The following is a 57671-nucleotide window of genomic DNA, read 5'->3' on the forward strand; positions in this document are numbered from 1 at the left end:
TTTATGCACGGGGAGTCAAGGAGAATCATTGGCGGCTCTTGCTCGCTTGTCCACTGGAGACTTTCGTGGTATCGACATTTTACCTGAAGATACGGTTATCATTGCAGCAGGTCCAATCCCCGGGAATGAACGAAATGTCACCAGTATCGTAGACAACTTATTTGCACTTGGAGCCAAAGTGATTTATGGATCAGGAAGTACATCCGGAATGCATGTTTCTGGGCATGGTTATCAAGAAGATTTAAAACTAATGCTTACATTAATGAAACCAAAATATTTTATTCCTATTCACGGTGAATATAGAATGCTACACCATCACCGTTTGTTAGCTGAATCCGTTGGGGTAGAGCAAGGAAACACGTTTATCATCAATAATGGTGATGTTGTCGATATTGAACATACCGTTGCCCGTCAGACCCGGAAAATACCGGTTGGGAATATCTACGTAGACGGGGGGGACGTCGGAAATGTTGGGGAATTTGTGTTACGAGACCGCAAACAGCTTTCAGAGGATGGAATGCTCATGATTGTTTTAACTATAAGCAAAGCGGAAGGAAAACTAATTTCTGATCCAGATACCATTTCTCGAGGATTTGTGGATAGAGATTTCTCCGAACTCCGGAAAGACGTTAATCGACTTACTATAGAAACTGTTAACGAGTTACAAGAAGCAAATAGAAATCAATGGAATGTAATGAAAAAGAAAATAAAAAAATCAATACGACAATATGTATATACACATACTAAGAAAAAACCAATGATTGTTCCTATTCTTATTGAAATTTAATAGGGGGGTATTTTTAAAAGTGAATTAATTGAACTTCCACATCTGGCGCGATTCTTGAACTGACGTTTTAGTTTTAAATGACTTTATTAAATTACTTATCAAAACCTAAATCATAAATAAAAAGGGATAATACATATTATACATGACGAATATGTATCATCCCTTTTACTTTTTCTTTCACAATCGCGACCTATTGCTTTAAATTTGTTTATCTGATTGCATAAAGATAGAAAACATAATCTGTTGGTACACTGGAGTAACCCAGTTGACGTAACATTGCCGTAAGATTTCCACGATGATAAGTGCCATGGTTTACAACATGCTGAACCAATTCGGAAAGATAAGTTTCTAAACGACCGTATTGAGGATGTTCGGGGAAAATTTCTTTATCCAAATCACTCTCATTGTTAAAAAAATCCTGATACTTCTTTGACAAATCATAAAACAGCGCTTCTATTTCTTCGAGTCCCTTATCCTTTGTCTTTTCTTGCGCCTGGATAATAGAAGCTTGAATCTCATCCATACTATCCTCTCGCATTACACCAAGATATATTGTATCCGCCTTATAAATATGAACAAGCGTCTCCGCAATTGAGGAAAAAACACTTTGAATTTCCCGATCATAAATATCTTTCGGCAATTCATTCAATCGCACAAAAAACTTGTTGTTCGCCCAAACATGATAATCATACAACTGTAACGCATGATGCTTTTTCATAAAAGATCTCTCCCTGTATAAGTTTTTCTACCTATATTTATTACTTCTGTTTTCATTGACAAAATCCTTTATTCTAAGCTGCCCCGATTGTTGTATAATCTTTAGATTTAAATGACTGTATTGTTTTATTTTTGGTATAGAAAAAGTGTTTACATGGAATTAAAACAATATTATTTAACATCGCCCACATTTACGGACGGTGAAGTGTTATCCGAGTTTATAGCATTGAAATTAAATACTTTAATGTCGTGGATCATTGTTGAATTAAAGTCACGACGTTTACAAAAATGTTGCGATGCTCCACTCCTTTAAGTGACCTATCGGTAGCTGCAAAGTTAATGAGCAAAAGGTTGCGTTAATCCATGAAGGGTTAACGCAACCGTTTGTTGAATTAGTAGTAATCGTTATTGTACTACCACAGCAGGATAGAAAAAATACTAATAGGGCTAATAAATATGTAGGGAGGGACTATAATGGACCAAGTGAGACTTAGGATTATTGAAGAAAAGGATATACGCTTCGTTCAAGAGTATGTGTCTAAAAAGGAAATTGCTGATACAACGAATGTACCTTATCCATATCCAAAAGATGGAGCAAGACAGTGGTATAAAATTGTAAACGCAGAAAGAGAAAAAGGAAACCATTATCCTTTTGCAATCTTGTGTGATGAAGAATTTGCAGGAAGCATTTCGGTTAGAAAAGAAGATGAAGAGACAGGTGCAATAGATTATTGGGTCGCACCTGATTTCTGGAACAAAGGAATTGGAACGAAAGCAGTACACAAAGCGATTGATTTCGGCATTGAGGAATTAAAATTTAAAAAGTTTGAGACTTGTTGTCTTGTTGAAAATCCTAGTTCTGGAAGAGTGTTAGAGAAAAATGGTTTTAAACTTGTAAGAGAATTTCAGATAGCAAATAACGATAAACACGAAGGGAAAATTGCTAATTTATATAGATTGGAGATATAAATGATGAACCTTATTCAAGTAATGGGTGCTTACATACAGTAAGTAATTATAGTTTTCAACGTAACAAAAATAGGATTTTATTTGGAGGGGTGGGTATGATAGGCTGGGATGCCTGATGAAACACCTGCTTTAGCCTTTCACGACCAAATTACCCACAGAGGCTCCAAGTCAAAATCCTTAAATGCATACATTTACAATGATAAAAGGGTGCGCCATATCAATGTTTTGTGGCTGATACTGTATATAAATGTATTTAAATAGAAGGATTCGGATTGGCATAAATGATCTAACTTTTTTACAAAAAATGATTCAATTGAATGTGTTAAAAGCGTGTTTTGAGCAGTGTTTTTTTCAAAAGCATGCTTTTTCTATTTGTACTTTTATCAGGTTTGTAGAGTTAATTTAATCTAACTTTTTACAAGGTTACATCTGTTGGAGGCATATTTGTTTTGTATGAACCATAATCGCCAGTTTTAATTCGAAAAGAAAATATATTTTTTCACACATTGCCATCCTAGTCCTCTTTAAAGTTTGTAATCTTTCCATTAAGATGCATTTGTGCACTAACTCCTTTCAAACTTAAATAAATCCCTCACCTATGAAAGTTCTAAAGATATTTATTCAAAGCTCTAAGGATTTTATCTAAAGGGGTGTTTTTATAGTGAAAAAGAAAAAAACATCTCAGGTTGAAAAATGGAGTAGGGAACTCGTTAGTAAGAATAGAATGCTTCCAGGCCCAGCTGCTGTCGTGTCTTGTTCAAACTATTGTTCCATTAATGCAATGGCTTATCTTTTCTCTGTGCTGTCAATAACGGAAAAATTGAAAAAAACCATCCTATGGAAAGGATAGTTTGACTCGCTAGAGATTCTTTGTTTCTGTTATTGCTTTCCATTATTGCTTTCCATTATTGCTTAGACTAGTACTCCTTTCATTGTAAGACCTGAAATGTCACAGTTTTTTACATCCACGGCTCGTAGCTGCCAGCGATACTCTCTCCCAGCATGGTTGACTTCACTTCCCCCTATTTGACTGTGGCGTCTGAGTTTTGCTTCATTCTTATGCCCAGTATGATCAAGGTGACATAGATTACGATGGCAATCGAATCAATTAACGTATCCGTAAGCGCCGAAATGTCTTGAAATGCAGTTATGCCAAGAATGACTATCAGTCGGACGATCAGAAGCGACACGATCGTCCATGCGGCAAACCGGATCTTCGATTGCTCGCTTTGGAATGACATGAAAATGAACACAATACCGAAGATCAGATTTTCCGCCGTGATGATGTGCCAAACATACATGAATACTGTTCGGGTATCCATGGCTATCGCATTCACGTGGAGCATCGGCAGCACAGCGGATTGCCCATTCCATGCGTGGGTAACGGAAAACAGTATCGCAAGAATGCCTGCAATCAGATAATAGAAATTCCTAACCTTGATGTCCATGACATCCCTCCTCGGATATTCCCGGTTCCTTCTTTCGAATAGCCTGGTAAATCTCGCCAACGATCTCTGCCAGTCGCTGGTCGCTTTCAGGATTAAAGTCCCTTAGCGTTTCGGCTGCTACGTCGAGCAACTGACTGACCTTCTCTAGATGAGCAATCTTCTCGCGCGTTGCTGCATTCTTGGCATCGAGGAACGCAGCAACCTCCTGGCAATAAGCAGGGTCTACATTCTCCATCCTGTGGAACCCAAACTTTCCCTTGATTTCTTCAAGAGAAAAGTCCGCATACTGCATGATTTGAATGTTCATCAAGTCGATGAGGTCGTTCTTCGAATATCTGCGGTACCTATTGTCTTCCCGGGCTGGCGATACGAGTCCAATCCGGTCATAGTAACGAAGCGTATCCTTCGTCATCCCAAGGATCCTCGAAATCTCTTGTATAGAATAAAGTTTTTCCATGAATTCAGAATAACATTGAAGTTGCCTCCAATGTCAAGTCACTTTTTTTTTCTTCAGCGCAATTAAGCAATATCTGAAGTGTGTTGCGAAATCAGATTACGGTTAAACGGTAACAGGAATTGAATCGCCACCCCTGTCTACCATCAAACAGCAATTTACGAACTTTTGACTTCACGCCGTCGGGCTCCTATAAGAGATCATATGCACCTGAAGTACCCTTGGTAAGCTCCGCAAAAACAACATTGTCTATATTTTTAATAACTTTCACAGTGGTACCCATACCAATCTTTGTACCATGTTGAATGACCGCGTTATAAAATTTGGTGTAGGACTCTTCTAGGAAGTCCTCCTATTAAACTTTCCCGAAGAAGGGGTTGGCGCTTTAGAGCATCGCTTTCCTGGTTCTACCTTAAGAAGAGTTTGGACTTTTATGAGTGAAATGAATGCGAGTCAAAATTTCAGCAAATGTTTACGCTGTTGAAAGTCTCCAATTTAGAAAAGGTTACTATACTTTTTATGGTGGTGTGACTTGTGGTAATCATTTATCTTTACCTTCAAGAAAAATATTGAGATGCGTGAGATTGTGAACAAAAAAAATTCCGCATGATTGACTTCAAAAAGAGGATTAAAACAACTCATTAACAGCTAGCTGATTAATTAGATAAGTGAGTTTGATGATACGCATTTCAACATTAAATATAAAAAGGGAGAGGTTTTTCGTGGATATGAAATAAAGTATAATAGCTTATTTTGAAGATTGACTATCTTGAATGAGTCTGAAAGTACATAAAAACTTTGTTGCAATTATGTTAATATTTAATAAGCGAACCATGCCATATTGTGGAATAACACAAAAAGGATGGTTTAAATGCATAAAAGCTATTCTTGGAAAAGTTATACCTTTTTGATTATAAGTTTACTGGTTGCTCTTTCTATGATTCTTTTAGATCCAATTGCTACGGCAACAACAGAGCAAGTTGGTTTTTGGATTATGATTTTTATTGTTGTGGCTAACGTAGCTTCCATTATACTGATGGTTTTGACATTTTCAAATATGAAAAGAAAAGAATAGCTGTTATTGCGTTGTTTTAACCATTATCAATATTGCAATCATAATTTTTTTCCTATGGTTTGGAGCCAATTTCGCACAATAACATATATACTTCACTAATGGGGCTGGTAATTAAGATATCCCGCAATCGGAATGGAATGTTGAACATGGTAGTTAGAAAATGATTAAACTTTATGATTAATCAAACTGATTTTACTAAAAAAGAATTCATTTTGATCAAACTGTTATTTCAAAATATTGTTCTTTTATTTACCGTAAAATACGGGTTTGTGAGATGTTTTTAAAGTTATATAATCCTTATTGGAATAACAGGGATGAATTGTGCGATTAACGTTGCAATTTAAGATATATGTTTTCGATAGCTAAAATTGGGAGGTCGAATATGAACGGATTTCTGAAGTTACTTATAGGATTGTGTTTAATTTTTACATTAACAGGGTGTATTGGTGAAGATTATGATGTAGGAGTGCCAACTGCTCATTTAAATTTGGATATTTCATCTGTACAATTAACAGAAGCAAATATCAATTGGGATACAGCAAGTGAAGATGTACAACAAAAGATAGAGGATATTGAAAAATTTGCATCATCACTGGATGAAATAAAGGTTTTTCCAAATCAGAAAGCATCTTTAGATTTTAAAGAAAACGAGGAAAATGGCGGAGATATTTGGACAGACCCCAAAATAACAGTTTCCCTATTAAAAGATGACCAACGAATCGAACTCTCATTGGACGATACAAAAGAATTTCAATTCCCAACTAATAAAGGGAGTTATGCCTTGGAAGTTGAATTTATTAATTCGGCAGGCAATGCTCAATATTTAGGGAATGTTCTAATTCAGTGATTAAAGCATAGCTCTTGGACGAGAGATTATGAAGTATATAGCATGTCCATGTTGAACCAAATGAGGAATCTGTTTATTATCTAATATAAACAAGAAGTAGAATAGATGTAAGTTAACAAATCAGGGATAGAATTGAGGCGTTAAATTTTGAGAAAGTGGACAGTGATATTGATAGGTTCTATGTTATTGCTCCAAGGATGTAATTCAAATAATAGTGACGAACTGACTCAACCAGAAAAGGAGAGAGAAGTTATGCATGAAGGGTTGGATGAACAGCTAATTGAAGCAGTAGAACGTGAAGATACAGATGTCGTAAGTAATCTGATTAAGGAGGGGGTAGATATTAATGCACAGGACTCCAAGCAACGAACTGCTACTATGATTGCGACTTATAATAATGATGTTTCAACTGCAAAGGTATTGATTGAAGCGGGTGCAGATGTAAATATCCAAGATGATATGCTAAACAATCCCTTCCTCTATGCCGGAGCGGAAGGTTATTTAGAAATCTTAAAACTAATAATTCAAGCAGGAGCAGACCCTACGATCACAAATCGATATGGAGGGACTGCATTAATTCCTGCGTCAGAACACGGGTATATTGATGTAGTCAATGAACTTCTGACAAATACGGATATCGATGTTAATCATATAAATGATCTCGGATGGACAGCTCTTCTAGAAGCCATTATTTTAGGAAATGGGAGCAACAAACAACAGCAAACCATTCAGTTGCTTATAGAACATGGAGCGGATGTTAGTATTCCGGATAGCAATAAGGTATCTCCGCTAACACACGCACAGGAGAGAGGATTTAAAGAGATTGAGGAAACTTTGTTAAGTGCAGGAGCAAAATAATTAAAGTGAATGTCTCCCTGTTATTTTCTTCTTACCTCCTTTTATTAAGAAAGAGCATTAGAACCAGTGTAATCCACAAATGAGAAGAATCGTGAACAATATGATTTTCTATTTGAAGGGGCTAGTCATCAAATGCAGCTCGACTCAGAGTAAAAGTGATGAATCTCCTATTGCAGATACAGTTGGTTCTTTGGATTCTGAAAACGCTGATTCTAACGGCCGAGCAGATATTTCAGTAAATACATCTACAATAGAAGACGATGGGAAATCCTCCAGTAATAGCAATGTTACTGTGGGTAAAAAGGAAGAATATCTCAAGAAACTTAATGAGATGAAGGAATTACAAAGAAACTCAGATGCTAAAACAACAACATTAATTATGGAGGAAGAAGAGGCAGAAAGATATAAAACTTGGGATGAGGCATTGAACGAAATCTATGGTGTGTTGAAAAACAGCATGGTACAGAACAGATGTATAAATTACAGAAGAACAACGGAACTGGATAAAACACATAGATGAAGTTGCGAAAGAAGCTCACTAAAATATAAAGGTGGTTCGACGGAATCATTAGAATATGTGGCTACACAAGCAATTCTTACAAAAGAAAGATGCTATGAGTTAGTCGCAAATTATATGAAGTAATTTTTCATCAATTGACCCTGTGGGTATATAAGTTTTGCTATTATTGTGAATAACTGTACTTATGTCCTTAAAGTAACGGGGAACTATCGTTAAATAAGAAATTAAATGAGACGTTAGTATCTACTCTGAGTGGGTATTTGTCTTGAGTATAAATTAAGACAGGCTTACCAAAGGAACAAATTTGATTTTTTCTTTATTAATAGAGTGGAATAATATCGTTTTACCCATTAGTCTTAGAAAATGATTTATTAAAAAAAATATGCAAATATTATTATATGCTTAAACCATGATGAGTAATAACAATAAGGAGGAAGCGAACATGACAGAGAAAAGTAAAGTCAGCAATAAAAAGGAATTGTCACAAGAAGAACGTAATGAATTATTCAGTGTATTGGAAATTCGCTTTGAGAAAAACATGAACCGCCATAAAGGTCTTGAATGGGCTAAAGTCCAAGCAAAGCTCGATGCTAATGCTGAAAAACTATGGTCGCTCAATGAAATGGAAATAACGGGTGGCGAACCGGATGTTGTTGGTCATGATAAAAAGAAAGACGAATACATTTTTTATGATTGTTCAGCGGAAAGTCCTAAAGGTCGCAGAAGTGTTTGTTACGACCGTGAAGCACTGGAGTCAAGGAAAAAACATAAACCAGAAAATAACGCTATTGATATGGCAACTGCTATGGGCATTGAACTTTTAACGGAAGAACAATATCGAGCGTTGCAAAAACTTGAAAATTTCGATAAGAAAACTTCGAGCTGGGTGCAAACACCCTCTGATATTAGAGAACTCGGCGGTGCCCTTTTTTGCGATTTTCGCTTCGGGCATGTCTTTGTGTATCACAATGGTGCAGACTCTTACTATGGCGCCAGAGGGTTCCGTGGCTCTATAAGGGTCTAAGTTTTGCATAGACAGCTAAATTTGAAATTGAGAACGGACCCCTAGTGGAGACTTTAATTTCCTTCGTCAACTATTGGGTGCATTGTGGAGAAATGTAGGTAGAAGTTAATCAATCTTTTTCCAAATGGATTCTTTTTATCTAACGTAAAATGTGTGTTGCAAGGGGTTTTCGATCAGAATCTATTCCAAGACTACAATGCTATAGATTTATAAAAAGGATTGATCATTTATAATAAAGTTTGATTAAAACATTCTTAAAGATGATGCGAAGTTATAATTTCGTATCATCTTCTATTATTTCTCGGTTTAATAATTGCAAGAATATTTCCGGATTGGTTAATTTAAAGAATGGGCAGGAGGTGCGTAAAATGCTGAGAATTTACGAAATGTAAAGGGGAAAAAATATCATCAATTAATTGATGTAATTTCAGACAATGTAATCATTTTGCTTTTGTAGAAAATAGACAAATGATGGACTTTGAAGAAGAACGTCTTGCTTATATTAATCATCTGATAGCTGAAATAGAAGAACATCTCATTTATTATTTTATTAAGTTGGTATCAACTTTTAAGGATCAGTTGACATATGCAAATAAATTAGTATATAATTATTTCGAATTAGAGATAAATTAGAAGGAATGGTTATCATGGATAGTCAGGATAAAAAGAATTATGAAGAGGATTTGTCTTTAAAGGTATTTATTGTCCTATCAAGGGCGCTACAATCAATTAAAAAGCGTGTGGAAGAGGACATAAAATGTTTAGGACTAAATCCAACTGAGTTTTCTGTTCTAGAATTAATCTATAGTAAAGGTGACCAACCAATACAAAAAATTGGCGAAAAAGTATTGATTGCAAGCAGTAGTATTACCTATGTTGTAGATAAGCTTGAGAAGAAAAAATTAATAGAAAGAAAGCCTTGTCCTAAAGATCGTCGTATAACATACGCAGCAATAACAAATGAAGGAACTGAACTGATGAGTGAAGTCTTTCCAAAACATAAGGTAGCCATGAAAGAAATATGTGGTGGATTAGACTCGAAAGAAAAAGAAGTTTTGATTGAACAGCTGAAAAAATTAGGATATCACGCACAAAGCATGTAAAATTTTTAATCATATATCACGAATTGGTAATATACTAATATGAGACAAATGACTATGAGGTTATCAAAAACCTGTCAGTGAATCTGTAACCTATATTTAGTATAAAATAGGAGTGAAATTAAATGATTAAAAAAACAAATGGAATGCCTCGCTTCTTTAAGAGGTTAGCAGAAGGAATTTTCGATGAAGAAGACCTTATATTTCGTACCAAAGAGTTGAATTTAATTCCTTGATGAAGCAGCACGAGAGTATGGTTTTAAACGAGATAATATTATTGCCATTGGTTACTTTAATGGAGCGGATATTGCTGCAAGTTTATTATTTCATTACCAAAATGCGTAATTTTAGTGAGAGTAATCTAGTGTTCTTTAAATTTAGGGTGAAATCATTATGCATTTTAGGTTGTCCGGAAAATTTATTGTAAAAATATAAATAAATACCTTGAATTAAAGATATACTAAATGGTAATATACAAGTTGGAGATAAAAACATTAAATATTGGAGGGACATCTTATGTCAAAAAGAAATGAAATTGGAACCTTTTTACTTCGTGTTATGCTAGGTCTTGTCTTTTTAGCAAACGGAGTTTCTAAGTTTCAAGGCGGTATAGAGAATACAGTAGGTTGGTTTGATAGCATAGGTATTCCAGGATTCCTTGCTTATGCAGTAGGTACGATTGAATTAGTAGGTGGTATAGCTATGATCCTAGGTGTAGGGACTCGGATCGTTTCACTATTATTTGGTATTATCATGATTGGTGCAATCTTTACGGTGAAATTGCCAGATGGATTTCTTAATGGCTATGTTTACGATCTTGTATTATTAGTCCTTGCAGCACACATCGTCTTGAATGGTAGTAAGTTATTATCTCTTGGTCAACTAATATTTAAAGGAAGGGAAGCGTAGAATTTCTAAACCCCAATATGATTGACTTTGTCATTTGTATGCTTGAGTAGCTAAGCCGCCTTCACCATTTTTTGAGTATAAATAAAGTATTGACATTTGCAGTGTATTCATGGTAAATTTAGTTTGAATTAGAGATACTTCAATTCATTGTATTTAGAATTAATGCTATAGAGGCGTGATACGATTGGAAATAGTTCCAAAAAAGTTGCATGCTGTTTTTGCAAATCTCTGTTCCTCCCAATCTATTCATGAAGTGATTAGAAAAGATGCAGCTAAATATAAATTGAATCCAGCAGGGTCACGTAAAGATATTATACTTTTTAAATAAATATCTCGAATTAGCGATACTTCAATTCAAAGTAATAATAGGAGGAAGCATAATGAACCATTTAAAAGGAATGCACCACGTAACAGCGATTACAAGTAGTGCAGAGAAAAACTATGAATTTTTCACTTATGTATTAGGAATGCGTCTCGTAAAGAAAACAGTAAATCAAGATGATATTCAAACGTATCATTTATTCTTCGCAGACGATAAAGGCTCTGCCGGTACGGATATGACATTCTTTGATTTCCCAGGTATACCAAAAGGTACGCATGGAACGAATGAGATTTATAAAACAGCTTTCCGTGTCCCGACAGATGTTGCATTAGATTACTGGTTGAAACGCTTTGATAAGTACGAAGTGGATAATAATGGAATTGAAGAAGTGTTTGGTAAGAAAACTATTTCATTTGTGGACTTTGATGACCAACAATATATGTTAGTATCTGATGAATTTAACAAAGGTGTTGAATCAGGAACACCTTGGCAGAATGGTCCAGTACCATTGGAGTTTGCGATTACAGGTTTAGGACCCATTCATGTTCGTATTGCTCAATTTGATTATTTAAAAGAAGTTTTGGAAAATGTATTATTAATGCGTGAAATCGCTAAAGAAGGTTCACTTCATTTATTCGAAGTCGGTGAAGGTGGAAATGGTGCGCAAGTAATTGTGGAGCATAATACGATTTTGCCAGCTGGCCGTCAAGGATTCGGTACAGTCCATCACGCAGCTTTCCGGGTGGAAGATACGAAAGTATTGAATGAATGGATTGAACGTATGAAAGAATTTGGTTTCGGTACTTCAGGCTATGTGGATCGCTTCTTCTTTGAATCTTTATATGCACGAGTAGCACCTGGTATACTCTTTGAATGGGCAACAGATGGTCCAGGATTTATGGGGGATGAACCTTATGAAACAGTGGGGGAAATTTTATCGTTACCTCCATTCCTTGAAGGGAAACGCGAACAAATTGAGGCTTCAGTGCGACAAATTAACACGGTACGTAGCACACTTAACATAGAAAAAGAGTACTTATAAGGTGGTGAAAAAAATGGGATTTTTAAATAAATTATTTGGAATACAACAAGAGGAGGAAAAAACAATGACAAAATCAAACATAGGTATTATTTTAGGATCAACACGTGAGGGACGCGTAAGTCCACAAGTAGGGGCATGGGTAAAAGAATTAGCAGATAAACGTGGAGATGCAAACTACACTATTATCGATATCGCAGATTACAAATTACCACTTTTAGGTGAAGCAGGAGGCGACGCATCAGGTGCAGCAGCATGGTCAGAAATCATTGCAAAACAAGACGGATTTGTATTCATCGTTCAAGAATACAATCACTCTATCACAGGAGCACTAAAAAATGCATTAGATTACCTACGTGATGAATGGAACAACAAAGCTGCTGGTATCGTATCATACGGTTCTGTAGGCGGAGCTCGCGCAACAGAACATTTACGTGGTATTTTAAGTGAATTACTTGTAGCACATGTTCGTGTACATCCAGCTTTATCATTATTTACAGACTTCGAAAATGGTACAGACTTCAAACCAGCTGCTGTACAAGCAGATTCAGTAAACCAAATGTTGGACCAAGTTATCTCTTGGACAACTGCATTAAATACAATACGTAAATAATTTTAAAGCATGCAAATCTCTACAAATCACAAAATGTGCATAAGCACATGTACATTTTGTGATTTTAATGAATGAATTTTGAGCAAAACGATGTCAAGTGGTTTGAAGGTTTTGCCCAGAGTTTATACCGGATATGAAGGAATAAGATAGCGGGCCATCACCATATTTCCATGATTACAAAAAAGGATAACTAAGACCGAGAGGCTATCGAAAACCGCTAGGCGAGTTTGTGAAATACATGTAAATAAAATCTGAAACCCATTGAGAGTCGGGTTAAATGACCTAATTACCGTTGGAAGTGGACATAATACACCAAATTAGGTTTTATCATGAATGAACATCTTAGACAGAGATGAATGAGGAAAGGATATAATCATATAAGAAGTCTGCCCCTTTATTCGTATAGGGCAGATTTCTTTTTTTGCAGGTAGTTTGTCATCCTGACTGACGAACAATATGATCCACCCAAATATCACACTGAATATTAAAATAAACTTCTCTTTCTTTATCACCTTACCCGCTAACAATTGCTGCAATTCTTATCCAACGAAACAATTTTTCTAATTCTATAAACTGTAGGGATCATGAATTAAAACAAAGCATTTTACAAAGTAGCCCATGCTTCACGTAGATATTCAATTTCTCTTTCTGTTAAAAACTTTGCCCAGATATCCCTCCACCAATTTTTTTATTAGAGGAATATTGCCATTACTATCGAAAAGAAGAAGGAAAGCCATATTTTACTAACTGGTAGTTTAGTTGAACAATAGAAAAATTATTGTTAAAATAATTAGAAACATACGTTCCGTTAATTGTGTAATCCTTATTCAACAGGGCAGAAGAAACAATATCTGAATGATAATAGGAGGAAGAGTTGTGTCAAATAACGTAAAACAGAGAAGAATAATGTTAGATTTGGCCGTTACTTTAGATGGTTTTATTGAAGGGAAAAATGGAGAAGTTGATTGGTGCATTATGGACCCTGATATGGGGTTCACTAATTTCTTGAATCAAATTGATACTATTTTATATGGTAGAAAAAGTTACGATTTATGGGGACAATATATTCCGAAAACTGAAGACTCTGATAGCGAAAAAGAAATTTGGGAATTGGTTCATAGTAAAGAGAAATATGTGTTTTCCAGAACACAAATAGGGACTGATAATCGAGCAATATTTATAAATGAAAATATTCTTGAAGAAGTAAATAAATTGAAGAGTAAGCCTGGTAAAGACATCTGGCTATATGGCGGAGCAAGTCTCATTACAACTTTTATAGGTTTAGGGCTTGTTGATGAATTTAGATTATCTATTCACCCTGTTATTTTGGGAGAAGGAAAACCGATGTTTATTGATATAAAACAGAGAGTAAATTTAAAAATGGTTAATCAAAGAACGTTCTCTTCTGGCGTTGTGCAACTAATCTATCATCAGAATGGTAATTAATAATAAAATTATCAATACTATACACTATTGAGTTAAAAATTAAAACTATCTTATTTAACGGGTGCTTTCTTTGTAATAAGGGAAGTACCCTTTTCAATTCAAGGACGAGCATTATTATAATAACCGATATCTTGTTGAATGCTGTACTCTACGTCTCGCTGATACGGCCAAAAAATTACTTAACTTACTTCGTGAGGCAGAATGTTAAAGTTGGATGTATCACGAATTTATCTATGAAATCTTAAGTTATGAAATGGTGAGTTTCCAGACAATGACTTTTGAAAACTACGACCTGAAAGTGCGGTCTGCCATTGCTCCTCAACGCTCTTATCTAAAGCAGAAATCGGATGAACGATTAATGTCATCATCTATTTCATTAACCTTTCTGTTTTGGTATTCCTATACCTGAAAAGTTTTGAAAAGATGCACTCACCAAAAGAGCGTAAGAACCAATTCTACTTGACGGTTACAGCAACGGAAAAACGGTGGAATAAGGGAGGATAAACAGTATCTGGTTGGTTTCCTAACCCAGTAACCCAAGTATTTTCAAACACTATTAAAAGCTACAGAGCTGGTTTTATATTATGGGTCTAAATTACCAAATTCTAAAATTTGATAAATTACATAGACTTTTCTGCCAATCTTTTCTATGATAAAAACGTATAATAGACAAATCTAACATTAATTTCCGGGGTCTGGGGAACTTTTGATGTGTAGATACAGGAGGAGAGTCGGTTGAAAGGATTTAAATTTCCAAATCTACTATTTATCCTGATTGCATCTTTCGTATTGCTATTTATTCAGCCATATCAGGCTGCCGGAGAAGAATCGGCCTTTTTAAACAATACTGTATCTGCCTCCGGGAGCATTGCCGAAACGGATGAAGGGTTATTGGAACCGATCACAGATTGGTTCGGTAGTCTGAGAGAGAATACAGATAACACTATTGAGGGTATCAAAGAAAAATTTGACGGGATCGTCGGTTACATAGGTGAATTGTTTGAAAGTGTTGATGAGTCGATCGCGGTATTTACTGGTGGAGGAGATTCGAACGAGGAAATTACGAACCTCAACAATACAATCGATCAGATTGAAGAAAAACTGGGAGACATCAGTCTTAATCTGGACGAAAACACAGTATACCGCGTCTTACGGGAGGATGAAAATCCGGATAAGGGCATTTTCGCCAAAGCACCGGAAAGGGAACATATCACGATTGCGGGGCATGTCAACAATGGAAGTAAGAAAACATTTAAAGGATCCAAATATATATCAACTACCAAGAGTTTTGAGGTAGCACTGGAAAATGCAACAAAAGATATTATGAATGCAGGTAAAGCTCAGGATCTCCGGATCATACAGATTGATTTGGATAAGGTGCCTGATACGTATTATGATTTAACCGACCCGGATGTCCAAGATAAGTACCTGGTTAATTCGAAAGGGGAACCATGGGAAAAGGTAAGGAGATACGCCAATAAATCTCAGGAATTGCTGATTGAAAATGTTATACCACCAGAAGCAATCAACCTGCTTGGTCGCCCTTCCGAATTTATGAAATGATAAATTCCCGTTGATTGGGAAGAGGAGCGTGAGACGAAATGAATCAATCATCTTTACTGGAAATATTCATCGAGTCCGAAACGGATTTGCTTGTTGAACTGCGTATGGGTAATGGTTTGGACCGGGAAGAATATGAAAAGTTTATAAATGTATTCACAGAGCTTACCAGACTGTGGGACAAAGAAGACTGGGTACCAAATAAAGCAGTCCAGCCGATCATTGAAATCTATGCTGAACTGTATCAGTTTTCATTGAATTATTCGGATGAAGAAGCCAAGCGGATACGTGATGCTGCAAAACAGATTAGCATGCTGAGAGAGCAGTGCCTTTCTGGTGATGGGATGCCGAATCGCTATCAGGCCGACATCACTCAGAATCTGATAAAATATATCGATGAAAACAATGGCTTTTTTGTTCAAATGGAGCAGGGAAAAGGCATGGATGAGGAGCAGTTTGAAAAGGTACTTCAGGAACTGACGAAAGTTCACGGGGAAATAACCTCTTGGGAAACGATCCCAAAATCGGTGGTGAAAATACTAAGTGCCTTCTATGAAATGGATTTACTTGTAATCAAGTATGAGGACGTATTCAAAATGCAGGAAGAAGCAGACAAAATCTATGACGCATATGAAAGAGTATTTGAACTAATTGCTGGCTAGAAAAAACCGAACAGTGCCGGGTACTGTTCGGTTTTTATGGTTGTATGTTATACGGTAATGAATGGGAAGAGCAGCGGGAGAACTTGATTATGTAATTGGAGGGTATTCCATTGTTATTCAATAGTTTTAACAAAAATAAATTAATATAAATTCGGGCGGATTCAATAGGGTTCGCTCTTTTTTCTTTTTGTCGTGAGCTACTAAATCCTTTGTCGGTACTGGATTCAGGAGGGTTTTAGTCGCTTTTTAGTTGTTTTTTCAACTCTTTAAATCCGTAGGGTTTTGAGTCCCAATCCAGTTAGTTTCTCAACTGCTAAACGCGATCAATTTCCATCCTTTTCTCCTGATCTTCCTTCTATTCATGGAAGAACTTAACTACAATGGAGGAATACTCCTCCACATAAGACGATATCCTGGATCCTGGTGAAAATAGGGGAAGTGGGTTGAAGTTTTGGGGGGAGAAGGGATAGACTTTTTTACAGATACATATCTACGAAGACTTCTGGATAGGAACACATTTAGCGATATTGGGACATTTTTCCTTGACGTGCACATAAGATATTTATATAATGCAAATCGTAACCATTACGATTTGCGGAGAAGGAGTGTTTTAATGAAGATTGTTATTTGCAAAACGGTTAAGCCTATTAACTATTAGTCTATTACTAATATTAGTAGGGTGTCAGACTTTGGGTTTATCCGAAGGCGATTCTAATGAAACAACAAAATCCTCATCAGTTAAAGAAGGCTCATCCAAAACGCAAGAGCAAACATCTGAAAGTCAACCACATGAAAGTGAACACGATCATAGTCATGTAAATGATAAAGAAACAAAAAAATTTATGACGGCTATTTTGAAGACAGCCAAGTGAAGGATCGTTCACTCTCCGATTGGGGAGGGGACTGGCAATCTGTATATCCATACCTACAAGATGGTACGCTTGACGAGGTTTTTGCTCATAAAGCAGAACATAAAGATGGCATGACAGCTGAAGGATACAAAGAATACTATAATAAAGGGTATCAAACAGATGTTGACCGTATTTTAATTAAAGAGGATACTGTATCGTTCTTTAAAAAAGGAGAAGAATATACTGGTGAGTATCTCTATTGTGGCTTTGAAATAGAGTTTGATAATTTATAATAAAGATTGATCATTTCGAATAAAGTTCGATACAATCATCTTGATATGTTGGATTCTGTTAATGCAACAATCAGGCCATATTTTGGAATAAGAACTTCACGGGAAATTAGATATTTAACAAGGATAATCTGTAGGGGCAGAATCAGAAAAGGCTTTGTCAGGGGCGAGGTAGCCGTAAGAAAATAGGTTATAAAAGTTCCTATAATCATGGTCCGGAAAACGATAAGATCCGAAGCAGCACCCGGCGTTCGCCCTGCGCTGCTTGATCATTTCTTATCTTTACCGCCTGCGTCGGGAAGCATCCAACCATTCCGGCGTCCAAGCAGGATCTTGATTATCCTTTTTGCTCCCGGGGGGAACGATTTCATCGATGGCATCTAGCATATCGGGACTAAGCGTCAAATCAGTTCCAGCTAAATATTTCTCCAATTGCTTCAGTGTGCGCGGTCCCACAAGGGTTGAAGTGACAGCCGGATGGCTTTGGATAAATGCGACAGCCATATGTGCCAGTGTTATCCCTGCCTGATCGGCTACTTGCTTCAGCTGTTCGATGACTGCAAACTTTTGCGCATTTCCCGGCAATTTCGGATCGAGTGTGCGAGCGGCATCCCCCTTTAAAAGCGCCGCCCGTGATCCGCTGTCCGCTGCCCGACCTGACGTATACTTGCCCGTCAGCAGACCGCCAGCCAACGGGCTGTAGGTCAACAAAGCAAGATCGTGGCGTCGAGCGACTTCGGCAATGTCTATCTCGATGCTTCGGTTGAGAATCGAGTACGGAGACTGCTCGCTGACAAACCGCTGCAAATAGCGACGCTCGCTTGCCCCCTGTGCCTCTGCCAGCTGCCAGGCTTGATGATTGGAAGTGCCGATATGATGGATCTTGCCTTCTTGTATCAGATCGCTCAGCACGCCCAGAATTTCTTCGAAAGCAACGTCCCCGAATGGGTGATGCAGTTGATAAAGATCAATATAATCCGTTTGCAGCCGCTGGAGGCTTTGTTCGACTGCCTGCCGAACCCAGCGGCGAGAAGCACCGCTTTGATTCCGCTCGCCATTCGGCTCTGCCCCGAATTTCGTTGCCAGGATAACCTCGTCCCGTCTGCCCTTGATCGCCTCACCGATGATTCTTTCCGATTCTCCATCCCCATAACGGTTAGAGGTATCGATCAGATTGATGCCGGCTTCCAGCGCCTTGTGAATAATTTGGATTCCCTCTTCCTTGTCGGTAAGCGATCCAAAAACCCCTCCTCCCAGGGTATATTGACTCACCTTAACACCCGTGCGCGCCAAATCTCGATATTGCATGATTATCCATCTCCTTTTTAATGAACACGTGTTGATATGTTTTATTGGATCTATTATAATAAAGCCAATCGTTCGGAACAATCAACAATGTAAACGAACTGTTCAATAAAGAACACAAAAGTAATACTGACCATTATTATGTTTGGCTATCGAAAGGAGTACGAATCATGGAGGGAAGAACTGATCTACGGTCTGTTCGGAGCCGCAAGCTCATCGAGCAGGCGCTGACAGACATCCTGAGCAATCAGGGGATCAAGGAGTTAACCGTTAAAAATTTGTCACAAAAAGCCGGTATTAACCGCGGCACCTTTTATTTGCACTACAAAGATATTTTCGACCTAATCGAGCAAACGGAGTGGATGCGGGGATTGCTGAAAATATTTGAACCTATTCGGCTGAACGATCTCATGAAGCATTCGGATGAGAAATCGCCATTCCCAGCTATCGCTGAGGCCTTTCGGTATTTGCACCTCCATGCTTTTTTTTTCAAGGCCGTTTTTCATCCCTCTGCCCCAGTCGAATTGGGAGAGCGGCTGAAGTACCTGGTCGGGACCCGTTTGTACGAAAGTCTGAAGCAGGAACAGCCCAGTTCTAGTTGGTCCGTTCTGCCCGCTGGTTATATCATCGCTTATCTGGGCTCTGGGCAGTTCGGGTTGATTCAGCATTGGTTCATAACCGATCGAACGCTTCCCCCGGACGAAATTGCTCTGATGCTGACTCGGTTTATCCGTAATTCTCCCTGTTTTTCCCATCATTTTAGCTAAAACTAACAATAAATGATATATCAGGCATGTTGAGATCTTTCTCAAACGGGCGCAATTGCGGAAGATCATAGAGTGAAAAGTGATCAAACTTTTTTATCAAAACTAAACTTAAATTTACCAAGAATAATCCATTTTGATCAATATTTATTTCAAAACGGATTCTTTCTATTTACCGTAATCTTAGGGTTTACTCCATATTTCTAATCAAACTTTATTCTAAAGCTACATTAGTATCCTTTCTTTACTTCACTGACTACCTTTATCAGGGTTGATGTTTTAAAATGAAAGGGACAACTAATTAAGGAGGCGACCAACGATGGTCATGACATTGGAGCAGTTTCGCGAAATTTTGGATGAGAATCGTCGTTTAACCATTCGAACAATTGAGGCTTTCCCTGAAGATAAGTTATTCACCTTTGCACCGGTCGAACCGCTGCGGCCATTCTCAAAAATGATTTTAGAGATACTAGATATTGAACGGGGATATATACGCGGTATCGCTCTCGATGAATGGGAATATAGCCAACCTTTTGCTAGTGTTTCGACCAAAGCGGAACTTTTAGACGGTTGTCATAAAACCAAAGAGGATGTGCAAAAATGGTGGCCAAAAATCAACAAGGAACAGTTGCACACCGTAGAAAAAGATCCTTTTTTTGGTGGCGAAATGAGTCATTTCGAACGTCTACATTATGCGTTGGAAAATGAAATCCACCATCGGGGCCAAGGTTTTATTTACTTACGGTTACTTGGGATTGAACCGCCAGCGTTTTGGGAGCGATAATAAAAAGGGACAACATTTTTATTTAACCCGGATTCGTTTTTTTATACCGAGAAACTTTTAGGTAAAACCAGATAGCTGAATGACGAAGTGAAATCTATCCAATAACGGGAAAAACGTATGTTTTTCCCGTTTTGATATAAACCTCTATGTAAAAAGTTGAATTCCACCTTGTGGATTTGAAATAAAGTTGTACCGTTTTATAAGGGTAATTATAAAGAAAACACTGTTGTATAAGGACTTTTGAAAATTTCTGATCAACCTTTTTTACAAAAATTTCAAACTAATTTACAAGAAGAGAATCCATTTTATGAATTCATTCTAAGAAGAAACCCACACATTTTGATTAATCTTTTTTCAAAATGTTTGGGTTTTTTATATGATAAAATCAACGGTGGCAGCGTCTTTTTAATCAAACCCTATTCCAAATCAATAGATATTGTAAATTTGAAACAAAGTCACGATGTTCTTGCCCTAAACCATTTATTCTAGGGCTTGTTCTTTAACTAGGGGCAACTTTAATGAAAAACACGATATAAGAATCATATCGAGTATAATATTTATAAGTTACATTTTTTTCTTTATATTCGATGTATTGTGATTGATTTAAGATTTAGCTTTTTTAAAGAAAGAAGGATGTGAAATGAGAAAATTTGTCGTGTATGCTGTGGCTATTTTAGGTAATGTTCTACTAATTAATTGGTCAGAGCTATGGTATGGTGCAGAATGGTTTACTGAATGGTTATTTGGTTTTTTAACTATAGGTTTATTTGCATTGTTTTTACAAGGATGGAAGCGATATAGCCCAAATGGCGTGGGGTTAATCTTAATAACAGCATTTGGATTACTAACGATTAATTCTATTTTTTTTGTGCAAAATTTTCCAGCTAGCATATGCAGTTTATTGTTAGGACTATTACTCATGCCACTTTATAAAAATCATCAAGATGCGGTTTTAACTGCATGGGGCTTTGTGTTAATAAACATACTAATTAGTATAGAAGTGCAAAGTGATATTACGATGTCGCTGCTATTTTTAACAACTGGAATAGGGGCCTTAGTTGGTTTTCGTTTACAATTTTTATTGTTAAAACGATGTTTTACAGTGTTTTTTTCTCTAACGGCTTTGGTTTTGCTATTTGATTTTTTGTTGTCGTTTTAAAATAAAGTTTAAAGGGTAATTTTCAAAAAAATTGCGATGAAAGCCAAAATGAAGCCTTAGAAAATGCTGTTTTCATAAGGTTTCACAGAGGTTGTAATTCTTATGAAAGAAAAAATGGTGTTTGATGATCTTTTTCAAAAAAGGAATCAAACATATCTTATTGGATCAAGCAAAAATATCTAGAAAAATAGCATCCTGGGTATGATTCAATCTCCTTCTTCTGATGAAGTACAGCAATTAATTACAGAATGGAAGAGTTATCTTGAACAATCGATTGCTTGTGACGCTGAAATGCTAACATGTATTGCAAACACGTATAAATTTGATAATCAATTTAAAAGTTATATAAATCAGTTTAGCAATGACGACTTAGCCGAATTTTTATATAACGCTATTATGCATCATATCAATCGAAAGAGGGGGTAATCTCATCCTTTTATAGTAGAACATATACACCATCTTAAAGTTTGATAATTTGAAAAGAAGTTTAATCAAAACCCAATTTGAAAATAAAATACTTAAACTAAGACGCAGGCAAGTTAGCAGTTGAACAATTTGTAAATGAATAGTCTTAAGCTTTATAGCATTTCTTTTTTTATGAGGAATGCTTTTTATTTTTGTCTAAGAATAAAAGGGGATTTACATAACAATAATAATGTAATAAAAATCAATAATAATTTATTGTAAAACGATAAATTATATGTTAAAGTCAAATTGACAATAAATAAGTGAGGTGCTTTTTATGAAACGAGGTTCAACAATCTTTTTAAAAATAGCTGTTTTTCTTATTGGAACTCCAGTTCTTGCTTTATGTATATTTGGGTTGCCTTGGTTAGCTAATAATCCAGTAAATCCAGATTATACCCATATACTTTATCCCATTTTAATAGGTATGTATGTATCAGTAATACCGTTTTTCATTGCATTGTATCAGGCCTTTAAACTTTTAAGCTATATTGACAAGAATCAATCATTCTCTGAACTGTCTGTTAAATCTTTGAAGAATATCAAATTCAGTGCAATGATAATCAGTGGTTTATATGTGGTAATTATCCCATTTGTTTTTCTTGTAGCTGATCTAGACGATGCACCAGGTCTCATAATAATCGGAATGGTCCCTATTTTTGCTTCAATGGTTATCGCAGTCTTTGCTGCTGTTCTCCAAAGACTCTTGCAAGAAGCCATCGATATAAAATCAGAAAATGACTTAATAGTCTGAGGTGAATAACATGGCAATTATAATCAATATTGATGTGATGTTGGCTAAAAAGAAAATGAGTGTTACAGAACTTTCGGCGAGGGTTGGAATAACAATGGCTAACCTTTCTATATTGAAAAACGGTAAGGCAAAAGCGATTCGATTATCAACTTTAGAGGCGATTTGTAAGGCTTTAGAATGTCAGCCTGGAGATATTTTAGAATACAAAATTGACGAAGACACTTAAGGATAAATAATGTTCACTAACCCTATCTTTTTCTTTTTAAGATGACAATAATAGACATTAAAATTATTCAACGAACTGGTGCAATAACTTCAATAAGGAGTAATACGATTTTCTTATTCAAGTATCGGGCCAGGGAGTTGAATAAATGCAATTTATAAGAATGGTGACATCAGTAGGCAAACACTAAGCAATGTTTCTTTACATCTTTTGCTAAATTATGTTTATTATGAAGGAGTTGATTCGCTTGATAATTTTCGCGGAAATTTTACGTGCAATTTCTATAGGAGTACTAGTTATTAGTTCTGCTTTTTATTTTCGTCATTTGGTTAAAACCAAGAAACAGAGAAAACTATCAACTTTTGAATTTAAAATGTACATAATAATTCAGATTGCGTATCTATTATTTACAATCAGTTTATTGATTTCTATATTTGTTGATTGATTGTTGCGAAGGATTAAACTAATAAGGAATTAGTGAATTAGTACTTAGTAAGAGTTCGTAAACAGTAGAGTCATCATTATTTAAAAAGAATTTTCAGTATGATGTTAATCTTTCTTTTGTGATAAAGTTATCCATACTTTATCACCTTTTCCTCTAACAATTGGACCAATTGATGCAATTCTTATCCAACGAAACAATTTCTCCAATTCTACAACCCATTGAGAACATGAATTCAAACACAAAGCATTCTCCATAGTGGTCGTACATGCTTCACGTAGATATTCAATTACTCTTTAATTAAATTGATAGAAGAAGTTAATAGGAAAAGTTCTTTTTGATAACGGTTGTTGTAGACAAATAAAAAAGCCGATTTTCCACACTATTATCCGAATACCCTATTAAAGCACTTACTACTTCAGAAATAGAAAAGGTTATTAAAGGGTATTTACCCTCAGTTTTTTTGTCCTGGAGATTTAAGGAAAGTAATTGGTAATGTATTATTCTTGGTGGTTGTTCTCTCATATATTTTTCAATTACGGGCATATTATTCCTTGATGTATTAAAAGGGAGGTTGTTCAAATGGAAGATAAAACAAATATTCGATTAACGGCTGCGGAAATGTCTAGCTTATGGACCCAATTTATAAATGATACATTAAGCGTCTGTGTTAATACATACTTCTTAGAAAAGGTGGAAGATGAAGAAGTACGTCCAGTTATTGAATCGACATTAAATCTGGCGAAATATAATATTTCGGTTATGAGCGACATTTTTATAAAAGAAAAATTCCCTATACCTATGGGATTTACGGATCAAGACGTAATTCCACAAGCTCCAAAACTCTTTTCAGATACTTTTGTACTAATGTATTTAAGGGAAATGTCCATTCTTGCAATGGCAGGAAGTGGAGCAGCATTGGGATTAGTGACTCGACCTGATGTGGTTGACTTTCATAAAAAGGTGTTAAAAGAAGGAATTGGTTTGCAGGACCAAACACGGGACTTAATGTTGAAACAAGGTACATATGTAAGACCTCCTTATATTTCCGTTCCAGACAAAGTAGATTTTGTAGAAAAGCAACAATTTTTGGCTGGCTTTTTTGGAAAGAAAAGAACTCTTACCTCTGTGGAAATTACTCATTTGTTTTTAAATATCCAAACCAATTCTATTGGAAAAGTCCTAATGATGGGATTTGCTCAGACAGCAAAAAATGAGGAAGTTAAGCAATTTTTATTAAGAGGAGGAAAAATTGCCCAAAAGCATATGGAAGTATTCGGGAGCTTTTTATTAAAAGAAGACATTCCTGCTCCAATGAGTTGGGATTCTGCTGTTTCAGATAGCACAGCAAATGTTTTCTCAGATAAGTTAATCATGTTTCATGTATCAGCAATGATAGCAGCAGGTATTGGAAATTACGGAATGGCCATCGCTGCCAGTCCAAGAAGAGATGTAGGACTTAAATACGCATCTTTAATTCCGGAAATTTCTTTTTACGCCGAAGATGGAGCCAATATTATGATTAAACATGGGTGGATGGAGGAACCACCACAGGCAGATGACCATGAAGCATTGGCAAAGGGTTAGAACGATGTGGCGAATGAAAAAGAAACGTTATTTTGGAGCATTGCACTTCCAGGTTTCGGTCAGTTTCTGAATGGTAAATATGTAAAAGGTGTTATACTCACTTTTTTGGAAATTATAGTGAATGTTCAAGCTAATTTCAACGAAATAATTATTTCAAGTTTTCACGGTGAAATTGAACAAGCGATTAGTCAGGCCGATTATCAATGGTTAATGTTTTACCCTTGTTTGTATTTCTATGCAATATGGGATGCGTTTAAAGATGCAGGGGGAGGAAAAGAAAGATATTCTTTTCTTCCATTTGTATTTTCAGCGTACTTTGTTACAGTTGGATGTATTTATTCCTCCAACTTTCGGTTGTTTGGAGTATTATTAGGACCTGTTTGGCTTCCAATGTTGTGTTTAATACCCGGATTAGCTGTGGGAGTCATATTAAAAATAATAATGAGAAAAAGTACAAGAAATGCCGGCTCCAACTCGTAGTGCAAATATAGCTTTTGTATAATGTTGAGAAAAGTCTTGTATCAGTTTTTTTAATAATAAGCATCGGGTTAGATTATTGAAAAACCTTTAGATTTAAACTTGCAAGAATGACTCTTTCAAAAAGATCCGAGGTCTTCTTATACAACGCACTTATGTACATGTTAGTTATAATTACAAAAAGAAGTAAGAGAAGGACGTTTTAAGACATATTGTCTTATGAACGTCCTTCTTTCGGCAATATAATATGGAATGATGTTCCTTTAGAAAGTTCGCTCTCAACAGAGATTGTACCGCCATGAGCTTGAACAAGTTTATAGACAATTTCCATTCCAAGTCCAGTGCCCTCAAAGGAGGAATCAGTTGTTGTTCCACGGTAATATTGTTGAAAAAGATTTTCTATCGTATGAGTGGGCATGCCAACGCCATTGTCTATAATGCAGATCACTACATTTTCATTATGGTCGGAAAGCTGTGTATATATATCGGTATGTTCAGGATTGTGTAAAATTAAATTCATAAGAATAAATATTTTGCAAAATACGTTGCATGAATTTATGATCAAATTCAACGATTATCGCAGGCGTATCTGTTTTAAAGTGCAGTTTATAATTACTTGCTTGTGGATAAGATAATGACTTATGTTGGCACAACTACTTTTGAAAAGGTGCTCTAGATATTGTTGATGTCTTAACAATATTAAAGCAGAAAATGAGGTAAGCAGGATTAACGGATGAACCAATTGATACTATCTAATTTATAATCCAGTTTAATGCATTTGATTGGAGAATGGTGATTTTAATCTTGTAAAGGGGGCATCTTTCAAGATTATCCTTTTGAATTATACAACTTTATTAATAATGTAATAGCGATTAGTTGACGTACATGCTTTTTAATATTTGTACAACTTCTTCAGTAGAAACTTTCATATCATCATTAATCCACTTTCGTATTACTTCAATGGTTCCTCCTGTGGCATAAGTGAAAAAGTATTCTATATGCGTCTCATTAGCATTTGGTAACTGTTTTTTTTCTGCAATTGTACTTTCATAAGTGGAATTCAAAATTGTATTTAGTACACGAGAGCTACTTTTTTCATTTAAAATGATTTTGCAAAATTCCTTATTTTTAAGTATCAAATTCAAAATTTCATAGAGGGATTCGTCTCCTGAATTATTAATAGCACTCATCATTTTCTCTATCATTTCATCTTCAATACTTTTCATTAAATCAAATGGATCATTGTAATAGGAATAAAAAGTTCCACGATTAATATCTGCTTCTTTACAAATCTCCGTAACAGTAATTTTATTTAAGCTTTTTTCCTGAAGTAATAGTAAAAAAGCATCTGTAATTACCTTTTTACTATACAAAGTTCTTCGGTTTCCTTTTATACCAACCATATAATTCCCCTCCTACATATCAATCAAATTTCTTTAAGATGTTTTTAATTAAACAAAATAAAAAAGAAGTGTCCTTTTAATAACATCAAGATTAACTTTGCATATTGTTACCTTCAACTAGCTCTAATATACTATTTCTATACTATTAAAACAACATGATGTTTAAATAATGACATATTGTTTTAATGTTATGTATTCTAGATTATTAGGATTATCTCTAACCTATCGTAATGATTTTGATGCAAGGATATTTGAACAAATAATGCTCAAATATAGATGATTCACCTTGTATATGGCTAAAAGAATAGGAAGGAAAGGTATTAATATACAATCTAACAATTTAGCACTATCTCAATGTTGATAAACTAAATTGATGTATTTAATTAAGATGGTTTATCTGGATTACAACAAGATGAGAAATATATAGGATGAGAGGGAGCTATAAATGGCAAAGTATCTTTATAAATTAGGAAAATGGGCAGCAAACAATAGTAAAAAAGTAATTGGAGGCACATTAGCACTTCTCGTTGTGATAGCGATTTTTGCAATAAACCTGGGGCCCAATTTTTCTGAAGAGATGTCTATACCTGGAACAGAATCAGAAAAAGCTCTTCAACTCGTGAAAAAGGAATTTCCAACTAATACAGGTGGTCAAGTACAATTAGTATTAAAAGCACGAGAAAATAAAACCTTAGATTCTAATGAGGTTAATAAAGTAATTACAGATACACTGAGTGAGATAAAAGAAAAAGATGGTCATGTTGTTTCCGTAGCAAGCCCAGTAGAGTTAGGGAATTTAAGTGAAGATAAAAAAATAGGGTATGCTGTTGTTACTTACAATGTAGTAGCAGATAAGGTATCGGAAAAATCAAAGGAAAATATTATACAAAACATTGAAAATACTTGTGATGCTGGTATCCAAACAGAGTTAGCTGGTGATGTTGTATTTTCTGAAATGGAAATAGGGGGAATCACAGAAGTTATTGGAATAGTTGTCGCTTATGTTATATTGGCGATTACTTTTATTTCCTTCTTAGTGGCTGGAATGCCAATTATAACAGCAGTTATCGGACTAGCTATAGGTCTATTATTGATCGTGATCGGGACAAATTATTTAGATATTACATCTGTTTCGATAACATTAGCTGCAATGTTAGGACTGGCAGTAGGCATTGATTATGCTCTCTTTATTATGACTCGTTTTAGACAACAACGGAAAGAAGGATACTCTGTACAAGAGTCTGTAGCAATTGCAACTGGAACAGCGGGGAGTGCAGTAGTGTTTGCTGGTATAACAGTTATCATAGCCCTCTTAGGTTTATCTGTTGTAAAGATACCATTTTTAACAATGATGGGTCTATCTGCTGCTCTGTGCGTTTTATTAGCAATATTTATTGCGATCATTGTGGTGCCAGCATTTTTAGGAATGATGGGACATAAAGTGGGTCCGGAAAGAAAAAATACCTTTTTAAGTAAAATCATTAAAAGTAATAAAAAACAAACTACTTCCGATAGATGGGGGGATTTTGTAGCAAAACGCCCGTGGAGGGTTGCAATTATTGGAGTTGTACTTCTTTCTATAATTGCTATCCCTATTTCCCATATGGAACTCGGACTTCCAGATAACGGATCGAAAAATGAAGAGACAACAGAAAGAAAAGCATATGATTTATTAACTGAGGCTTATGGACCAGGCAATCAAGCAACATTACTTGTAGTTGCTAAAACCTCAAGTGAAATAACCGATCTACAATTGGCATTAAATGATACTGTAGAAGAGTTAAGTGGTTTATCAAATGTAAAAAATGTTAGTCCAGCTATTCCTGGACCTTCAGGAGAATTATATCTTATTTCTATTACTCCAGAAACAGGACCAAACGATTCAGAAACAAAAGATCTTGTAAATAATATTAGAGAAAAGTCTGAAACCCTGGAAAAATCCGATCATATAAAATTAATGGTTACAGGTACTACGGCAGTAAACATTGATATATCACAAAAGTTAAGTGATGCATTGCCAATATTCGCTATATTAATTATTGGATTTTCATTCATTTTATTAATACTAGTGTTTAGGTCTATTCTTGTTCCGTTAAAAGCAGTTCTAGGATTTGTACTTTCTTTAGGTGCAACATTAGGATTCACTGTATTTGTTGTACAAGATGGAAATTTAATTAATTTATTTGGATTTCCCATCGCAAATCCTGTATTAAGCTTTTTACCTGTGATTGTCATAGGGATTTTGTTTGGGCTAGCAATGGACTATGAGGTTTTTCTAGTTAGTAGAATGCGTGAAGTATATACGCATACCGGGGATGCACGCAAAGCAGTTTTAGTTGGAATGAGAGATAGCGGTGGAGTAGTTACAGCTGCTGGGTTGATTATGATTTCAGTGTTTACTGGATTCATGTTAGCACCAGATCCAATGATTAAATCAATTGGTTTAGCTCTCACATTTGGCGTTCTATTTGATGCTTTTGTGGTCAGAATGGCTATTGTACCAGCAGTAATGATCATAATGGGAAAATCAGCTTGGTATTTGCCAAAGTGGTTAGATAAAATACTACCAGATTTAGATATTGAAGGAGAATCATTTATGAAAGAGATAGAAAGGAATAAGGAATAATAGTTTGATGCAAGTTATTAACTATAGGGCGGATGGAAGTCGAATTTTGTTATTCTTCAGCCCTTTTCTATAAAAAACAGGATTTTACAGATTTAATTTGTAATTAATGTAACAACGGGTGTTTTCTCTAAAAAGGTCGGTTCCTATGGTGTACAGGAATTCGACCTTTTTAGTTTGAATATTACTTAGCATTGACGGCCATGGCCTAGTTTACTGCATCAATCCTTAATCAACTTTATAAAGAGGCGGAATTATTTGAAACATACCGCGGATATTATATAGTTTATATAAACAAAAAGTGGATGTGGACTGAATGAAGAGCGATAACTACTAAAAAAGGATGTAGTAATTTATGAATATTGACTTCAAAAATTTAAAAGGCCATATCTCTCCTGATAAGATCTTCTTTTTTCCATCCTAATAATGGATTTGCTTCTTTCCATATTAGCAATCCAGGGTTATTACTTCATATTTTTTAAACCGACAAGTGCAATTCTACCGATCTTGCTAACATTGGTTTCCTTCTATGTATTTGCAAGAGACCTAAAGTGTAAAACGTTTTGGGTAATACTTGTTACAGCTTTAGTCTTACCTTTTATAGGCTTGTTGTGGTTTATCAATTCTTTGTTAGACAATTCATATGCAACTTTTAAATTTGCATTTGGAGGAGAGGATGTAATCATAGAACATAGGGATGCTACGTTAGGAGAAATATCCCATTTTTATAACTTTTATCGTAAAACTGCTTTTCCAGGCCTGATGAATAAAGTAAATAATGAAACGGTAAGAATTACAACAAGAGGAACACACGCAGATAACTTAGAAGTCCTGGGGATTAAGCATGCTGTTTGGATTGATGGTGAATATGTTATTTTTAGTTCACCTTATGCAGAAACCAAGGTAGACTTCAAGAATAATAATAAAAAAAATTCAAGAAAGAAAAAAGTAAAGATGATGAAATCTTTAAACTACTGGAAACAGACGTAACTCAATTTGGAGAAAAGGTTCGAAATACGGAGGTTATGGATGAATTTATTAAGCGTTCAGAGAATGGGAGTGAAGGTGAAATACGGTACGTTATTTTGGAAAATAATGTAGACGGTCCCATCGCTGTATATACGTTAAAAGCCCGAAAGGATATAGAAGCGGAAGAAAGTTGGGTTGAAATCTCAGGAAATTGGAGTTTTGATTCAGAGGGGCATGATTTGATAGAACCACAACAGTGTAGCAGCATTTCTAAAGTTACAGAACGAGGAGCATATTATCTTAATGAATGTTTCCATACATGGGAAATTGAACTCATGCTGATAAATAGAAAATCCTATTAATGGGTCCTTCAATAACAAGCATATTATCCTTTCTCTTCTAGTTCTTCCCCGTAAAGTTGAATAAGACCTGAATATTTAAGGAAAGAATAGATTGATCAGATATAAGGGACATAAACTATATTGATTTTCAATTTTTCAAAATGGTTTTGATTTTGCTAAAAAGTAAAACACTAAATATAATTAAACGTGAGAGTGCTTAAGTGTTAAAATATGATTACTTAAATACTTGAAAAAAGTTTGAAATGAGGAAGTTAAAATGAGTACAATTACTAAGCAAAAGACCAATAAGTTGAGAATGGTTGTACAAGCAATATTGGTTATTATCGGGGGATTCATCACAGCATACGGATTAGAATCAGTATTAATTCCCAACAATGTTTCAGATGGCGGCGTGACAGGTTTGAGTATTGTTGGTTCACAATTAATTGGGTTACCACTGGGACTTCTAATTGTAGTGCTGAATATTCCATTTATATTTTTAGGATATAAACAAATCGGTAAAGGCTTTGCTGTTTATTCGGTAATCGGTATTGCTTCATTAGCAGTCGGCACTATCGTAATGCGACATGTACCAACTATTGTTCAAGCGGATACATTATTAGTAACAGTTGTTGGTGGTATTATCATTGGCTTTGGTATGGGGTTAGCATTACGAAATGGTGGTGCATTAGATGGAATTGATATGTTAGCCGTTCTACTTTCTCGAAAACTCCCTTTTGGAACAAGTGACCTCATCTTATTCTTAAACATGTTTGTATTTATTGTTGTCTCAACAGTCTTCGGTCTTCAAGGGGCTATCTTATCGGCAATCGCTTATTTTATTGCTTCCAAAGTAATACACATTGTTGAAGAAGGTTTAAGTGGTTCTAAAACCTTTAAAATTGTCACTAATCAGCCCGAATTAATGGTAGAGACAATTCGTGACCGATTAGGTCGTGGAGCAACGTATAATATTGTTCAAGGCGGTTATTCAAATGAACAATTCAAAGAAATTACCTGTGTGATTAACCGTTTAGAAGATAGTAAAATGAAAGAAATTATTCGTGAAATTGACGAAAATGCCTTTGTTACAGTATATGACGTAGCAGAAGTGAAGGGCGGTACCTTCAAAAAGCATGATATTCATTAGTTCTTAAAAATTAGTCAAGATTCTATCTGGTAAACAAATATTACGTGTCAGAGTAGGTTTATCAGCAAATCAGTTTGGTTTAAATAGGCGTTGATTTCAAAATAACTATATAAGCTACCATGACAGATACGCTCAATTATGCATATTTAACGGGGGATGGCTCATTACTGCTTTTCTTTATTAAATGACTCCCTGATAAAAAGTTCTTTTTTTTCTGAAATTGTTCGCAAAGTCAACGTATGAAGTACGGTCTTAAAGGCGGTCGTCGTGCACCAGAGTTCTCAAAACGTTAATCTCAATAAAAACATTAATATATCAACGTAAACAGGCTATTTCATTTATGATGAAATAGCCTGTTTTAGTGAAAAATATTATTGTTTATCATACAGGGTCTGAACAAATCGTTATTAAAGTGAAAAATCATACTGGTTTAAGGAGAATAAGACTCTGAAGCTAGAATTAGTAGATGTAAATCATTTACTTGAAAGGAAAGCGCCTCGAATGCCCTTGTGGAATGAAAATACGAGTTCAGAGTAAATCGAAAGAGCTTCGAATGCCCTTGTGTAATAAAAATACGAGTTCAGGGCAAATCGAAAGAGCTTCGAATGCCCTTGTGTAATAAAAATACGAGTTCAGGGCAAATCGAATGAGCTTCGAATGCCCTTGTGGAATGAAAATACGAGTTCAGAGTAAATCGAAAGAGCTTCGAATGCCCTTGTGGAATAAAAATACGAGTTCAGGGCAAATCGAAAGAGCTTCGAATGCCCTTGTAGAATGAAAATACGAGTTCAAGGTAAATCGCATGAGCTTCGAATGCCCTTGTGGGATGAAAATACGAGTTCAGGGTAAATCGAATGAGGCTCGAATGCCCTTGCAGGATGAAGATACGGGCACAGGGTAAATCGAAATCGGATCGAATGCCGTTTCGGGATGAAAATACGATAATAAGGTAAATCGAATGCATTTCAATAGCTCATAAAGAGAGAAGTTATTTTCGTAAATGTATTTCATTACCATTGTCTAAAAAAGTTCATCGTTGGTAAATAAATTAGATTATACTTACCAACAATGAAAAAATGTTAAATCAAAGGTAAATTGTTATACAAAATATCTATGCTCTCTTGCGCCAATAGGTTTTAAGTTTTGTGATAGAATTCTTCTGATTTTCTTTTTAGAAGAAATCGACCTACACCATTCATGAATACAATTTGTCGTAATTTTTTTATCGGGAAAAAGAAGCCTAAATTCCTCGATATTCCGCAAAACTGCGGAGTCAACATCTTCCACGGTCCCACATTGATTACACTCCAATTTCTTTTCTCCTACAGTATTTTTAAAAGAATGACAAGCTGCACAAGTGATTCCCTTTCGCAATTGATGATATTCATAAGATGGTAGTTGGGTATATGGGGATTCAGTTTGATGCATGGAGATTAAAAGTTCAGCTAGCCTGTTATGCTGAGATCGTAGGTTTGATGGGGTCTCATTTAATGTTTTTATAAAGCGATTGATTTGCGTCGGGAAAATAAATGATGTGTTTGAGGGGGCTTGATATAAGGTGAACGCAGGGTTTACAAAGATAATGTATCCTTCAATGGGTAAATAGATTTTTAAATTTTTAAGTAAAGAGCGGAGTAGTAAATTACTGCGTTTTAACTGGGTCAATGGATTTATTATTTCATAGTCGGACAAGACCCGTCGGAATTCTTCTGCATCATATATATAATCGCCTTCATAATTTTTTATTTCTACAGAGAAAATCGTTTTTTCGGAAATGATTAAGGTATCGATTTGGAAAACAGAGTGATTAAACTCAAGACATAAGTCGTTTAATACATACATATCACATGGAATCTTCGCTGTTAATTGATCAAACATCACCTCCCCTTGATAGCCTTTTTCAAGTTTTAAATAATGCTTTTTATCTTTTGCAGATAGATCGATCCGTGTATTTAAACATTTTAGAATTCCTAATTCATTTGACAAAACACGAGGCTTTAATTGCATAGGTCCACATCCTCTCCTTTATATTTGTTTACTGTTTCCCAAAAATGAGATCTGGGGTTTTACAAATGTTCTTTCCTACGAACGGTATAAATTTTCTCGGAAGTACGTTTTTACAACATCACCCCTATTCCACATGACTTTGTTCAATTATACATTATCTTACTTTTGTGTGGCTCGGTTAAATGTTGCTTTTTGATTTTTCGATATTACTAATTTAATAAAAGCAGCTTTATTCATGTTGAAATACACTGAGCGAGCAATCGGTTAATAAAGGTTAGCTGTTTAATGATTTATGGTTGATGTAAGAGTAGATTTAATGACCTCCCTTGGCCAACCTCCTATTTCTTTTTTTTAGTACGATGCAACTGACAGGTACTTTTATGCAACTAGCCTTCAAAATACAACCGGTCATAGAGAAGCGGCAGACCTTTTTGGCCTCAATAGATATAGTAAGGGTACAAAGAAAAACACGGAGGGAAGACAAATGGAAATTGTACACGTCAGAAATTTACAAAAGGCATATGGAGCGAATCAAGTATTGCGGGGAATCAATTTTAAAGCAGAGGGTGGTGAAATCATCGGTGTTATCGGCAAAAATGGGGCTGGCAAATCGACGTTTTTAGAAATACTGATGACGTTAAAGCCTTATAACGATGGGAATGTTTTATTATTCGATAAAGAGCTTCGGTCTTTATCCACCAACGAGCTTGAATGCGTACGAAAAGATATTTCAGCCGTTCTGCAGCCTACACAGTTTTACAAAACGCTGAAGGTCATCGAGTTGCTAAAGCTGTTCAAAGCCTATTACAAATCGTCTATCGATATTGAACAGATCATTATCGACTTTAAACTGCAGCCGCATCGAAAAAAGTATTTTGATAAATTGTCGGGTGGATGGAAACAAATTGTCAGTTTGGCAATCGCCTTTTTATCCGAGCCGAAAATGCTCATTTTAGATGAGCCAACGACAGGCTTAGATCCTCATATGCGGAATATGCTTTGGACTTATATTACCGATTATAATAAGCGCACGGGAGGAACGGTCATTCTGACGACACATAATATGGACGAAGTTGAATTGTATTGCGATAAGGTGATGCTTTTGAATGAAGGGGTAAGCGAAGTGTTTGAAACAACTAACGGAATATTAGCTTCAGGCTATAAATCAATCAATGAATTTTATCTTACGAAAGTATCAGTATAAGGGGGGATTTTTATGTTAGCGACTCAATTAAAGTATGATCTGCTCATGTTTTCAAGAGAATTGTTTTACCTAGTGTTTACAATTATAGTTCCGCCTGTCACGTATCTGTTCATGGGGGAGTTATTCGGCGGGGCCACCTATGCGGGTAATTTAAGTTATGCGGAAACATACACACCATCTTTCATCTTGTTGATCACTTTCGGCGTCGTCTTTTTTGCCTTCGGGTTTGACCAAGTGATGAACCGCACGATTGGCGTGGAAAAGCGCATCAGCTTATCACCCGTTCCTAAGAGAACATTATTGCTCTCAAACATTTTAAAATCAATAATCATTACGAGCTTCGGTTACTTTTTAGTGTTTTTCATCGGCATGATCGCCTATGACCTTTCATTTCAACTGCTTAATTTCGTGCTGTCTTTTGTTACTTTCATGTTGCTGAATGCTGCATTGCTCATTATGTCATCAGCTATCTATTCATTATTCACGAGCATGAATGGTGCATTGGTATTTTCCATCATTATCTTCCAAGTCGGCATGATTACAGGCGGTTTTACAATGCCAATTGATCTAATGCCGAAGTTTGTGCAACTAATAGCCAACGTCAATCCGCTCTATCATATGAATCAATTATTCATCGCCGTATGGAATGGCAAGTTGCAAATGGATAATAATTCGCTTCTATCGATCGGTTTTATTATTGTCTGTGTAATGATTTCACTATTGGTCATTCGTTTCGTGAATAAAGTGAGAAAATAAGCCCTTAAATGGTACTATATAGAAAGTATCGATTCAGGGGGAATGTACAAAATGAAAGTTTCATTAGACATTGATAGCGATTATGAAGAAACGAAAGTGACTATCCATTGCAGTGAAATGGATGATTCGATAAAGGAAATTCTCGATTTTCTAAAGGGGAAGAAGATCGAATTCCTCGTCGGAAAAGATGGGGAGATGCAGCATATTTTAAAGCCAGATGGGATTCATTATTTCCACACGGAGAATGAAGGCGTCGTAGCCGTCACTGCAGAAGGTTCCTTTACGTTGAAAGAGAAATTGTATGAGCTTGAGAAAATGCTTCCTTCCACGAAATTCATCAGGCTATCAAAATCAGTCATTGCTAATCTCCATGAGTTGAGCCGTTTCGAAGCTTCTTTTAACGGCACGCTTTGTGTACACTTCAAATCCGGAGCAAAGGAATACGTCTCACGAACCTACGTGAGTAGCATTAAGGAAGTACTGAAAATGAATAGGAGGAAAAATGGATGAAAACATTTTTGGTGAGAAGCATATTGGGCATATTTTTCGGTGCGTTCCTAACACTTATTACGATCTTCGCGGTTATTTATTTAGGTGAGAAAGATATACTAGACTCGGCTGTCCTTGTGAAAAATGCTCTTGGAACTGTTTTTTGCGGCTGGTTCTTTACAGTGACACCTTTGCTGTTTGAAAATGAAAAGTTGACTCTGCCGATACAAACAGCTTTGCATTTCCTATGCGTAACGGTGCTCTATTTCATTGTCGCTTTTGTAATCGGGTGGATTCCATTTACGGTGAAGGGATTTATCGGTATGCTCGGCATATTCATCGTGATCTATGCCATCATTTGGTTCGCCTTCTATACTTATTTCAGACAGCAAGCAGCCAAATTGAATGAGGACTTGAATGATTTATAAAAAAAGCTACCTGCCACCCGAACAATTATCGAAGTTACTGGGCATAAACCTATCGCTAATAGAAGAAGTAGATATCAATGTTTAAAGGCTATTTCATTTATGATGAAATAGCCTGTTTGTGATTGAAGAAAAGTAGTGACTGTAAGTTTTTTATGGGAACAAATCACAAATGTAAAAGCACATCTTAGATGACTCGTAAAAAATCTCTTTAAAGTAGCCTTTTGCTCTTTTTTTTTCGCTCCGTAATATTCTAGCTTTTCAAGAAGAGCCTGTTTTGGATTTCAGGACCCAAAACAGGCTCTTCATTTTATCCCGCATGAACGGGTAGTAAGACTCCCGCCTCAAAACTATGATCCGAAGAAGTTTAGGTGGGAGATCAACTACCCGTAAAAGCCCGATTGGTTCAACTACAATCAGTGAGGGATGAAGAAAACCCTTCTGACTGAAGTTTCACTTTATTCAACACTGATATCATTTTTTCGGCCCACATACCACATGAAAAATGAATGCGCAAATTCTATCGGTACGTCGTCCAAGCCTGAATGATGCACCGGCTTTCCCCTGTTGATTGTCTCTATGGACGCGAGACCGAGTATTTTTTGAATGATGTTTCGCGTGACCTCCACCTCAATCACCTTTTCCCGTTTCGAGATGAATAAAGAGGTAGTGAGCACTCCTTTTTTAAACTGAATAAATTGATCGTTTATTACGTAACGGGTATGGAAGAAATCTAACAATCTTGATAATAAAATACAAAGCAAAAGGACTGATGAAAGGATTATCCAAGCCTGTTCCACATCCAAAATTGTTGGCTTAAAATAATATAAAGCGCCAGTTGCGATGATCCAGAGCCAGCTTAGCCCCAATATGCGCAACCAAAAGGATTTTTTTGGAAGACGAATCATTTCCTGTGTAATTGCATAGGATGGCAAAATTTCCGAAACCATCTCATATGCCTTGTTAACCGGCAGAAAAGGATAGAGTGTATTAACTTCGAATGTATCTTCTCCAGAACTTAAACTACCGGCACTTGTCAGCTTTACTTCGGCAAGCCCTAGTAATCTTTTTATCAAGGACTGTTTCATTTCAATTGCTTGCACCTTTTCTTTTGAAATGGAGAAGGCCGTTTCATCGATGACACCCCTAGTAATATAAATGTGATTTGCATCTGAAGATACTTCATATTTCCCATACTTTAAATAAGTTCCTATGATTCCAAAGATTGCGGAGGCAATAACGAGTATGATAACAATGATAGTCACAACCCACCATGAGCTTATGATCTTTTCAAAGAAACCCTCAGCAGTATCTTCCACATGAAAAACTTCATTGATTTTGTAAAAAAATGAGCTAATTAAGGGTATCAAAACTAAAAAACTTAAAGATGTAAAGGATGCTTTTAAGATGTCCTTTTTCGTTGGTTGAAAGTGAATCATTCGATTCAGATCCGGATGTTTAACTTCAAACTCGGAATCAACGAACTCATGATTCTGATCCTCTGCATCCTGATCCGTATTTCTAAGATGTGCTTCCATCCATTCAGCCTCTGTTTGAGAAATTACTTCAAATTTTATATTCGCATTTTCCTCTGTCATGGCTGTTTTAAAATGAATAGAAGTCATTTTAAACATACGATGGAATAACGATGTGTGCCGATGAATGTTTTGAATCTTAGAAAATGGAATTGTTCGTTCAGTTTTGCTGAAAAGTCCTTTATAAAGATGAAAGACCTTATTATTAAGTTCGTATTTGTGGGTGAACCATTTAAAAACGATTGAAAAAAATGTAAATCCAACCGCGAGCAAGAAAACTATCTTGCCGTATTTGATGAAGGATGATTCCGAACCGGCCTTCACCACATATAAATAAAACACAAAGAAAAAGGAATTCCTTAATAATTTGCCTAAATCAAAAAGCATAACAAGTGGAGAATAACGTTTCATCTTCGTCATTACTCCACTTCCTTAATCTTTGCATATTGAGCAATTTTGTTCCTTAACTCAACAGCCACCCCTTTAGGTAGGGCAGGTATGGTGTGAGAAGACCCCATCGTTTCAATCGAAACGGAGCAGAGTCCATATTTTCTAAGAATCGGCCCTTGCTCGGTTGCGACCGATTGGATTTTTGTTATCGGGATAAGTTGATGCGTTTCATTCAATGCGCCTGATTTCAATTGCAAAAATTCTTCGTCCACATTGTAACGCCAATTTTTATAAAGTAAAAATGGATGGATCAATGACCAAATCCCACCAATCAATGCAAAGACTGTAATTACTATCAATATCCACCAGATCCATACATTCCATGAAAAGCGATAATCAAGGTAAAATAAGATACTTAGAATGAGGATACCGATGACATTTCCAATCGTGTCACTGATGAGCCAAACTTTGATTGCGTCCTTTGATAAACGTTTCTGGGGTGTGTTCAAAAAATCATCACCTATATTTCTCTCCCTTCGACTATTCATCTAAAAATATTTCTTCAAGTGATGGTTCGTCCACTTCAACACGATAGACATCAATTTTATACTGGTTAAAAGCCCGTATGATTTCAGCAATTTTTTTCTCATGGTCAAGCGTAATTGTTACATACAACTCTTTCATTTCTAAATCTGACCCTACAGAATGCAGCCATTGGTTCAGTGTCAGCTGCTCCGCTTTAGGGATTGCAGAATGCTTAAACTTTACTGTGAGCGTTGATCGATAGAAGGATCTAAGCTCATCTATTGTGCCGATTTTGGTAATCTTACCATCTTTCATAATGGCGATCCGTGTACAAATTTTCTCTACTTCATCTAAATTGTGGGATGTCATAAAGATCGTTTTCCCTCGTTTTTTCAGATCAGAGATCAGTTTTTGTATATGAATGACGGATTCTGCATCCAATCCAGAAGTTGGTTCATCGAGAAAAATTAATTCCGGGTCGTGGATGATTGCTTGTGCAATCCCAAGCTTTTTCTTCATACCGAATGAAAATTTAGCAGTTTTTATCTGGGCCTGTTCTGCTAAGCCAACCAATCGTAAGACTTCCAGACAACCGTGTTTCCCTGTGGGCTTTCCCGATAGAGCAGATAGGAACTTTAAATAATCCATCGCGGTTAAAGAACCATAAAATGTGGAGTAATCAGGCATAACGCCAATTCTCTTCTTTACTTGATCATTTGGTCCCTTTACACCTAAAAGCGAGTAAGTGCCAGAGCTTGGTTGAATAATGCCGGTTAGCATATTGATAAAGGTAGACTTTCCAGCACCGTTCCGACCAAGAAAACCAAATACTTCCCCTTTTTCTACAATCAAATCAATTCCTTGTACGACCTGATCTGCACCGTATGATTTCTTTAGTTGTTTCGTTTCAATGGCGATCATTAGCATTCTCTCCTCTTGAATATCAGTTGGGCAATAAAAAGCATCAAACCTGCAAATATTAATATCACTAAGAACGTATAGTCATCCCGTTCTAAATAATAAAAAGGTGTTATAAACTTAATCCAGCTTATCCATGTATTTGATGTAAACGAAACCCATAACCCGAAAATAGGAAAGGCAAGACCAATGATGGTCCCAAGAAACATGGTAATTCCCGGCTTCGGAATGAGAACTGAAAGCAAAATGGTTAAGGCAATTTGGTATATTAATAAACTCATTATTTGAGAAAAAATAAATACATCAAACTGTTTGGCAAAGATGCTGACAATTAGGAATGAGATTGCCACACAAACAAACCAAAAGAGGGCAATTCCAAAAAATTTTCCATATAAAATGGAGTATCTTGATGTCCTGGTTACTAAAAATCGCATTGTTCGTTCATGTGTTTCTCTATTCATACAATCATGGGATAGCCCAGTAATAAATAATTGCCCAAATAAAAAGAGTAAAGTCAACAGGCCAACCGTGTGAATATGTTCCATTTCTTTAGGTGTAAATTCAACCGCATTCATTAATACATTTGATAATTTGGCGGAATAATAAGCGGTTAATAATAATATCCCAATAATCAAAATCGACTTAATGCCTTTAAATAAGCTAAAAAATTCCCTTTTACCGATCACATACATACTTTGCTTCCCCCTTCTTGTGTTTCCCATCTAAAACGATTATACGTTTCCCTCCTTAAGCTAACGGAAACTCCACCTTAATTCTTCCTTAATTTATAAGCATTTTTGTTTATGGATGATATGATTAATGAAAGTGTTTGTTCAAAAAGGTGCCAAATTAGAAACTAGAAGTTCGAGGCACGAAGGTTTTGAGGATCTGACTTGCACAGGATGTGCTGACTTCTGTGTTGCTCACGGGACGTGAGCGAACTTAACAGAAGATCCATCCTAATACGTGAGAACCGGACTTGCACACGATGTGCTGACTTCTACGTTGCCCACAGGACGTGGGCGCTTTTAGTAGAAGTACGTACTTATGCCAACGAAGAAATTCGCCGTTTATCATTTGGTGACTTTTTGAACATCCTCTGAATGAATTAAAAAGAATAGGTGATCCATATGCAAGAAGCACACATATTAATTGTAGATGATGAAAAAGCCATTTTACAGATGTTAACAACAATTTTAAGAAGAGAAGCTTTCAAACATATTGATACAGCATGTACAGCTGAGGATGGACTTACCTTATGTAAAACAAAACGGTATGACTTAATCTTATTGGATGTCATGCTTCCAAACCGGAGTGGCTTTGACATTTGTCCCCATATAAGGGAAACCACTGATGCTCCCATTTTCTTTTTAACTGCAAGATCTACAGATTTGGATAAGCTCTCAGGCTTTGCGTTAGGAGCGGATGATTATATTACAAAACCTTTCAATCCACTGGAAGTCGTTGCAAGGATCAAAGCCCATTTACGTAGAAATAAAGTAAAGACACCTCCATCTCCAACAAATTATCAATACGGAAACATCCACGTAAATAGTTTTTCCGGAGAAGTTAAGGTAAATAAAAAAAGCGTAGATTTACCTGCTCAAGTATATCAACTATTACTTTTCTTCTGTAAACATCCAAATCAGTTATTCAGTAAGAGTCAGCTTTATGAACAGGTATGGGGCGAGGAATTTCTAGGTGAGGATAATACTGTAATGGTTCATATAAGGAAGCTTCGTGAAAAAATCGAGGAAAACCCAAGTAAGCCATGTCAGATTGTTACAGTTAGAGGTCTTGGATATAAATTTGTTCCCGATGGTGACAAACATGAACATTCATAAACGATTTATTGTACAGTTTTTCATTCAAATAGTCCTAGCCTTTATTTTGTTATCTCTTATTTTAATGACTATATGGGCTATTATTGGATTTTCCATTATGAAATCGGATGTTGCAAAAGATTTATCCAAAGCAGATACCTTGTTTTTTTCAGACAGAATTTCAATTAAAGAAGAAAAGGTTACATTCGATGAAAAGCTAAAAAAGTTAGCGAAGAATCAAAACGGCCAACTTATTGTTCTGACGGAGAATGGTGATGTGGTTGATTCCTATAATACTACCGAACAGGCACCCAAACATATAAACAAAAGCGAGCTTGCCTCATTGATTTTGGAAACTCCTGCAGAATACTCGTATTGGAAATTAGATGGAGAGTATACACAACCATATTTTCTGTTATTAGGTAAAAAGAATTTTGGGAAAGAGATATTAAATGAGATGAAGTCAAAGGTGGATTGGAAAAATCAGCATCTAAACCTTTCGGACGTGAACCATCAAAAAGTCAATGAAGAAAACGGTTGGGTCCAGTTAATCGATTCTACAGGACAAGTAGTGGATGACTATGGTACGAAGAAACAGCCAAAAAGTTACTCGATTCAGGATCTTTTCACGCTATCACAAAATCAGGAACATTCACCTGCTGCTTACTTTGATCAGAAGACGGAACAAGCAATCATTATGGGTACACACGATGCGAATTCTCCCTATCATTTAGAAGAAGGTCTAAATAAAACAATCAGTCATAGTCTTGTTATCACTTTTATTCTATTATTCCTTTTACTATTATTAGGAACGTTTTGGTATGCTCGTAAATTCGGGGTGCCGTTGATTATGATGATGAAATGGATTAACAACCTTGGTAAAGGTGTATATGAACATCCAACTGATCCCCATCAACATAACGTCTTGTTAAATAAAAAAGGAAAACTGAAAAGGAAATACCGATTATATAGAGATTTCATTACAACCCTTAATCAATTGACAGAAACCTTAAAGGAAAACGAATCTGAGCGGTTGAAAAGGACTCAAACAAGGGAAGAGTGGATTAGCGGAATTTCTCATGACTTAAAAACGCCGCTTGCTTCTGTTGCAGGATACTCACAGATGCTAGAATCTGAAAACTATTCGTGGAGTGAAAAGGAAACAAGAGAGTTTGCAAAAGTTATTTCCGAAAAGTCTTCCTATATGATGGAATTACTTGAGGACTTAACATTAACATATCGTTTAAGAAATCAAGCCTTGCCCATTGTAAAAGAAGACGTGGATCTCAACGAATTTATACGTCGGACAATTATTCATTTTATTAATGATCCTGGCAATAGCGAGATGGAATTCAACTTTCAACCTTTTCATGAAACCATTTCTGCCTTCATTGATCCAAAATGGTTTCAACGGATTATCGATAATCTGATCGCGAATGCTATTAAGTATAATCCATCGGGTACTGCGATCACAGTATCCATCTCTTTGATTGAGCATCACCTAGTCATCATTAAGATAGAAGATAATGGGATCGGCATGAATAGCGAAACGCTCGATAAGCTGTTTCAACGTTACTATCGCGGCACCAACACGAGCGACACAGGTAGCGGAACCGGCCTTGGAATGGCCATTACCAAACAATTAGTGCAGCTTCATAATGGATCCATTCAAGTGAAAAGTATTCCGAGCAAGGGTACTACGATTCGAATTATTCTCCCAATCGATGCAGAGAACGATGATTAGGGTTTATTTTTAACTTCTTTTTTCTTAGAGGCTATAACGAGAGTAAACATCAACTTTTGAATGTAACCTTTGTTTATAATATATAAATATGAAAAGTTGGTAGAATTCAACTATAAGAAGATAGATCTACCACTGTGAAAGAAAATGTGGAACAAATTCAATCCAATCTCTGGAGCTGTCCGATAATTAGGAAAATCATTAAAAGGGCTTTTCCTAATTTTTCATCGTGCTCTGATTTAAAAAATGTAAGTTGATTAGAGTGGGGGACGTTCGAATTACCTTAGTCCTGCATTTTTCGTAGGGAGGGGCAATCGGTAGGCGTTCGATTTACCTTAGTCCTGCTTTTTTCGTAGGGAGGGGCAATCGGTAGGCGTTCGATTTACCTTAGTCCTGCTTTTTTCATAGGGAGGGGCAATCGGTAGACGTTCGATTTACCTTAGTCCTGCATTTTTCGCATGGAGAGGATATCGAAGTGCGTCCAGGGATTGGATGAAATGCGTGGTAAATTTCCCGATCCTTTTTGGAGAGAGTTTGATTAAAAGAGAGAATATAACCTTCTTGATATTTAAATGATTTTAATTTAAAATCAGGAGCTCTGTAATAGGAGGGGAATAGCGAAGTATTCAAAAGCAACAAATTATGCTTTACATTCAATTGTATATTTATCTTTAGCACCGAAAGGAAAATCTATTGGAGTAGAGCATTTAGATTAGTACAAATCCTTCAGTAAGAATTATTATAAAAAGAAAGGAGTGACTCGAATTTGAATCACTCCAAAACCTGTTAATATTTATAAGATTGTCCGCCATCAATTGGAATAACAACTGCATTGATAAAGTTTGCTTGGTCAGATAATAAGAATGCGACTAAATAAGCAACTTCCTCTGGTTTGCCGAAACGTTTCATTGGGTTTGGTTGTACAAATTCTTTTCCTACTTCTTCCCAATTTACTGGATCGATTTGCTTTAATGAGCCTTCGACCATTGGGGTCATAATGGCCCCTGGTGCAATTGCTTTGATACTAATAGCGTATTGTCCGTATTCAATACCAGAGTTTCTTGTTAAACCTACCACACCATGTTTACTTGCCGCGTATCCTGACTGGTTACCTACACCCCGAATTCCCCCAACAGAGGCTGTATTAACAATAGATCCTGACCCTTGTTTTTTCATAATTTCTAAAACATACTTCATTCCAAAGAATACACCATTTAGGTTGATGCCCACTACTTTACGAAACTCGTCAATTCCATAATCTTCAGTAAGGTCCTGCTTGCCCTCTATTCCCGCATTATTAAAGAATCCATCAATTCTACTATATTTATCTACAGTTTTGTTTACATAATTTCTTGCTGCTTCTTCGCTAGAAACATCTGCCGTAATTAAAAGCACCTCTGCTTTAGGTACTACCTCTAAAATCAATTGTTTTGTTTCCTCTAAAGAATTACTATTTAAATCCACTAATGAAAGTTTTGCCCCTTCTTTTGCAACTTGTAATGCAGATGCTTGCCCTAATCCAGACCCAGCACCAGTAATTAATACTACTTTATCTTCAAAACGGTTACTCATTATGTTCATCCTCTCTCATTTTTATTAATAATTTAATTTCTTGTAGTAACAATTCTAGATGCACCGTCAGTAATTACTGGAACTTTTCCTGATGTCTTATCTTATTAAGTCTTTCCCTTTAATAAACTTTTTTAAAACCAGACTTAATCGAATTCCTTTTATCATTTTTCCTTGTAAGGAAGTAAAAATACCAATTTTGTTGAAAAAGAGAGTCATGCCCTCATATGGAACAAAACGGGTAGAACAAACAATCTAGAAACAGAAATTCATAATACATTGCCAGAACAGACCAAAAGGGGTGGGTTATTCCATACTAGGCTGCAATTGTTTGGCAACATATTTATGTCGATATTCCTCTAAAAACTTCATGTAGACATTCACACCCCTCCTTCATAATTAATACCTAATACGGATGATATCAATCAAATTTATTAATTTTAACAACCGAAATTAATAGGAGTGAGGAGACCATTGAAACATTTATACGCCTATACGATCCAGCCGGGGGATAATTACTGGCTTTTAGCACATAAGTACAATACAACAGCGGAGGAAATTTTTGCGGCGAATCATGGAGTAAATCCATATTATCTGCGTGTTGGCCAGCATATCGCTATACCAGTTCTAGAGACCTTGTACCAGCCAAGGCAATCGAATCATTGCATTAGTCAGGCAGAAGTTGATTATAGAAACGATATGCGAAGCCTTTGGGAAGAACATGTTGCATGGACGAGGATGGCAATTATTAGTTTAACCTTTAATTTACCAGATGTAGATTTTGTTATTACTCGCCTTCTGCAAAACGCTACCGACATGGGAAATATGATTCGTAAATTGTATGGAGAACTTGCTGCTACTACTTATGCTAATTTGATTAAGGAACATCTTTTATTTGCTGCTGATCTAGTAAAAGCAGCTTTAGCAGGTGACGAGCAAGCGGTAATAACTGCAGAACAAAAGTGGTATGCCAATGCTGATCAAATTGCTGAGTTTTTAAGTAGTGTAAATCCATATTTACCTGAAAATGTAGTTAGAGAAATGTTTTATAAACACCTAGATTTAACAAAACAAGAAGCTGTTTTTATGATTAATAAGGATTATCAGAAAGATATTGAAATATACGATAAAATTGAAAAGCAAGCAAGGGAAATGGCGGACACAATTTCAGATGCAATGGTAAAATTGTATCCGAATATGTTCTAGCCGACAGTCATTTTGTATTTTTGCATAACACCTTCCTGCAGATGATAGTAGGTTGGTATATGAAGTCTCATTTTATTTTATCGATAAAGAATTTCAATACACCCTTAATGCACTATATAAAAATAAAAGATGGTATGAAAAGAGCATTTACCTGAGATAGAAGACTTAGCTTTGCAGAGCGTTTTATCGGCATAATCTTGTTGGTGAATTCAACGAGCAAGGAGAACTTTTATTAGTCGAATTAGAAGATCTAAATTTTTATTTCTCCTTGTTAGAAATATCTGATGAAACGCGTCATAATTTTGTAGAAGCAATGAAAAAATAAATACATAAAGCACTTAAAGCTTAAATTAAATTTTTTGTATAAAAACAAAACAATGTGCATTTGTTGAAGAACGTTGCACAATATGATCAAATTAGGATTAGGCACTAAATGGTTAATTATTTGTTGCCAGCCGAACTGCTACAAGGTTTAGAATTAAGGGCTACAATGACGGTTGCTACTGAGCTTGGAGTGGCAGTAAGGGGCTAAAGGCACAATTGATAAGATATCAAGAAAGTACTATCCTGAGTTTATTGCACTTTTTGTCAATGCAGATATATACTGATAGATGTTAAAAAGTTGATTGTAATAAAAATAGTAAGGGAAAACATTTGACATAAATTAAATAAGACAACTAATTATTTTAAGGGGTTGGTTTTTATGAAAAGAATTCCATTAAAAATGGTGAGAAAAAATTTATTAAATATTCCAGAATATTCGCTTCCAACTGGATTTCAAATGAGATTATTTGAAAAAGGTGATGAGCATAATTGGACCAGGGTTGAAACGAATGTAGATGAATTTAAAAATGAAAAAGCTGCATTAGAACACTTCACTAAAGAATTTGGGTCACTTATAGATGAAATGTCAACACGCTGTGTATTCATTGAGGATAAACAGGGAGAAGTGATCGCAACAACAACTGCATGGTATGGAGACTTAAATGGCGATGGCGAAATATCTGGTAGAATACATTGGGTAGGTGTTGTTCCCGAATATCAAGGGAAAAAACTTTCAAAGCCATTACTAAGCGCGGCTATGAACATTTTGGCCCAACATCATTCAAAAGCCTATCTTACATCCCAAACTACGAGTTATCAAGCGATCAATATGTATTTAAACTACGGATTTGAACCTTTCATCACTGGTCCAAGCTGTTATGAAGCTTGGGAATTGATGGAGAAAACTTTAAATCGTCAAATTCTTTCAAGGAGGTAAAAATGATTAAAGCGGTTATTTTTGATTTTGATGGATTAATCTTAGACACAGAGACGGCTTGGTATGAATCTTATAAGGAAGTTTTAAAAGAACAGTTTGAATTTGATTTACCACTTGAAGAGTTTGTGAAATGTGTCGGTTCTAATGATAATGTGCTATTTAAATACCTAGAAAAAGAGATTGCTGAACATCTAGACGCGGATGATATTCGTGGAAGAGCAGGGATATTACATACCGAAAGTGTAAAAAAGGCAAAGGCTCGCGAAGGTGTGGCCGAATACCTTGCAGATGCACGTGAGGCAGGTCTAACAATTGCCTTAGCAACGAGTTCAACGAGAGAATGGGTGACAAATCATTTGACCAACTTACATTTGATTTCTTATTTTGACCATTTAATTACCCAGGATGACGTGGAACATGTGAAGCCAGCACCGGATCTGTTTTTGAAAACAATTGAAGTGCTGGGAATAGAGCCGCACGAGGCAGTCGTTTTTGAAGATTCTCTTAATGGTTTAATTGCAGCGCTGGAAGCAAAACTACCTACTGTTGTTATTCCGAATCCAGTCACAGAGTTGTTACCGTTTGAAAATTATCATTTAAAATTGACCTCAATGGCGGAAATGAGTTTGCATGATATTATTGAGTCGCTAAACAAATAAATGGAACTGTATTTGGATTCTGGAGGCTGCTGTATTGGTTGTAAAGGCCAAAAGACTTAATTTCAAAACAATATAGCAAATTTAAGGGCGTTTCTGAGTGTACAGGAATGCCCTTTATTTTTTTAAAAATACCTAATCTTTATCTGAAGAATAATTGCTGATATTAGATAAGTAGGGATGGTAAACACCTTGACATTGATTTCATTTTAATTTAAAATCAATTAAAGACATTAAGGGTCCTTAATGTATATACAAAAGAGTTATATAATGAAATATTCAAAAGCTACAAATTATGCTTTACACTCAATGGTTTATTTAGCTTTGACTTCAAAGGGAAAATCTACTGGAGTAGAACATTTAGCTGAAATGCAAAATCTCTCACCAATATACCTTTCCAAGATTTTAACAAAACTTGTTAAAGCTGGGCTAATTGAATCAAGTTCTGATGCTAATGGTGGATAAAGTATAGTAAGACCAGTCTCATGATATATCTTTTTTAGATGTTATACATGCTATTGAAGGGAAAACAATCTGATTTAGTTGTTCACTGGAACATGAAGATGTAAAAAATGGAGACTGTTTAATTGAAAATGTGATGATTGATGCAGAAAGAAAGATGAAAGGTGAATTAGACAAGAAATATATTGTTGATATTGCAAGAGAAATTGAAAAGACAAACAATCACAAAAAAATTAACTGTGATCACTTACCTTAATTTTTTTATGTCAATTATAGACATTAAGAGTCTTTAATGTATTTTACTTTAGGAGGAATATTAAATGTTGTTAGATTGTGTAATTATTGGCGGAGGTCCATCAGGCTTAAATGCTTCTCTTGTTATGGCGAGAGCAAGAAAGAATCTCATCCTATTTGATGAAGATAAACCTAGAAATGCTGTAACATACGAATCTCACGGTTTTATAACAAGAGATGGTATCAAGCCTTCAGAATTTAAACGAATTGCAAAAGAAGATTTAATGAAATACCCAAATATATCAGTTCAAAATCAACGAGTGATTGATATAAAAAAAGAGAATCAATCTTTTATCATTCATACAGATGATGGGCATTCTTATCGTTCTAGAAAGGTTATTTTATCTACAGGTCTTAGAGATGTCATGCCATGTATAGAAGGAATTCATGATTTATATGGTACGAGCTTGTTTAGCTGTCCATTTTGTGATGGGTGGGAATTAAAAGATCGTCCATTAGTTGTCATTTCAGAAGATAAGCGTGCTTTTCATATGACAAAAATGATATTTAATTGGAGTAAAGATCTTGTTGTTTGTACAAATGGCAAAAATATTTTCACTGATGAGCAAAAGGAAATATTAACAAAGAAAGCTATAAAAGTCATTGGACATGAAATAGAAATTTTACAAGGTGACAATGGACACTTACAAAAGATTAAGTTTAAGAATGGAAAAGAAATTGAAAGGGAAGGCGGCTTTGTCACTACTGGGCTAAAGCAAGCATCTTCATTAGCTCAAACTTTAGGATGTGCTATGAATAAGATGGGAGGAATTGAAACAGATAATTTTGGGCGTACAAATATTGAAGGGGTCTATGCTAGTGGAGATAATTCCATAATAGCCCCTGCTCAATTAATTATTGCTGCAGGTGAGGGCAGTAAAGCTGCTATTGCAGTAGTAGGTGACTTAGTGAATGAAGATTTTTAAAGGTAATTATTACGTTTTATTTAAATGCTTTTAAAGAGTTGTTCTAAATTTCGCTTTTGAAAGTTGGTGAGGTTACATCTCTTTTCTCATTCCACAGGATTTCTGGACCTTCTATTTGTTCATAATTTGAGGATGGAATCCATTCATTCGGAATAAATGCGTCCCCATACATCTTGCAGTGTATCTGGAAATGGTCCGATTGTTTCAAATACAGACCATGATAAAGCAGGAACTTCAAGTTGTGTTAGGTTATCAGGACACCTATAGTTGTTGCCACACCAACATAGTGATCAAGATCCCCTTTTTCCACCACCCGGGCTTAAGAAAAGTTCCTGGATGCACTAAGCAGTCCTAGAATGTGTTGCTGGAAACTGTCTTTTTTTAACGAGCAGGAGATGAATAAGAGTAACAATTTGATAGGATATTGGAATAAGTGGGATAACATCTTGACATTGATTTCATTTTAATTTAAAAAGACATTAAGGGTCTTTAATGTATATATAAAGGAGCAATATAATGAAATATTCAAAAGCTACAAATTATGCTTTACACTCAATGGTTTATTTAGCTTTGACTCCAAAGGGAAAACCTACTGGAGTAGAACATTTAGCTAAAATGCAAAACCTCTCACCAACATACCTTTCAAAGATATTAACAAAACTTGTTAAAGCAGGGTTAATTGAATCAAATTCTGGTGCTAATGGTGGATATAGTATAGTAAGACAGTCTCATGATATATCTTTTTTAGATGTAATTCATGCTATTGAAGGTAAGACAACTTTATTCAGTTGTTCGTTGGAACATGAACAACTATCTAGAAATAATGATTGCTTAATTGAGAATGTAATGTATAAAGCAGAAGAAAAGATGACAGCTGAACTAGGGAAAAAATATATTATTGATATTGTTAAACAAATTGAATCGAAAAAAAATTGTAATTGATAATTACTTCAATTACAATTTTTTATATTAATTATAGATTTCAGGGGTCTACAAAATGGCTTTTTAAAAAAGGAAGATAAGATATTGTTAGATTCGTATTTATTGGTGAAGGGTCATCTGCCTAAATGCTGCTTCACTTGTTCTCGCAAGGGCAAGTAAGAATGTCACTATATTCGATGAAGAGAAACATACAACAAACTACGCATTATTAAAAAGGAGAATGAATGATATGGAGAAAAAAGAACACAATTCTACAGAAATGAAACAATTAGCAAAAAAAATTGAATTCCTTGATAATCCTGAAAGAAGAGGAGATATCCCCCCAGAAAGGCTACTGAGTATGCTTCCTATTAAGAAAAGTGATAATTTCTTGGATTTAGGTGCAGGTACAGGGTATATTACAATCCCAGCAGCCAAAGTCGTGGAGGGCATGGTATATGCATTAGATACAGATTCTAATATGTTAGAGGTTGTAATTGCCAAGGCAAAAAAAGAAAATATTACAAATATCAAAACACTTAAAGGTAATATTGATGACATTCCGCTTTCCGACAATTCAATTGACTTTGCACTAGCCTCATTAGTTCTACATGAGGTTAAGCAATTATCTAGTTCATTACAACAAATTAAACAAGTGCTTAAACATGATGGATATTTTGTATGTATTGAATTTGAAAAGATAGATAATCCTACCCATAGCCATCCTAGAATTGCCTCATCCATTATGGAACAAGAAATAACGAATGCAGGACTAAGAGTAACACAGACGATATATCCAACAGATGCGATATACATTATCATTGCAAAGAAATGATTACGGAAAATTACAGTCACGATAATGATGGTGGTACGTTGCTTGTATGTGCTTACGGAAGTGCAGAAACGGGAGGTGTTTATATGGAGTTTTCCGTTATAACATCAGCCAAAATGATAAATATCAGACATTTACCATTTGTATGGTAATAATGTCCACAACATACAAATTTATAACAACGTATTTTACGTCGCACAGGGAATGAAGACCAATATGCTTGTTTCGCAAGCTGGAGCGACAGAAGTTACCCTGCGCAACAATATCTTCTATAACTTGGGATCTGGCCGATATACGAAAAAATCAAGTTGGACTTACGACCATAATATGTTCTTAGGAAATAATGTTCCCACAACTAGTGTCATCCCTGATAAGAATATGATGACTTTGGATCCTTTATTTGTTTATCCGGGGATCGGCGATAAAGGACTCGGCACTCTAGATGGTTATAAGTTGCAAGTGGACTCTCCAGCAATTGGCAGGGGAACTCTGATAAGTAATAGTGGGAGTCAGGACTTCTGGGGTAATCTGTTATCCCCTATTAGTCAAAATCGAGGAGCATATGGTGGGCAAGCAGTAAGCATTACAGTGATACGCGATTTGCTAGACTACTACCTGAAGACAGGTGATGTGAAAAATCCACTTTATAAACAATTGAGTAATAAATTGGAACAGGCGGAGCAATTCAAAAGTAAAGGTCAAGAAAAGAAAGCTGTTAAACATATGGAAGATTTCATAACACACTTGATAAAAATTCTATGGGAAAATTCGTGTCTGAGCAAAGCAAGAGACTACTAAATCATGACACACAAATTCTAATTGAAGATTGGTCGGAAGAATAATTAATAACTAATGGAATCCATAGCCTTAATGATACGGAATTCAAGAACTAAACCTGGTATATTAGTTGGAAAATAGGCAGACTTTATCCTAAAAGTACCGATTTCCTGTACTATGTGGGTATGCCTTTTTATTTTTTTAGATAGGTAAAAAATGATCAACATTTTTTTAAAAAAACAAACTTAAATCTGCTGAAGAAGAATCCATTTTGATCAATCTTTTTTCAAAATGGATTCTTTTTGTTTATTGTAAAATATGGGTTTGCGAGATATTTTTGATCAAACTTTATTCCAAACCTACAATTGTTTGTTGAGTGACAATAAAGTTGTTTAATTAGTAGCTATTTGGATCATCATCATGGCGAATGGGACGGTTAGAGGAAGCGTTAAATAGAGGTGGTGTCATGAGACTGTTATTGCTGGCCTTTTTATTATTATGGTTATTTTAAGTTCCTGCAAATTCTAGTGAATTATCGCAGTAGCGTGAAGGTTTAATATAAATACAAATTATCAGAAATAGAGCATGTCCGAAGTGGATTATCAAACCGATGCATGCTCTATTTATTGGTGTTTTTAAAGGTTATTTTCATATAGATATCGAATTATATCATGGAAGGTCCTCCAAAAGGACTAGGAATAAATTAATCAGTATCTGTGTTCGAGAAAAGCCTTTCATCAAATGCACGACATCATTCTGTTAAATGATCAAGGAGGAAGTCCTATATGCCTTTACCTATGGTTCATCTAAGTGTAGCTAAAAAGTACTTAGAACAAGAAGAAATTTCTAATGCTGGCACTACGTTTTTTCTTGGAAATATTGCTCCTGATTCCATCCATATGCGAGCAAATATCACGAGAAAGAATAAGGACGAAACACATTTTATTGCTACAGGCGAAAAAAGTATCAATATTGATAAATTGGCGGAGCTTTATCCGAAATATATGGCTCAAAGTACTGATGTGGAATGGGAATGGTTTGTTCGTGGGTATTTTATGCATGTGTTAACAGATTGCTATTGGTTTAATAGTGTTTATCCGACATTCACCGGAAATCCAAAAGTATCGGGGAAAACACCAGCGGAAAAAAGTAGTCTGTATTATCAAGAAACAGATCAAATTGATTTTAATCTTTTTAAACAGCAGTCGTGGCGTGTAGATGTATGGAAGGATTTAAAGAATGCCAAAAGCTTTGACTTTGGAACATTACTAACAGCAAACGAAATCTGCCAATGGAGACAAAGAACGTTTTCCTTCTTTCAAGACCCCGCCAAAGAACCAAATACTAATCTAGTATATATCACAAATGAAATCGTAGATAATTTTGTTAATGAGACAGTAAAACGCTTACGGGAACAGTATCAAGAGTGGGATCGAGTTTTGAACAATGAATCAAACCCTATTAATTAATCTAGTTAAGCTAAAGCTTAAGGTTGTCAAGGGTGCGAAGATTTATTATTCTCTGTTTCCCATTCTAACCATAATACCTGGATCAAACCGTTGATATATCAACATTTATAGAGGGAGAGATTTTATATATGACAATACATTCACCAAATGAACCTCTGTTGCTTGGTGAGATTGATATAAGTGCAGCAGGGGCTCGTAGTAAAATGCTTGTAGGTGACTTAAATCAGGATGGGCAAATGGAAATAGTAATGGTTCAAGCAGATGGAGGTATTGACGATCGCTATGTTCCACATCAGGTTATTTGTTTAACAGCTTATAATTTGCAAGGTGACCTACTATGGCAGGTGGGAATGCCTGATGAAAATGCAGGTGGACCTGGTTCAGATTATCCAGCACAAATATATGATATTGATGGTGATGGGTTCAATGAAATACTTTGTGTAATGGATAAGAAGTTTCTTATTCTTAATGGACAAACTGGTGAAGTGAAACAATCCTTTGACCTCCCAGACCAAGAGGCACATGATTGTATCATCATTGCTAATTTAACGGGAAATCCATTTCCACAGGATATTATCTTGAAAAATCGCTATCATCAAATGTGGGCACTGGATAAGGACTTTAATGTACTTTGGGAACATAAAGGGAATATCGGACACTTTCCATGGGTTTACGATTTTGACCAGGATGGACATGATGAAGTGATGGCAGGTTATGATTATCTTGATCATAATGGAAGCACCTTATGGTCATGCCGAAATTTAGATGACCATGCAGACTGTATTTGGGTTGGTCATGTTGATCCAAATTTAACAGCGAATGACCCTGTAAATATTGTTGTGGGCGGAAGTGTAACCGTTATGTACGATACAGTAGGAAATGAATTATGGCGTTATGAGGGTTCCATTGAATCACAGCATATTGCATTAGGGAAGTTTCGTTCAGATCTACCGGGTTTGCAAATCGCTGGACTAGATCGTATTATTCGTGGCGACGAAAATGGTAAAGACGGACTTTTCCTCCTAGATTGCAATGGTGGAGAAATTACTAAGGAGGATCGTAATACGAAGGGCTGGCTGACAATTATTGAAACCATTCGTCACTGGGACGATAAACCATTAGATTATGTTTTGGCATATCGACGAGGTGGAGGAATCAATCCAACCTTATACGATGGCTATTTAAACCCGGTAGTAACTTTTCCGGTAGATGGTTATGTTATACATGCGGATCTTTTTGGTGAAGGGAAGGAGCAAGTAATTATTTATAATAATCAACGTGCTTCTATATTTTCTAATGAGGCTAGGGATTTGCACAGTAAAGGGAAAGTTAAGCCCCAGCCAAAACATTTATACAGTTCTACATTATACCCTGGTGGACAATATTAAAATCACACTTAAAGTCACTTCTAGGGAATATATCGAACTTCGCGATGTAAAATGGGGGGAATGCATGTGCTTATGCTTGTTATTCCTGGCGCTGGACATGCTATTTATGCAATGTGGGAAGCGGAAATCCATAAACTAGTTTGCTAGTATATTAATCTTCAAGAACCACTTAGTAGGATACCGATTGGCTTTGATACAATGGATTATCTTCTTGATATCACAGTAAGTCCTGATCGCTCGGAATGGTCATGGAAAGATGAAACAGACTTCCATGACGCGGTAAAAGTAGGCAAGATTACTACGAAGCAGGCGGAAGCTATTAGATTGGAAGGACAAATAGCGATCAGGTTGCTTCAGGAAGATTCTTCATCATTCTACGAAACTTGGGAATACTGGTTGCCTCCAAAAGAATGGCAAATTCCAGGGATACCATTGGGATGGGATGAAATTTAATAACATTTTCAAAAGGGGGAAATTAAATGGAAGTTAAGGAAACTGTCTTTTCAAATATGAATGAACACCCTGATTATGTAAGTGGTCAAAGTAAGGAGTGGTGTCAACAGTTGGCGTCGCAAACAGGAAAGTATGAGTATACTTGGAACTATCACCATGATGGGTTAATTGCAGAGGAAGTGCTTACGACGGAATTAGCAGCTTTGATGCAAGGGAAGGTTTTGGATGTAGGATGTGGACATGGAGAATATACAAACCAATGGGCTAGTTGTGTGGAAGAAATAGTCGGGTACGATATGACGGAAGATTTTATTGAAACGGCAAATAAAAGAAAAAAATCCAATGTCAACTATGTTGTAGGTCGCACCCAGGATGGTTTACCTTTCCCAGATGATTATTTTGACGTAGCTTATACGAAAAAAGGTCCGACAAGTTGGTATCAAGATGGAAATAGAATCGTTCGTCCTGGAGGTTCTTTAATATTATTTCATCCCGTTGATGGTAATGGGAAAGGTTCTGAACTAGGTGAGTGCTTTCCAGGCTTGTTCCCCCCACCTTCAAAAGGGACACCTGTACTAGATATAATCAACGAACGCCTTGATAAAAGTGGACTTATCGATATTAAGCTTCGCCACATAAAGGAAACGGTATGGATTCCTTCACCTGATGATGTCCTAACAATGAAATGTTTCGGGCAGAGTAAACAGTACACACAGTATGTTAAAGAACAGTGCTTTAACAAGATCATCGCCAATTTCGAGCGACATGCCACAACCAAAGGGATAAAGGTAACGAATTTTTATTGTTTGATTAGGGCTACAGCGACAGAAACACCAAATAATAATCTGAAAAGTTGATAATTTGATATCGACTTTAGGAGCGAAAACGTGGAAATTATTATTGGTCTGGGGATAAAGAGGCGGTATAGATGCAAAGTAATAAGTTAGCTTTAGATAGAATTGTTTTTCTAGGGAGGACCCTTGAAGAGTATTTACAAATGTTTTCGCTTTCTGTAGAAAAATTGAGGGGAAAAGAGTCCTTGATTGAATGAAATTTTACATCATATAGGTTATTTAACAGATGAAGAATTTCTAGCGGAGCATATTGATGGAGATGGTAACAAATTTTCAGCTTATCATTATTTGCTAGGCTTTATTCCGCATGATGCTCATTAATTAATCAATTAAAGGATTTCATCGGAAATAAAATTATTTATAGTGGGTAATTGGTAATCATAAGAATGTTTTGAATATCGAAGACCAGGAAAAAACTTTAAAGCAGCAAAAAAACTTGGTGGCTCACAGTGCTTGCGGATAAGGAAGATGAATGAATGAAAAAGGCTATGCCAATTTTGCGGGTAGAGGCATCAGAGGGAATCGACAGCAAAACTAGAAAGGAGGCATTCAAGATAACTACTATTTGTTTGATTGGACATGGCGAAAATGCCTTTGTTACGGTATATGACGTAGCAGAAGTTAGGAGGGTAACTTCAAAAAGCGTAATATTCATTAGGTGGATGACTCACTGCTCTTATCTAATTAAGGGCAGTGTCTTGTTTAGTTCATTCTGAAACTTTTAGCATACAATTTGAGTCTATTATTCAACTGTTTTACATTTAAAGAGGGAAAAGCGGGTAATAGAAAATTAATGGGGAATCTCCCGACTTTTCCCTAGTAAGGATTTTGAGTTACCCACATGCCTAATATA

57 protein-coding genes and 6 pseudogenes (1 of these 63 only partly in view) are annotated in these 57671 nt (G+C 35.8%); 50 read left to right on the top strand and 13 right to left on the bottom strand.

The annotated features are described in order from the left end of the window. A protein-coding gene (locus tag MHB53_RS18970; protein WP_340921321.1) for a ribonuclease J crosses the window boundary here: on the top strand, positions 1 to 787 show its 3' end. It extends 884 nt beyond the left edge of the window; the window shows 787 of its 1671 coding nt (coding positions 885-1671); the start codon falls outside the window, past its left edge; its stop codon occupies positions 785 to 787. A gap of 208 nt (positions 788 to 995) precedes the next feature. Here the strand turns inward: MHB53_RS18970 and MHB53_RS18975 are convergent, their stop codons facing one another. Then, positions 996 to 1505: a DinB family protein gene (locus MHB53_RS18975; protein ID WP_340921323.1), complete on the bottom strand. Its 510-nt coding sequence runs from the start codon at positions 1503 to 1505 to the stop codon at positions 996 to 998. Positions 1506 to 1978: 473 nt separating this feature from the next. Here MHB53_RS18975 and MHB53_RS18980 point away from each other — a divergent pair, with 473 nt between their 5' ends. After that, positions 1979 to 2473, top strand: a complete 495-nt coding sequence (locus MHB53_RS18980; RefSeq protein ID WP_340921325.1) for a GNAT family N-acetyltransferase — start codon at positions 1979 to 1981, stop codon at positions 2471 to 2473. A gap of 661 nt (positions 2474 to 3134) precedes the next feature. Next, the gene (locus MHB53_RS18985) at positions 3135 to 3323 is read left to right on the top strand and encodes a hypothetical protein (protein WP_340921327.1); all 189 of its coding nucleotides are present in this window, start codon (positions 3135 to 3137) and stop codon (positions 3321 to 3323) included. A gap of 172 nt (positions 3324 to 3495) precedes the next feature. On the opposite strand, the gene MHB53_RS18990 is transcribed toward MHB53_RS18985, so the two are convergent. Continuing rightward, positions 3496 to 3921 carry a hypothetical protein gene (locus MHB53_RS18990; RefSeq protein WP_340921329.1) on the bottom strand — a complete coding sequence of 142 codons (426 nt, stop codon included), beginning with the start codon at positions 3919 to 3921 and terminating at the stop codon, positions 3496 to 3498. Beyond that, entirely contained in the window at positions 3905 to 4378 is a 474-nt protein-coding gene (locus MHB53_RS18995) for a MerR family transcriptional regulator (protein WP_340921331.1), read from the bottom strand. The genes MHB53_RS18990 and MHB53_RS18995 overlap by 17 nt, the downstream gene beginning before the upstream one ends. Positions 4379 to 5246: 868 nt before the next feature. Here MHB53_RS18995 and MHB53_RS19000 point away from each other — a divergent pair. From MHB53_RS19000 to MHB53_RS19070, 15 genes and pseudogenes are all read left to right on the top strand, one after another. Then, complete coding sequence (locus MHB53_RS19000; RefSeq protein ID WP_340921333.1) at positions 5247 to 5450, top strand: hypothetical protein; 204 nt, start codon at positions 5247 to 5249, stop codon at positions 5448 to 5450. Between the two features lie 382 nt (positions 5451 to 5832). Next, positions 5833 to 6297 (top strand): hypothetical protein, encoded by a 465-nt coding sequence (locus MHB53_RS19005; protein ID WP_340921335.1) that lies wholly within the window; start codon positions 5833 to 5835, stop codon positions 6295 to 6297. A gap of 147 nt (positions 6298 to 6444) precedes the next feature. Then, the gene (locus MHB53_RS19010) at positions 6445 to 7155 is read left to right on the top strand and encodes an ankyrin repeat domain-containing protein (RefSeq protein WP_340921337.1); all 711 of its coding nucleotides are present in this window, start codon (positions 6445 to 6447) and stop codon (positions 7153 to 7155) included. Between the two features lie 91 nt (positions 7156 to 7246). Further along, on the top strand, positions 7247 to 7675 hold the full coding sequence (locus MHB53_RS19015) for a hypothetical protein (protein ID WP_340921339.1): 429 nt from the start codon (positions 7247 to 7249) through the stop codon (positions 7673 to 7675). A gap of 442 nt (positions 7676 to 8117) precedes the next feature. Next, the gene (locus tag MHB53_RS19020; protein WP_340921341.1) at positions 8118 to 8699 is read left to right on the top strand and encodes a DUF4256 domain-containing protein; all 582 of its coding nucleotides are present in this window, start codon (positions 8118 to 8120) and stop codon (positions 8697 to 8699) included. A gap of 647 nt (positions 8700 to 9346) precedes the next feature. Next, the gene (locus MHB53_RS19025; RefSeq protein WP_340921343.1) at positions 9347 to 9802 is read left to right on the top strand and encodes a MarR family winged helix-turn-helix transcriptional regulator; all 456 of its coding nucleotides are present in this window, start codon (positions 9347 to 9349) and stop codon (positions 9800 to 9802) included. A gap of 137 nt (positions 9803 to 9939) precedes the next feature. Further along, positions 9940 to 10141, top strand: a pseudogene (locus MHB53_RS19030) (carboxylesterase); the annotation flags it as partial. Between the two features lie 174 nt (positions 10142 to 10315). Beyond that, positions 10316 to 10708: a DoxX family protein gene (locus MHB53_RS19035; RefSeq protein ID WP_340921345.1), complete on the top strand. Its 393-nt coding sequence runs from the start codon at positions 10316 to 10318 to the stop codon at positions 10706 to 10708. A 184-nt stretch (positions 10709 to 10892) separates the two neighbouring features. Then, positions 10893 to 11036, top strand: coding sequence for a hypothetical protein (locus tag MHB53_RS19040; protein WP_340921347.1), 144 nt, complete (start codon positions 10893 to 10895; stop codon positions 11034 to 11036). Between the two features lie 52 nt (positions 11037 to 11088). Next, positions 11089 to 12072, top strand: coding sequence for a ring-cleaving dioxygenase (locus MHB53_RS19045; protein ID WP_340921349.1), 984 nt, complete (start codon positions 11089 to 11091; stop codon positions 12070 to 12072). A 13-nt stretch (positions 12073 to 12085) separates the two neighbouring features. Continuing rightward, positions 12086 to 12682 carry an NADPH-dependent FMN reductase gene (locus MHB53_RS19050; RefSeq protein WP_340921351.1) on the top strand — a complete coding sequence of 199 codons (597 nt, stop codon included), beginning with the start codon at positions 12086 to 12088 and terminating at the stop codon, positions 12680 to 12682. An 876-nt stretch (positions 12683 to 13558) separates the two neighbouring features. Next, positions 13559 to 14128, top strand: coding sequence for a dihydrofolate reductase family protein (locus MHB53_RS19055; protein ID WP_340921354.1), 570 nt, complete (start codon positions 13559 to 13561; stop codon positions 14126 to 14128). A 735-nt stretch (positions 14129 to 14863) separates the two neighbouring features. Continuing rightward, entirely contained in the window at positions 14864 to 15691 is an 828-nt protein-coding gene (locus tag MHB53_RS19060; RefSeq protein ID WP_340921356.1) for a DUF7587 domain-containing protein, read from the top strand. 38 nt (positions 15692 to 15729) lie between these two features. Further along, positions 15730 to 16350: a hypothetical protein gene (locus MHB53_RS19065; protein WP_340921359.1), complete on the top strand. Its 621-nt coding sequence runs from the start codon at positions 15730 to 15732 to the stop codon at positions 16348 to 16350. 620 nt (positions 16351 to 16970) lie between these two features. After that, a pseudogene (locus MHB53_RS19070) lies at positions 16971 to 17476 on the top strand (ZinT/AdcA family metal-binding protein); the annotation flags it as partial. Between the two features lie 297 nt (positions 17477 to 17773). Here the strand turns inward: MHB53_RS19070 and MHB53_RS19075 are convergent. Further along, positions 17774 to 18799, bottom strand: coding sequence for an aldo/keto reductase (locus MHB53_RS19075; RefSeq protein WP_340921362.1), 1026 nt, complete (start codon positions 18797 to 18799; stop codon positions 17774 to 17776). A 167-nt stretch (positions 18800 to 18966) separates the two neighbouring features. Here MHB53_RS19075 and MHB53_RS19080 point away from each other — a divergent pair, with 167 nt between their 5' ends. The 8 genes and pseudogenes from MHB53_RS19080 to MHB53_RS19115 all read left to right on the top strand — a co-directional run bounded on the left by MHB53_RS19080 (position 18967) and on the right by MHB53_RS19115 (position 25454). Further along, entirely contained in the window at positions 18967 to 19563 is a 597-nt protein-coding gene (locus MHB53_RS19080) for a TetR/AcrR family transcriptional regulator (protein ID WP_340921366.1), read from the top strand. A gap of 316 nt (positions 19564 to 19879) precedes the next feature. Beyond that, the gene (locus MHB53_RS19085) at positions 19880 to 20344 is read left to right on the top strand and encodes a DinB family protein (protein ID WP_340921368.1); all 465 of its coding nucleotides are present in this window, start codon (positions 19880 to 19882) and stop codon (positions 20342 to 20344) included. Positions 20345 to 20984: 640 nt separating this feature from the next. Then, on the top strand, positions 20985 to 21503 hold the full coding sequence (locus MHB53_RS19090) for a hypothetical protein (RefSeq protein ID WP_340921371.1): 519 nt from the start codon (positions 20985 to 20987) through the stop codon (positions 21501 to 21503). Positions 21504 to 21675: 172 nt separating this feature from the next. Next, positions 21676 to 21929: pseudogene (locus tag MHB53_RS19095) on the top strand (TipAS antibiotic-recognition domain-containing protein); the annotation flags it as partial. Between the two features lie 316 nt (positions 21930 to 22245). Further along, a complete protein-coding gene (locus tag MHB53_RS19100) occupies positions 22246 to 22722 on the top strand; it encodes a DUF2975 domain-containing protein (RefSeq protein ID WP_340921375.1) in 477 nt (158 codons plus the stop codon). A 10-nt stretch (positions 22723 to 22732) separates the two neighbouring features. Further along, positions 22733 to 22948: a helix-turn-helix domain-containing protein gene (locus MHB53_RS19105; protein WP_340921377.1), complete on the top strand. Its 216-nt coding sequence runs from the start codon at positions 22733 to 22735 to the stop codon at positions 22946 to 22948. 1021 nt (positions 22949 to 23969) lie between these two features. After that, the gene (locus tag MHB53_RS19110; protein ID WP_340921379.1) at positions 23970 to 24974 is read left to right on the top strand and encodes a DUF3231 family protein; all 1005 of its coding nucleotides are present in this window, start codon (positions 23970 to 23972) and stop codon (positions 24972 to 24974) included. 6 nt (positions 24975 to 24980) lie between these two features. Next, entirely contained in the window at positions 24981 to 25454 is a 474-nt protein-coding gene (locus MHB53_RS19115) for a hypothetical protein (RefSeq protein ID WP_340921381.1), read from the top strand. A gap of 214 nt (positions 25455 to 25668) precedes the next feature. Here the strand turns inward: MHB53_RS19115 and MHB53_RS19120 are convergent, their stop codons facing one another. Both MHB53_RS19120 and MHB53_RS19125 read right to left on the bottom strand, forming a co-directional pair. Continuing rightward, positions 25669 to 25971 carry an ATP-binding protein gene (locus tag MHB53_RS19120; protein ID WP_340921382.1) on the bottom strand — a complete coding sequence of 101 codons (303 nt, stop codon included), beginning with the start codon at positions 25969 to 25971 and terminating at the stop codon, positions 25669 to 25671. Positions 25972 to 26323: 352 nt separating this feature from the next. After that, complete coding sequence (locus MHB53_RS19125; RefSeq protein ID WP_340921388.1) at positions 26324 to 26854, bottom strand: TetR/AcrR family transcriptional regulator; 531 nt, start codon at positions 26852 to 26854, stop codon at positions 26324 to 26326. 445 nt (positions 26855 to 27299) lie between these two features. On the opposite strand from MHB53_RS19125, the gene MHB53_RS19130 reads away from it, so the two are divergent. The 4 genes from MHB53_RS19130 to MHB53_RS19145 all read left to right on the top strand — a co-directional run bounded on the left by MHB53_RS19130 (position 27300) and on the right by MHB53_RS19145 (position 31937). After that, positions 27300 to 29480 (top strand): MMPL family transporter, encoded by a 2181-nt coding sequence (locus tag MHB53_RS19130; protein ID WP_340921390.1) that lies wholly within the window; start codon positions 27300 to 27302, stop codon positions 29478 to 29480. Positions 29481 to 30104: 624 nt separating this feature from the next. Beyond that, positions 30105 to 30467 (top strand): hypothetical protein, encoded by a 363-nt coding sequence (locus MHB53_RS19135; protein WP_340921393.1) that lies wholly within the window; start codon positions 30105 to 30107, stop codon positions 30465 to 30467. A 35-nt stretch (positions 30468 to 30502) separates the two neighbouring features. Beyond that, positions 30503 to 30808: a hypothetical protein gene (locus MHB53_RS19140; protein ID WP_340921395.1), complete on the top strand. Its 306-nt coding sequence runs from the start codon at positions 30503 to 30505 to the stop codon at positions 30806 to 30808. A gap of 256 nt (positions 30809 to 31064) precedes the next feature. Then, complete coding sequence (locus MHB53_RS19145; protein WP_340921396.1) at positions 31065 to 31937, top strand: YitT family protein; 873 nt, start codon at positions 31065 to 31067, stop codon at positions 31935 to 31937. 1098 nt (positions 31938 to 33035) lie between these two features. Here MHB53_RS19145 and MHB53_RS19150 read toward each other — a convergent pair. Beyond that, on the bottom strand, positions 33036 to 33944 hold the full coding sequence (locus MHB53_RS19150; RefSeq protein WP_340921399.1) for a nuclease-related domain-containing protein: 909 nt from the start codon (positions 33942 to 33944) through the stop codon (positions 33036 to 33038). A 484-nt stretch (positions 33945 to 34428) separates the two neighbouring features. Here MHB53_RS19150 and MHB53_RS19155 point away from each other — a divergent pair, with 484 nt between their 5' ends. From MHB53_RS19155 to MHB53_RS19170, 4 genes are read left to right on the top strand one after another with little or no spacing between them, the layout of a single operon-like run. Then, positions 34429 to 35148, top strand: a complete 720-nt coding sequence (locus MHB53_RS19155) for an ABC transporter ATP-binding protein (RefSeq protein ID WP_340921401.1) — start codon at positions 34429 to 34431, stop codon at positions 35146 to 35148. Between the two features lie 12 nt (positions 35149 to 35160). Next, positions 35161 to 35904 (top strand): ABC transporter permease, encoded by a 744-nt coding sequence (locus MHB53_RS19160; protein WP_340921404.1) that lies wholly within the window; start codon positions 35161 to 35163, stop codon positions 35902 to 35904. Between the two features lie 51 nt (positions 35905 to 35955). Then, positions 35956 to 36414: a LytTR family DNA-binding domain-containing protein gene (locus MHB53_RS19165; protein WP_340921406.1), complete on the top strand. Its 459-nt coding sequence runs from the start codon at positions 35956 to 35958 to the stop codon at positions 36412 to 36414. After that, positions 36411 to 36821, top strand: a complete 411-nt coding sequence (locus MHB53_RS19170) for a DUF3021 domain-containing protein (protein ID WP_340921409.1) — start codon at positions 36411 to 36413, stop codon at positions 36819 to 36821. Before MHB53_RS19165 ends, MHB53_RS19170 begins: the two co-directional genes overlap by 4 nt. Positions 36822 to 37276: 455 nt before the next feature. Here the strand turns inward: MHB53_RS19170 and MHB53_RS19175 are convergent, their stop codons facing one another. The 4 genes from MHB53_RS19175 to MHB53_RS19190 are packed head-to-tail and all read right to left on the bottom strand — an operon-like array spanning position 37277 to position 40878. After that, positions 37277 to 38773, bottom strand: a complete 1497-nt coding sequence (locus MHB53_RS19175; protein ID WP_340921412.1) for a PH domain-containing protein — start codon at positions 38771 to 38773, stop codon at positions 37277 to 37279. Then, positions 38773 to 39291, bottom strand: coding sequence for a PH domain-containing protein (locus MHB53_RS19180; RefSeq protein WP_340921414.1), 519 nt, complete (start codon positions 39289 to 39291; stop codon positions 38773 to 38775). The genes MHB53_RS19175 and MHB53_RS19180 overlap by 1 nt, the downstream gene beginning before the upstream one ends. Further along, positions 39284 to 40189 (bottom strand): ABC transporter ATP-binding protein, encoded by a 906-nt coding sequence (locus MHB53_RS19185; protein ID WP_340921416.1) that lies wholly within the window; start codon positions 40187 to 40189, stop codon positions 39284 to 39286. Before MHB53_RS19185 ends, MHB53_RS19180 begins: the two co-directional genes overlap by 8 nt. Further along, positions 40189 to 40878 (bottom strand): hypothetical protein, encoded by a 690-nt coding sequence (locus MHB53_RS19190; protein ID WP_340921419.1) that lies wholly within the window; start codon positions 40876 to 40878, stop codon positions 40189 to 40191. The genes MHB53_RS19185 and MHB53_RS19190 overlap by 1 nt, the downstream gene beginning before the upstream one ends. A gap of 438 nt (positions 40879 to 41316) precedes the next feature. Between MHB53_RS19190 and MHB53_RS19195 the strand changes: the two genes are divergently transcribed. The 3 genes and pseudogenes from MHB53_RS19195 to MHB53_RS19205 all read left to right on the top strand — a co-directional run. Continuing rightward, on the top strand, positions 41317 to 42030 hold the full coding sequence (locus MHB53_RS19195) for a response regulator transcription factor (protein ID WP_340921421.1): 714 nt from the start codon (positions 41317 to 41319) through the stop codon (positions 42028 to 42030). After that, complete coding sequence (locus MHB53_RS19200) at positions 42017 to 43753, top strand: sensor histidine kinase (protein WP_340921423.1); 1737 nt, start codon at positions 42017 to 42019, stop codon at positions 43751 to 43753. The genes MHB53_RS19195 and MHB53_RS19200 overlap by 14 nt, the downstream gene beginning before the upstream one ends. A 611-nt stretch (positions 43754 to 44364) precedes the next feature. Next, positions 44365 to 44460: pseudogene (locus MHB53_RS19205) on the top strand (transcriptional regulator); the annotation flags it as partial. Positions 44461 to 44536: 76 nt separating this feature from the next. Here the strand turns inward: MHB53_RS19205 and MHB53_RS19210 are convergent. Continuing rightward, a complete protein-coding gene (locus tag MHB53_RS19210; RefSeq protein WP_340921425.1) occupies positions 44537 to 45322 on the bottom strand; it encodes an SDR family oxidoreductase in 786 nt (261 codons plus the stop codon). Between the two features lie 471 nt (positions 45323 to 45793). Between MHB53_RS19210 and MHB53_RS19215 the strand changes: the two genes are divergently transcribed. From MHB53_RS19215 to MHB53_RS19235, 5 genes and pseudogenes are all read left to right on the top strand, one after another. Continuing rightward, positions 45794 to 46525: a LysM peptidoglycan-binding domain-containing protein gene (locus tag MHB53_RS19215; RefSeq protein WP_340921427.1), complete on the top strand. Its 732-nt coding sequence runs from the start codon at positions 45794 to 45796 to the stop codon at positions 46523 to 46525. 703 nt (positions 46526 to 47228) lie between these two features. Beyond that, positions 47229 to 47786, top strand: coding sequence for a GNAT family N-acetyltransferase (locus tag MHB53_RS19220; RefSeq protein ID WP_340921429.1), 558 nt, complete (start codon positions 47229 to 47231; stop codon positions 47784 to 47786). 2 nt (positions 47787 to 47788) lie between these two features. Further along, the gene (locus MHB53_RS19225) at positions 47789 to 48445 is read left to right on the top strand and encodes an HAD family hydrolase (RefSeq protein WP_340921431.1); all 657 of its coding nucleotides are present in this window, start codon (positions 47789 to 47791) and stop codon (positions 48443 to 48445) included. Between the two features lie 267 nt (positions 48446 to 48712). After that, positions 48713 to 49160: pseudogene (locus MHB53_RS19230) on the top strand (Rrf2 family transcriptional regulator). 64 nt (positions 49161 to 49224) lie between these two features. Further along, a complete protein-coding gene (locus MHB53_RS19235; RefSeq protein ID WP_340921434.1) occupies positions 49225 to 50124 on the top strand; it encodes an NAD(P)/FAD-dependent oxidoreductase in 900 nt (299 codons plus the stop codon). 43 nt (positions 50125 to 50167) lie between these two features. Here MHB53_RS19235 and MHB53_RS19240 read toward each other — a convergent pair. Then, positions 50168 to 50476: pseudogene (locus tag MHB53_RS19240) on the bottom strand (GyrI-like domain-containing protein); the annotation flags it as partial. Positions 50477 to 50640: 164 nt separating this feature from the next. Between MHB53_RS19240 and MHB53_RS19245 the strand changes: the two are divergent. The 8 genes from MHB53_RS19245 (at position 50641) to MHB53_RS19280 (ending at position 57139) form a co-directional block, all read left to right on the top strand. Then, on the top strand, positions 50641 to 51066 hold the full coding sequence (locus MHB53_RS19245; RefSeq protein ID WP_340921436.1) for an Rrf2 family transcriptional regulator: 426 nt from the start codon (positions 50641 to 50643) through the stop codon (positions 51064 to 51066). Positions 51067 to 51295: 229 nt separating this feature from the next. Beyond that, positions 51296 to 51880 (top strand): class I SAM-dependent methyltransferase, encoded by a 585-nt coding sequence (locus MHB53_RS19250; RefSeq protein ID WP_340921439.1) that lies wholly within the window; start codon positions 51296 to 51298, stop codon positions 51878 to 51880. A gap of 213 nt (positions 51881 to 52093) precedes the next feature. Beyond that, the gene (locus MHB53_RS19255) at positions 52094 to 52675 is read left to right on the top strand and encodes an FIMAH domain-containing protein (RefSeq protein ID WP_340921441.1); all 582 of its coding nucleotides are present in this window, start codon (positions 52094 to 52096) and stop codon (positions 52673 to 52675) included. Between the two features lie 764 nt (positions 52676 to 53439). Next, positions 53440 to 54123 carry a hypothetical protein gene (locus tag MHB53_RS19260; RefSeq protein WP_340921443.1) on the top strand — a complete coding sequence of 228 codons (684 nt, stop codon included), beginning with the start codon at positions 53440 to 53442 and terminating at the stop codon, positions 54121 to 54123. Between the two features lie 128 nt (positions 54124 to 54251). Beyond that, positions 54252 to 55511, top strand: coding sequence for a rhamnogalacturonan lyase family protein (locus tag MHB53_RS19265; protein ID WP_340921445.1), 1260 nt, complete (start codon positions 54252 to 54254; stop codon positions 55509 to 55511). A 198-nt stretch (positions 55512 to 55709) separates the two neighbouring features. Then, entirely contained in the window at positions 55710 to 55964 is a 255-nt protein-coding gene (locus tag MHB53_RS19270) for a hypothetical protein (RefSeq protein ID WP_340921448.1), read from the top strand. A 26-nt stretch (positions 55965 to 55990) separates the two neighbouring features. Beyond that, positions 55991 to 56821 (top strand): methyltransferase domain-containing protein, encoded by an 831-nt coding sequence (locus MHB53_RS19275; RefSeq protein WP_340921451.1) that lies wholly within the window; start codon positions 55991 to 55993, stop codon positions 56819 to 56821. 186 nt (positions 56822 to 57007) lie between these two features. After that, positions 57008 to 57139 (top strand): hypothetical protein, encoded by a 132-nt coding sequence (locus tag MHB53_RS19280; protein WP_340921453.1) that lies wholly within the window; start codon positions 57008 to 57010, stop codon positions 57137 to 57139. The last annotated feature ends 532 nt before the right edge of the window (positions 57140 to 57671 follow it).

Origin of the sequence: Bacillus sp. FSL K6-3431, assembly GCF_038002605.1 — a bacterium.
Lineage (GTDB): Bacteria > Bacillota > Bacilli > Bacillales > Bacillaceae_C > Lederbergia.

Coding starts and splice junctions, on each gene's coding strand:
- MHB53_RS19265 (WP_340921445.1), top strand. CDS start 54,252: ATGACAATACATTCACCAAATGAACCTCTGTTGCTTGGTGAGATTGAT.
- MHB53_RS18980 (WP_340921325.1), top strand. CDS start 1,979: ATGGACCAAGTGAGACTTAGGATTATTGAAGAAAAGGATATACGCTTC.
- MHB53_RS18975 (WP_340921323.1), bottom strand. CDS start 1,505: ATGAAAAAGCATCATGCGTTACAGTTGTATGATTATCATGTTTGGGCG.
- MHB53_RS19075 (WP_340921362.1), bottom strand. CDS start 18,799: ATGCAATATCGAGATTTGGCGCGCACGGGTGTTAAGGTGAGTCAATAT.
- MHB53_RS19080 (WP_340921366.1), top strand. CDS start 18,967: ATGGAGGGAAGAACTGATCTACGGTCTGTTCGGAGCCGCAAGCTCATC.
- MHB53_RS19100 (WP_340921375.1), top strand. CDS start 22,246: ATGAAACGAGGTTCAACAATCTTTTTAAAAATAGCTGTTTTTCTTATT.
- MHB53_RS19050 (WP_340921351.1), top strand. CDS start 12,086: ATGGGATTTTTAAATAAATTATTTGGAATACAACAAGAGGAGGAAAAA.
- MHB53_RS19270 (WP_340921448.1), top strand. CDS start 55,710: ATGGATTATCTTCTTGATATCACAGTAAGTCCTGATCGCTCGGAATGG.
- MHB53_RS19250 (WP_340921439.1), top strand. CDS start 51,296: ATGGAGAAAAAAGAACACAATTCTACAGAAATGAAACAATTAGCAAAA.
- MHB53_RS19170 (WP_340921409.1), top strand. CDS start 36,411: ATGAAAACATTTTTGGTGAGAAGCATATTGGGCATATTTTTCGGTGCG.
- MHB53_RS19275 (WP_340921451.1), top strand. CDS start 55,991: ATGGAAGTTAAGGAAACTGTCTTTTCAAATATGAATGAACACCCTGAT.
- MHB53_RS19085 (WP_340921368.1), top strand. CDS start 19,880: ATGGTCATGACATTGGAGCAGTTTCGCGAAATTTTGGATGAGAATCGT.
- MHB53_RS19140 (WP_340921395.1), top strand. CDS start 30,503: ATGGATGAATTTATTAAGCGTTCAGAGAATGGGAGTGAAGGTGAAATA.
- MHB53_RS19210 (WP_340921425.1), bottom strand. CDS start 45,322: ATGAGTAACCGTTTTGAAGATAAAGTAGTATTAATTACTGGTGCTGGG.
- MHB53_RS19180 (WP_340921414.1), bottom strand. CDS start 39,291: ATGAATAGTCGAAGGGAGAGAAATATAGGTGATGATTTTTTGAACACA.
- MHB53_RS19220 (WP_340921429.1), top strand. CDS start 47,229: ATGAAAAGAATTCCATTAAAAATGGTGAGAAAAAATTTATTAAATATT.
- MHB53_RS19150 (WP_340921399.1), bottom strand. CDS start 33,944: ATGCAATTAAAGCCTCGTGTTTTGTCAAATGAATTAGGAATTCTAAAA.
- MHB53_RS19160 (WP_340921404.1), top strand. CDS start 35,161: ATGTTAGCGACTCAATTAAAGTATGATCTGCTCATGTTTTCAAGAGAA.
- MHB53_RS19105 (WP_340921377.1), top strand. CDS start 22,733: ATGGCAATTATAATCAATATTGATGTGATGTTGGCTAAAAAGAAAATG.
- MHB53_RS19175 (WP_340921412.1), bottom strand. CDS start 38,773: ATGACGAAGATGAAACGTTATTCTCCACTTGTTATGCTTTTTGATTTA.
- MHB53_RS18990 (WP_340921329.1), bottom strand. CDS start 3,921: ATGGACATCAAGGTTAGGAATTTCTATTATCTGATTGCAGGCATTCTT.
- MHB53_RS19130 (WP_340921390.1), top strand. CDS start 27,300: ATGGCAAAGTATCTTTATAAATTAGGAAAATGGGCAGCAAACAATAGT.
- MHB53_RS19165 (WP_340921406.1), top strand. CDS start 35,956: ATGAAAGTTTCATTAGACATTGATAGCGATTATGAAGAAACGAAAGTG.
- MHB53_RS19145 (WP_340921396.1), top strand. CDS start 31,065: ATGAGTACAATTACTAAGCAAAAGACCAATAAGTTGAGAATGGTTGTA.
- MHB53_RS19235 (WP_340921434.1), top strand. CDS start 49,225: ATGTTGTTAGATTGTGTAATTATTGGCGGAGGTCCATCAGGCTTAAAT.
- MHB53_RS19000 (WP_340921333.1), top strand. CDS start 5,247: ATGCATAAAAGCTATTCTTGGAAAAGTTATACCTTTTTGATTATAAGT.
- MHB53_RS19225 (WP_340921431.1), top strand. CDS start 47,789: ATGATTAAAGCGGTTATTTTTGATTTTGATGGATTAATCTTAGACACA.
- MHB53_RS19090 (WP_340921371.1), top strand. CDS start 20,985: ATGAGAAAATTTGTCGTGTATGCTGTGGCTATTTTAGGTAATGTTCTA.
- MHB53_RS19155 (WP_340921401.1), top strand. CDS start 34,429: ATGGAAATTGTACACGTCAGAAATTTACAAAAGGCATATGGAGCGAAT.
- MHB53_RS19255 (WP_340921441.1), top strand. CDS start 52,094: ATGCTTGTTTCGCAAGCTGGAGCGACAGAAGTTACCCTGCGCAACAAT.
- MHB53_RS19110 (WP_340921379.1), top strand. CDS start 23,970: ATGGAAGATAAAACAAATATTCGATTAACGGCTGCGGAAATGTCTAGC.
- MHB53_RS19190 (WP_340921419.1), bottom strand. CDS start 40,878: ATGTATGTGATCGGTAAAAGGGAATTTTTTAGCTTATTTAAAGGCATT.
- MHB53_RS18995 (WP_340921331.1), bottom strand. CDS start 4,378: ATGGAAAAACTTTATTCTATACAAGAGATTTCGAGGATCCTTGGGATG.
- MHB53_RS19045 (WP_340921349.1), top strand. CDS start 11,089: ATGAACCATTTAAAAGGAATGCACCACGTAACAGCGATTACAAGTAGT.
- MHB53_RS19020 (WP_340921341.1), top strand. CDS start 8,118: ATGACAGAGAAAAGTAAAGTCAGCAATAAAAAGGAATTGTCACAAGAA.
- MHB53_RS19120 (WP_340921382.1), bottom strand. CDS start 25,971: ATGAATTTAATTTTACACAATCCTGAACATACCGATATATATACACAG.
- MHB53_RS19125 (WP_340921388.1), bottom strand. CDS start 26,854: ATGGTTGGTATAAAAGGAAACCGAAGAACTTTGTATAGTAAAAAGGTA.
- MHB53_RS19260 (WP_340921443.1), top strand. CDS start 53,440: ATGCCTTTACCTATGGTTCATCTAAGTGTAGCTAAAAAGTACTTAGAA.
- MHB53_RS19185 (WP_340921416.1), bottom strand. CDS start 40,189: ATGATCGCCATTGAAACGAAACAACTAAAGAAATCATACGGTGCAGAT.
- MHB53_RS19245 (WP_340921436.1), top strand. CDS start 50,641: ATGAAATATTCAAAAGCTACAAATTATGCTTTACACTCAATGGTTTAT.
- MHB53_RS19005 (WP_340921335.1), top strand. CDS start 5,833: ATGAACGGATTTCTGAAGTTACTTATAGGATTGTGTTTAATTTTTACA.
- MHB53_RS19200 (WP_340921423.1), top strand. CDS start 42,017: ATGAACATTCATAAACGATTTATTGTACAGTTTTTCATTCAAATAGTC.
- MHB53_RS19195 (WP_340921421.1), top strand. CDS start 41,317: ATGCAAGAAGCACACATATTAATTGTAGATGATGAAAAAGCCATTTTA.
- MHB53_RS19065 (WP_340921359.1), top strand. CDS start 15,730: ATGAATCAATCATCTTTACTGGAAATATTCATCGAGTCCGAAACGGAT.
- MHB53_RS19035 (WP_340921345.1), top strand. CDS start 10,316: ATGTCAAAAAGAAATGAAATTGGAACCTTTTTACTTCGTGTTATGCTA.
- MHB53_RS19025 (WP_340921343.1), top strand. CDS start 9,347: ATGGATAGTCAGGATAAAAAGAATTATGAAGAGGATTTGTCTTTAAAG.